This window comes from Pseudomonas sp. MWU13-3659, from assembly GCF_023757525.1.
Lineage (GTDB): Bacteria > Pseudomonadota > Gammaproteobacteria > Pseudomonadales > Pseudomonadaceae > Aquipseudomonas > Aquipseudomonas entomophila_E.
In genome coordinates this window covers 1-57531 of record NZ_JAMSHW010000006.1, presented here as the reverse complement: position 1 = coordinate 57531, position 57531 = coordinate 1, and the positions used below count along the sequence as shown (strand labels likewise).

Annotated in this window: 48 protein-coding genes, 1 tRNA gene and 1 pseudogene (1 of these 50 only partly in view); 15 read left to right on the top strand and 35 right to left on the bottom strand. The window is 64.8% G+C overall.

From position 1 onward, the window contains the following. The 5 genes from NGM28_RS09955 to NGM28_RS09935 all read right to left on the bottom strand — a co-directional run. Window positions 1–1254: the 5' portion of a response regulator gene (locus tag NGM28_RS09955; protein WP_240064043.1), read on the bottom strand. The gene continues 84 nt to the left of window position 1, outside the view; only the first 1254 of its 1338 coding nucleotides appear in the window; its start codon is at window positions 1252–1254; the stop codon falls past the left edge of the window. Between the two features lie 137 nt (window positions 1255–1391). Next, window positions 1392–2669 (bottom strand): 4-aminobutyrate--2-oxoglutarate transaminase, encoded by a 1278-nt coding sequence (gene gabT, locus NGM28_RS09950; RefSeq protein WP_240064044.1) that lies wholly within the window; start codon window positions 2667–2669, stop codon window positions 1392–1394. Between the two features lie 183 nt (window positions 2670–2852). After that, the gene (gabD, locus tag NGM28_RS09945) at window positions 2853–4295 is read right to left on the bottom strand and encodes an NADP-dependent succinate-semialdehyde dehydrogenase (RefSeq protein ID WP_240064045.1); all 1443 of its coding nucleotides are present in this window, start codon (window positions 4293–4295) and stop codon (window positions 2853–2855) included. Window positions 4296–4622: 327 nt separating this feature from the next. Beyond that, on the bottom strand, window positions 4623–6296 hold the full coding sequence (locus NGM28_RS09940) for an aryl-sulfate sulfotransferase (RefSeq protein WP_252089973.1): 1674 nt from the start codon (window positions 6294–6296) through the stop codon (window positions 4623–4625). Window positions 6297–6313: 17 nt separating this feature from the next. Then, the gene (locus tag NGM28_RS09935) at window positions 6314–8668 is read right to left on the bottom strand and encodes a TonB-dependent receptor (RefSeq protein ID WP_252089972.1); all 2355 of its coding nucleotides are present in this window, start codon (window positions 8666–8668) and stop codon (window positions 6314–6316) included. 172 nt (window positions 8669–8840) lie between these two features. Here NGM28_RS09935 and NGM28_RS09930 point away from each other — a divergent pair, with 172 nt between their 5' ends. After that, on the top strand, window positions 8841–9755 hold the full coding sequence (locus tag NGM28_RS09930; protein WP_240064048.1) for a LysR family transcriptional regulator: 915 nt from the start codon (window positions 8841–8843) through the stop codon (window positions 9753–9755). Between the two features lie 65 nt (window positions 9756–9820). On the opposite strand, the gene NGM28_RS09925 is transcribed toward NGM28_RS09930, so the two are convergent. Further along, a complete protein-coding gene (locus tag NGM28_RS09925) occupies window positions 9821–10726 on the bottom strand; it encodes a TauD/TfdA dioxygenase family protein (protein WP_252089970.1) in 906 nt (301 codons plus the stop codon). Window positions 10727–10762: 36 nt separating this feature from the next. After that, window positions 10763–11803 carry an ABC transporter substrate-binding protein gene (locus NGM28_RS09920; protein ID WP_240064050.1) on the bottom strand — a complete coding sequence of 347 codons (1041 nt, stop codon included), beginning with the start codon at window positions 11801–11803 and terminating at the stop codon, window positions 10763–10765. 298 nt (window positions 11804–12101) lie between these two features. Between NGM28_RS09920 and NGM28_RS09915 the strand changes: the two genes are divergently transcribed. After that, window positions 12102–13685, top strand: coding sequence for an ABC transporter permease (locus NGM28_RS09915; protein WP_252089968.1), 1584 nt, complete (start codon window positions 12102–12104; stop codon window positions 13683–13685). Further along, window positions 13682–14545 carry an ABC transporter ATP-binding protein gene (locus tag NGM28_RS09910; protein WP_240064052.1) on the top strand — a complete coding sequence of 288 codons (864 nt, stop codon included), beginning with the start codon at window positions 13682–13684 and terminating at the stop codon, window positions 14543–14545. The genes NGM28_RS09915 and NGM28_RS09910 overlap by 4 nt, the downstream gene beginning before the upstream one ends. Before the next feature lie 277 nt (window positions 14546–14822). On the opposite strand, the gene NGM28_RS09905 is transcribed toward NGM28_RS09910, so the two are convergent. The 6 genes from NGM28_RS09905 to NGM28_RS09880 all read right to left on the bottom strand — a co-directional run bounded on the left by NGM28_RS09905 (window position 14823) and on the right by NGM28_RS09880 (window position 21382). Then, a complete protein-coding gene (locus NGM28_RS09905; protein WP_252089967.1) occupies window positions 14823–17351 on the bottom strand; it encodes a dermonecrotic toxin domain-containing protein in 2529 nt (842 codons plus the stop codon). Between the two features lie 82 nt (window positions 17352–17433). After that, on the bottom strand, window positions 17434–17709 hold the full coding sequence (locus NGM28_RS09900; protein ID WP_240064054.1) for a DUF971 domain-containing protein: 276 nt from the start codon (window positions 17707–17709) through the stop codon (window positions 17434–17436). Continuing rightward, window positions 17706–18581: a HEAT repeat domain-containing protein gene (locus NGM28_RS09895; protein WP_252089965.1), complete on the bottom strand. Its 876-nt coding sequence runs from the start codon at window positions 18579–18581 to the stop codon at window positions 17706–17708. The genes NGM28_RS09900 and NGM28_RS09895 overlap by 4 nt, the downstream gene beginning before the upstream one ends. 22 nt (window positions 18582–18603) lie before the next feature. After that, entirely contained in the window at window positions 18604–18849 is a 246-nt protein-coding gene (locus NGM28_RS09890) for a 4Fe-4S dicluster domain-containing protein (RefSeq protein ID WP_011531611.1), read from the bottom strand. A gap of 62 nt (window positions 18850–18911) precedes the next feature. Next, window positions 18912–20636 carry a fumarate reductase/succinate dehydrogenase flavoprotein subunit gene (locus NGM28_RS09885; protein WP_252089963.1) on the bottom strand — a complete coding sequence of 575 codons (1725 nt, stop codon included), beginning with the start codon at window positions 20634–20636 and terminating at the stop codon, window positions 18912–18914. Beyond that, window positions 20633–21382 carry a GntR family transcriptional regulator gene (locus NGM28_RS09880; RefSeq protein WP_240064057.1) on the bottom strand — a complete coding sequence of 250 codons (750 nt, stop codon included), beginning with the start codon at window positions 21380–21382 and terminating at the stop codon, window positions 20633–20635. The genes NGM28_RS09885 and NGM28_RS09880 overlap by 4 nt, the downstream gene beginning before the upstream one ends. Before the next feature lie 278 nt (window positions 21383–21660). On the opposite strand from NGM28_RS09880, the gene NGM28_RS09875 reads away from it, so the two are divergent. The 6 genes from NGM28_RS09875 to NGM28_RS09850 all read left to right on the top strand — a co-directional run bounded on the left by NGM28_RS09875 (window position 21661) and on the right by NGM28_RS09850 (window position 26126). Further along, a tRNA-Arg gene (locus NGM28_RS09875) sits at window positions 21661–21737 on the top strand. A 55-nt stretch (window positions 21738–21792) separates the two neighbouring features. Continuing rightward, a complete protein-coding gene (locus NGM28_RS09870; RefSeq protein ID WP_252089962.1) occupies window positions 21793–22644 on the top strand; it encodes an alpha/beta hydrolase in 852 nt (283 codons plus the stop codon). A 127-nt stretch (window positions 22645–22771) separates the two neighbouring features. Further along, window positions 22772–24502 carry a dipeptidase gene (locus NGM28_RS09865; RefSeq protein ID WP_252089960.1) on the top strand — a complete coding sequence of 577 codons (1731 nt, stop codon included), beginning with the start codon at window positions 22772–22774 and terminating at the stop codon, window positions 24500–24502. Window positions 24503–24680: 178 nt separating this feature from the next. Beyond that, a complete protein-coding gene (locus NGM28_RS09860; RefSeq protein ID WP_240064060.1) occupies window positions 24681–25034 on the top strand; it encodes a DUF4190 domain-containing protein in 354 nt (117 codons plus the stop codon). Window positions 25035–25061: 27 nt separating this feature from the next. Then, a complete protein-coding gene (locus NGM28_RS09855; protein ID WP_240064089.1) occupies window positions 25062–25517 on the top strand; it encodes a DUF805 domain-containing protein in 456 nt (151 codons plus the stop codon). 171 nt (window positions 25518–25688) lie between these two features. Continuing rightward, entirely contained in the window at window positions 25689–26126 is a 438-nt protein-coding gene (locus NGM28_RS09850) for a CBS domain-containing protein (RefSeq protein ID WP_240064061.1), read from the top strand. 3 nt (window positions 26127–26129) lie between these two features. Here NGM28_RS09850 and NGM28_RS09845 read toward each other — a convergent pair whose 3' ends face one another. The 3 genes from NGM28_RS09845 to NGM28_RS09835 all read right to left on the bottom strand — a co-directional run bounded on the left by NGM28_RS09845 (window position 26130) and on the right by NGM28_RS09835 (window position 27600). Then, the gene (locus NGM28_RS09845) at window positions 26130–26768 is read right to left on the bottom strand and encodes an NADH:ubiquinone oxidoreductase subunit N (RefSeq protein ID WP_240064062.1); all 639 of its coding nucleotides are present in this window, start codon (window positions 26766–26768) and stop codon (window positions 26130–26132) included. 70 nt (window positions 26769–26838) lie between these two features. Next, window positions 26839–27081, bottom strand: coding sequence for a DUF2789 domain-containing protein (locus tag NGM28_RS09840; RefSeq protein ID WP_011531604.1), 243 nt, complete (start codon window positions 27079–27081; stop codon window positions 26839–26841). 60 nt (window positions 27082–27141) lie between these two features. Further along, window positions 27142–27600 carry an aminoacyl-tRNA deacylase gene (locus NGM28_RS09835; RefSeq protein WP_213659102.1) on the bottom strand — a complete coding sequence of 153 codons (459 nt, stop codon included), beginning with the start codon at window positions 27598–27600 and terminating at the stop codon, window positions 27142–27144. Window positions 27601–27696: 96 nt separating this feature from the next. On the opposite strand from NGM28_RS09835, the gene NGM28_RS09830 reads away from it, so the two are divergent. Together NGM28_RS09830 and NGM28_RS09825 are read left to right on the top strand one after the other, a co-directional pair. Further along, entirely contained in the window at window positions 27697–29040 is a 1344-nt protein-coding gene (locus NGM28_RS09830; RefSeq protein WP_252089958.1) for an NfeD family protein, read from the top strand. Window positions 29041–29042: 2 nt separating this feature from the next. Beyond that, window positions 29043–29795 (top strand): slipin family protein, encoded by a 753-nt coding sequence (locus NGM28_RS09825; RefSeq protein ID WP_240064064.1) that lies wholly within the window; start codon window positions 29043–29045, stop codon window positions 29793–29795. 80 nt (window positions 29796–29875) lie between these two features. Here the strand turns inward: NGM28_RS09825 and NGM28_RS09820 are convergent, their stop codons facing one another. The 3 genes from NGM28_RS09820 to NGM28_RS09810 all read right to left on the bottom strand — a co-directional run bounded on the left by NGM28_RS09820 (window position 29876) and on the right by NGM28_RS09810 (window position 33158). Beyond that, complete coding sequence (locus tag NGM28_RS09820; RefSeq protein ID WP_011531600.1) at window positions 29876–30508, bottom strand: LysE family transporter; 633 nt, start codon at window positions 30506–30508, stop codon at window positions 29876–29878. Window positions 30509–30660: 152 nt separating this feature from the next. Beyond that, on the bottom strand, window positions 30661–31248 hold the full coding sequence (locus NGM28_RS09815; protein ID WP_252089956.1) for a mechanosensitive ion channel family protein: 588 nt from the start codon (window positions 31246–31248) through the stop codon (window positions 30661–30663). After that, complete coding sequence (locus tag NGM28_RS09810; protein ID WP_240064066.1) at window positions 31248–33158, bottom strand: ATP-binding cassette domain-containing protein; 1911 nt, start codon at window positions 33156–33158, stop codon at window positions 31248–31250. The genes NGM28_RS09815 and NGM28_RS09810 overlap by 1 nt, the downstream gene beginning before the upstream one ends. Before the next feature lie 50 nt (window positions 33159–33208). Between NGM28_RS09810 and NGM28_RS09805 the strand changes: the two genes are divergently transcribed. After that, window positions 33209–33688, top strand: a complete 480-nt coding sequence (locus tag NGM28_RS09805; RefSeq protein WP_252089954.1) for a TIGR02444 family protein — start codon at window positions 33209–33211, stop codon at window positions 33686–33688. Here NGM28_RS09805 and NGM28_RS09800 read toward each other — a convergent pair. Continuing rightward, window positions 33664–34740, bottom strand: a complete 1077-nt coding sequence (locus NGM28_RS09800; RefSeq protein ID WP_252089951.1) for an AlgP family protein — start codon at window positions 34738–34740, stop codon at window positions 33664–33666. The two genes, NGM28_RS09805 and NGM28_RS09800, sit on opposite strands and share 25 nt — an antisense overlap. Before the next feature lie 224 nt (window positions 34741–34964). Here NGM28_RS09800 and NGM28_RS09795 point away from each other — a divergent pair, with 224 nt between their 5' ends. Further along, the gene (locus NGM28_RS09795) at window positions 34965–35630 is read left to right on the top strand and encodes an FKBP-type peptidyl-prolyl cis-trans isomerase (RefSeq protein ID WP_252089949.1); all 666 of its coding nucleotides are present in this window, start codon (window positions 34965–34967) and stop codon (window positions 35628–35630) included. 1 nt (window position 35631) lies between these two features. Here the strand turns inward: NGM28_RS09795 and rsd are convergent, their stop codons facing one another. From rsd to NGM28_RS09755, 8 genes are all read right to left on the bottom strand, one after another. Then, on the bottom strand, window positions 35632–36102 hold the full coding sequence (gene rsd / locus NGM28_RS09790) for a sigma D regulator (protein ID WP_213659094.1): 471 nt from the start codon (window positions 36100–36102) through the stop codon (window positions 35632–35634). A 231-nt stretch (window positions 36103–36333) separates the two neighbouring features. Continuing rightward, a complete protein-coding gene (locus NGM28_RS09785) occupies window positions 36334–36840 on the bottom strand; it encodes a disulfide bond formation protein B (RefSeq protein ID WP_240064070.1) in 507 nt (168 codons plus the stop codon). 214 nt (window positions 36841–37054) lie between these two features. Further along, complete coding sequence (locus NGM28_RS09780; RefSeq protein WP_240064071.1) at window positions 37055–38473, bottom strand: efflux transporter outer membrane subunit; 1419 nt, start codon at window positions 38471–38473, stop codon at window positions 37055–37057. Continuing rightward, a complete protein-coding gene (locus tag NGM28_RS09775; protein ID WP_240064072.1) occupies window positions 38470–39345 on the bottom strand; it encodes an efflux RND transporter periplasmic adaptor subunit in 876 nt (291 codons plus the stop codon). The genes NGM28_RS09780 and NGM28_RS09775 overlap by 4 nt, the downstream gene beginning before the upstream one ends. Continuing rightward, window positions 39342–39554 (bottom strand): DUF1656 domain-containing protein, encoded by a 213-nt coding sequence (locus tag NGM28_RS09770; RefSeq protein WP_011531590.1) that lies wholly within the window; start codon window positions 39552–39554, stop codon window positions 39342–39344. Before NGM28_RS09770 ends, NGM28_RS09775 begins: the two co-directional genes overlap by 4 nt. Continuing rightward, window positions 39551–41638: an FUSC family protein gene (locus NGM28_RS09765; protein ID WP_252089948.1), complete on the bottom strand. Its 2088-nt coding sequence runs from the start codon at window positions 41636–41638 to the stop codon at window positions 39551–39553. The genes NGM28_RS09770 and NGM28_RS09765 overlap by 4 nt, the downstream gene beginning before the upstream one ends. Then, window positions 41635–42072 (bottom strand): MarR family winged helix-turn-helix transcriptional regulator, encoded by a 438-nt coding sequence (locus tag NGM28_RS09760; RefSeq protein ID WP_252089946.1) that lies wholly within the window; start codon window positions 42070–42072, stop codon window positions 41635–41637. The genes NGM28_RS09765 and NGM28_RS09760 overlap by 4 nt, the downstream gene beginning before the upstream one ends. A 218-nt stretch (window positions 42073–42290) precedes the next feature. Further along, window positions 42291–43103, bottom strand: a complete 813-nt coding sequence (locus NGM28_RS09755) for a tetratricopeptide repeat protein (RefSeq protein WP_011531587.1) — start codon at window positions 43101–43103, stop codon at window positions 42291–42293. A gap of 207 nt (window positions 43104–43310) precedes the next feature. On the opposite strand from NGM28_RS09755, the gene NGM28_RS09750 reads away from it, so the two are divergent. Next, window positions 43311–43871 (top strand): WCX domain-containing protein, encoded by a 561-nt coding sequence (locus NGM28_RS09750; RefSeq protein WP_252089944.1) that lies wholly within the window; start codon window positions 43311–43313, stop codon window positions 43869–43871. A gap of 92 nt (window positions 43872–43963) precedes the next feature. Here the strand turns inward: NGM28_RS09750 and NGM28_RS09745 are convergent. The 7 genes and pseudogenes from NGM28_RS09745 to NGM28_RS09715 all read right to left on the bottom strand — a co-directional run bounded on the left by NGM28_RS09745 (window position 43964) and on the right by NGM28_RS09715 (window position 52918). Beyond that, window positions 43964–44826: pseudogene (locus NGM28_RS09745) on the bottom strand (ABC transporter permease). Between the two features lie 13 nt (window positions 44827–44839). Then, window positions 44840–45703: an ABC transporter ATP-binding protein gene (locus NGM28_RS09740; RefSeq protein WP_252089942.1), complete on the bottom strand. Its 864-nt coding sequence runs from the start codon at window positions 45701–45703 to the stop codon at window positions 44840–44842. Between the two features lie 6 nt (window positions 45704–45709). Further along, entirely contained in the window at window positions 45710–46729 is a 1020-nt protein-coding gene (locus NGM28_RS09735; protein WP_252089941.1) for an ABC transporter substrate-binding protein, read from the bottom strand. 18 nt (window positions 46730–46747) lie between these two features. Further along, window positions 46748–47647, bottom strand: coding sequence for a TauD/TfdA dioxygenase family protein (locus NGM28_RS09730; RefSeq protein WP_252089940.1), 900 nt, complete (start codon window positions 47645–47647; stop codon window positions 46748–46750). Between the two features lie 366 nt (window positions 47648–48013). Beyond that, window positions 48014–49372, bottom strand: coding sequence for an HlyD family type I secretion periplasmic adaptor subunit (locus NGM28_RS09725; protein WP_252090117.1), 1359 nt, complete (start codon window positions 49370–49372; stop codon window positions 48014–48016). A 7-nt stretch (window positions 49373–49379) separates the two neighbouring features. Beyond that, a complete protein-coding gene (locus NGM28_RS09720; protein WP_011531580.1) occupies window positions 49380–51536 on the bottom strand; it encodes a type I secretion system permease/ATPase in 2157 nt (718 codons plus the stop codon). Between the two features lie 44 nt (window positions 51537–51580). Further along, window positions 51581–52918: a TolC family outer membrane protein gene (locus NGM28_RS09715; RefSeq protein ID WP_213659083.1), complete on the bottom strand. Its 1338-nt coding sequence runs from the start codon at window positions 52916–52918 to the stop codon at window positions 51581–51583. A gap of 350 nt (window positions 52919–53268) precedes the next feature. Between NGM28_RS09715 and NGM28_RS09710 the strand changes: the two genes are divergently transcribed. After that, on the top strand, window positions 53269–57531 hold a 4263-nt coding region (locus NGM28_RS09710; protein WP_252089938.1), incomplete at its 3' end, for a retention module-containing protein.

The window sequence follows — 57531 nt, the reverse complement described above, 5'->3', positions numbered from 1 at the left end:
GGCCTGTGCCGCCTGACGCTCGGCCTCCTCGCGCGCCAGCGCCTCCGGGTCCACCTTGCGCAGCCGTGTCAGCTCCGGCAACCCCAGCTTGAGCAAGCGTGCCGTCTTGCTGCTGGCGACCTTCTCCAGCCCTTCGCTGGGCCGCAACCGTGCCAGCTGTCCCGCCAGGTTCATGGCCAGGATTTCGCGGGAGTACACGCCGCCACCCAACTGATACACAGAAGCGATCAGCTCGCGCAGGTTCAACGGCAGGCGCCAGCGAGTGCGCAGCGCCGACCCGAACGGGGCGCCGAATTCGTTGAGCGACAACTCCACCTGGTCCTCGTCCAGCTCGCCGCCGGCCAGGCGCCATTCCTGCAGGGTACGCAGGACGGCCAGGTCGCCCAGGCAATGCAGCAGGCCAGCGCAGTAGCAAAGGCCCTCGTCCACCTCGACCATGCGCGCCAGGGTACGGGCGTAGTCCGCGGTGTGCAGGGAAAGGTTCCAGTAGTGCGCCGCGTAGCGGGCCAGCAACGGGTCGCTCAATCGCGCGCTGCGCTTGAGCGTAAGGCCAAGGATGAGGTTCATGCTCTGGGTGCTGCCGAGCTTGTTCAGCGCCTGCAGCAGGGTCTGCACCGGTGACTCGCTGTGCAGCGCGGCACTGTTCGCGGCGGCGATGAGCACGCCAGTGATCTGCGGGTCGTCACGCACCTCCTCCTCGAGCACCCGCAGGTTCAGGCCCTGGGGGTTGAGGGCACGCTTGATCGCCACCTGCACGTCGGCGAACAAGGGGCCGCCATCGGCCGTGGCGCGGCGTTGCTCAAGGAACGCCGGCAGCTTGAGCCCGGATTGCAGGGGCGGTACCGGGCAGGCGATCTGCTCGCCGACTTCCAGCAGCAGGTTTTCCAGGCGCTTGCGCAGGTTGTCCAGATCGAGCGGCTTGCTCAGGTAGGCGGTGGGATGCAGCGGCAGCGCCTCGCGCACACTGGCGCTGTCGGTACGCTCACTCATGAGGATGAACGGCAGGCCAGGCTGCCCGCCCTTGCCGCGGACCCTACGCAGCAAATCGAGGCCATCGAGCCCGGACAGTTCACGGGCCGCGATGATCAGGTCAGGCTTGGCGGACAACGCACTCAGCGCCTGGGAACCATCGGCGCATACCTGCAGCCGGGCATCGCAGCGCACGCTGAGCAGCATTTCTCGGAGCATGTCACGCACCCAGGGGTCGCCTTCGGCGATCAGTACGCAAGGGGGGACGGGATCGACAGCGCTCATGGGCTTTTCTCCAGGCAATGACGCGCGTTCCTTCGCAGCTTCCTCGGAATCCTCGTACAACCTTAGCGCCTGACGCCTACATGCGGCATAAAAAAAACCCGCCGAGGCGGGTTTTTTTCTGAAGCGTGTCACATTTTTCAGGCCAGTTCAGCGAAGCACTCTTCGATGATTGCCAGGCCTTTGTCCAACAGTGCATCTTCGGCGGTCAGCGGCACCAGGATGCGCAGGACGTTGCCGTAGGTGCCGCAGGACAGCAGGATCAGACCCTTGTCGCGCGCCTTGGCCACAACCTGTGCAACAGCGGCGGCGTTCGGAGTGTGAGTGCCTTTCTCGAAGACTTCCACGGCGATCATCGAGCCCAGACCACGGACGTCGCCGATGATCGGGTGCTTCTTCTGGATTTCGCGCAGGCCAGCGGTCAGACGCTCGCCAACAGCCTGGCTACGCTCCAGCAGCTTCTCTTCCTCGAACACTTCGATCACCGCCAGGGCCGCGGCGCAGGCGATCGGCGAACCGGCGTAGGTGCCGCCCAGGCCGCCAGGGGCGATGGCGTCCATGTATTCGGCCTTGCCGCACACACCGGCCAGCGGGAAGCCGCCGGCGATGGACTTGGCGAAGGTGGTCAGGTCAGGCGCGACGCCCATCTGCTCCATGGCGAAGAAGGTGCCAGTACGGCCAGCGCCGGTCTGCACTTCGTCGGCAATCAGCAGGATGCCGTGCTGGTCGCACAGGGCGCGCAGGCGCTTCATCAGCTCTTTCGGCGCTGGCAGGAAGCCGCCTTCGCCTTGTACCGGCTCGAGGATGATCGCGGCGATGTCACGCGGCTCGGCATCGTTCTTGAAGATGCGCTCGACCGAGGCGATGGCGTCGTCGACGCTGATGCCGTGCAGCTCGCTCGGGAACAGGGCGCGGAAGATGCCGCCTGGCATCAGGCCCATGCCGGCGGAGTACGGCACGACCTTGCCGGTCAGGCCCAGGGTCATCATGGTGCGACCGTGGTAGCCGCCGGTGAAGGCGATCACGCCGGCGCGGCCGGTGGCGGCACGGGCGATCTTCACGGCGTTCTCGACGGCTTCGGAGCCAGTGGTGACCAGCAGGGTCTTCTTGTCGAAGTTGCCTGGGACCAGCTTGTTGATCTTCTCGCACAGCTCGACGTAGGGCTCGTAGGCCAGCACCTGGAAGCAGGTGTGGCTGACCTTGGTCAGCTGCTCTTGCACGGCTGCGACCACTTTAGGGTGCAGGTGGCCGGTGTTCAGTACCGCGATGCCGCCGGCGAAGTCGATCAGTTCGCGGCCTTCAACGTCGATCACCGTCGAGTTCTTCGCGGTATCGACGAAGATCGGGTGAATCTGGCCGACGCCACGTGGAACGGCGGCGATACGGCGTTGCATCAGGGATTCGTTGGTCTTGCTCATAGTGCCCTCAATTGCGCCGGTTCTGCGGCGCTTTTATTCGGGGGTGGCTGGATGCAGGCGTGCACAGTATTCGTTGATCGACTGTCACGCCTGCCCTGGCCACCAGGTACCGCTATGTCAAAAAGGCCAGCGAGACGTCGCTCTCGCGCCCCGCTGGCAGAGGTAAAACCGTTTACCTGGCGATCAGACGCTGATGCACAGGTATTTGATCTCGAGGTAGTCCTCGATACCGTACTTGGAACCTTCACGGCCCAGACCCGAAGCCTTGATGCCGCCGAACGGCGCGACTTCGTTGGAGATCAGGCCGGTGTTGATGCCGACCATGCCGTATTCCAGGGCCTCGGCGACGCGGAACACGCGGCTCATGTCACGGGCATAGAAGTACGAGGCCAGGCCAAACTCGGTGTCGTTGGACATGGCGATGACTTCGGCCTCGTCCTTGAAGCGGAACAGCGGCGCCAACGGGCCGAAGGTCTCTTCCTTGGCGACGGCGGCGGTTTTCGGTACGTCGACCAGGATGGTCGGCTCGAAGAAGTTGCCTTCGATCAGCTTGCCACCGGACAGCACCTTGGCGCCTTTCGAAACGGCGTCCTCGATGTGCTCCTGGACCTTGGCAACAGCCTTGCCGTCGATCAGCGGGCCAGTGGTGGTGCCTTCTTCCAGGCCGTTACCGATCTTCAGCTTGGCGACCGCAGCCTTGAGCTTCTCGGCGAAGGCGTCGTAGACACCGTCCTGCACATAGATACGGTTGGCGCAGACGCAGGTCTGGCCGTTGTTGCGGTACTTGGAGATGATCGCGCCCTCGACCGCCTTGTCCAGGTCGGCGTCGTCGAACACGATGAACGGCGCGTTGCCGCCCAGCTCCAGGGAAACCTTCTTGATGTCCTTGGCGCATTCTTCCATCAGCTGGCGACCGATTTCGGTCGAGCCGGTGAAGGACAGCTTGCGTACCAGGGCGTTGCCGGTCAGTTCGCTGCCGACTTCGCCGGCGCTGCCGGTGATCACGCTCAGCACGCCAGCCGGGATGCCGGCACGGGTGGCCAGCTCAACCAGGGCCAGGGCGGAGTACGGGGTCTGCGAAGCGGGCTTGAGCACCATGGTGCAACCGGCGGCCAGGGCCGGGCCGGCTTTGCGGGTGATCATCGCGGCCGGGAAGTTCCACGGGGTGATGGCGGCGGTGACGCCGATCGGCTGCTTGATGACGATCAGGCGCTTGTCAGGCTGGTGGCCAGGGATGACGTCGCCGTACACGCGCTTGGCTTCTTCGGCGAACCACTCGATGAACGAAGCGGCGTAGGCGATCTCGCCCTTGGCTTCGGCCAGTGGCTTGCCCTGCTCGGTGGTCATCAGGCGGGCCAGGTCGTCCTGGTGCTCGATCATCAGCTCGAACCAGCGGCGCAGCTTGCCGGCACGCTCTTTGGCAGTCAGTGCGCGCCAGGCCGGCAGGGCCTTGTCGGCGGCCTCGATGGCGCGGCGGGTCTCGGCGGCGCCCATCTTCGGCACGGTACCGATCACGTCACCGGTGGCCGGGTTGGTCACCTTGATGGTCTGGCCGCTGTCCGCATCCAGCCATTCACCGTTGATGAAGGCCTGCTGGCGGAACAACTGAGCGTCTTTGAGCTGCATGTCGGCTTCCCTTTACTGCGAATTATTGATTGTTGAAAAGGCGCCCCCAAAAGGGGGCGGCCGTCAGAAATTCGTGCACCAGGGTGTTCGACGCCTGGGTGCTGAGCGTTTGAAATCTCAAACGGAATGCTAAGCGGGGGTTGGGGTGTTGGACAATAGGCTGTTCGAAAAAAAGAACGAATGGTTGAACACCCTGTCTGAAATTCGCGTCGCCCCATTCGCGGGCAAACCCGCTCCTACAGGGTCGGCGGTGAACCTGTAGGAGCGGGTTTACCCGCGAAGAGGCCGGTACAGGTTAGCCGATAACCTGTTGGAGGGAGGATTGAGTCAGAACGCCTTGTCGAGGTCGATCACCAGCGCGCGGTAACCCACGCTGCCCGGCTGGCGACTGTGCACTTTCAGCTCCACCGCCACCTCCTGGGTGCCGCGACGCACTTCATTGAGTACGGTGGTCGTCAGCTTCTCCGGCGTCAGGAAGTTCACCGAGGCCGAATAGATGAACTGGGTATCGGTATCCGCCCGGTACGCCACCACCGAGGTGATCGGGCTGTACCACTCGTCCCCGCGCTCCTTGCCGTACTGCCACACCTGTTCGACCGTGCCCTTGGCCTCGTCGATCCGGTATTCCACCGCCCGGCTGTAGTTGCCGGCCAGCTTCGTCGGCCCGAAGTCCCGACCCCAGCCATTGTCGAACACGTTCAGCGTGCCACGCCCGGTCAGCCAGGCAGTGTGTTGGGTCCAGGACCACTCGAAGCCCTCGCCCACCGGTTTGAGCACTTTGTCCTGCAAACGTGCCGGCCAGCCTTGCGGCGCGGCGAGGATCCACTTCACCTGCTTGTCGCGGCCGATCTTCACCACGCCCTGATGGCGTGCTGAAACGATGATGCTGTCGTCATCGGCGTCGTAGTCGATGGCATTGACGTGGGCCCAGTTGCGCCCGGTGCCGACGCCGGGGGTATCGCCGAACGGCAGGTCGCCTTCGGCCAGCTCGTTGGCCAGGCGGTCGTCTTGTTTCTGCACGCCCTCTGGCAGCTGGATCGCCACCTTGCCGAGGGTCTCCAGCAGTTCGCCGCGATACGGATCGAGGATCTGGTTCAGGTCCCAGAAGTCCAGCACGTCACCCGCTTCGTTGACCTCGATGATGTGGTCGCGGATGGAGCGCACGCGCTTGCCGTCAGGGCGGCGGTAGTCGCTGGTGCCCACCCGCAGCAGGTAGGTGCCATTCACCGTCTCGCGGATCTCGTGGGAGAAGTCGGCGAACTTGTCCGGCAGGCTGCGTTGCCACACCTGCCGGCCCAGCAGGTCGTACTTGGAGTACGTCTGGCCCTGGCCCCAGATCAGCTTGCCGTCGCGGGTCTGGTGGAAGCCCATGGTGCCGCCCAGGCCGTCGCGACGGTTGGAGTCGTGGATCTGTTCGATATCCAGGTACCAGCGCACATCGCCCTTGCTGTCGGCGATCCAATTGTTGCCCACCGAATCCCACTCGGCGGCGCCACCCAGGCCATTCCACTTGAAGGCACGCCCACCGGGGATCTCGGCCAGCAGGTGGTTGAACAGGTACAGGCGTTTTTCGAAGCCAGGGGCGACCTTGATCGGCTCCACCTCGGGCAACGCCGCGGTCTGTTTCGCCACCACCGGCAGGCGTACGGCCGGGGCATAGATCTCATAGCGCTGGCGGATGCGCTCGCCGTCGAGCTTGTAGCTGACCTCGACCTGGTTGACGTGGTCCGGATACAGGCCGAACACCGGGATGCCGCCGTAGGTCCACAGCGAACGGTCGGAGACGTCGTAGGTGATGTCGACTCCACGCTCGCCCCGGCCCAGCACCCGCACATGGGCACTGCCGATGGCGCGACCTCCGTCGCGGATGATCGCGGTCAGCGGCGCCAGGCGGTAAGGGTTGACCACCACGTCGCCCAGCAGGGCTTCGTCGCGATCAGGTACCTTGGCGGTGAGGCAGGCACCTTCGGGCAGTTCATGCGGTTGAGTCTTGGCATTCATGGCAAAGCTCCTTGTGCTCAGAAGTCGTAACGGGCGGTGGCGCCCACGGTGCGCGGCGTACCCAGCACGCCGGCATAGCCGCCGTTGGCGGAGTTCCACAGGCTGGTGAAATAGGTCTTGTCGCCAGCGTTCTTCACCCATAGCGACAGGTCGAGCACGCCGTCGCCCTGGTCCAGGCGCACGCCGGTGGAGAGGTTGACGATGCCGTAGCTGGGGATCTGGCCGTAGTCGGAGTCGTCGATGGTGCCCACCGCCTTGGAGCGGAAGGCGTAGCTGGCAGTGACGTAGGGCTCGATGCGCTCAGCCAGCTGCCACTTGTACTGGCCGTTGAGGTTGGCGATGTACTTGGAGGCGCCAACTACCTGATGGCCGGACAGGTCGCAGGTGGCTGCGGGGTTGGCCAGGCTCACCTCGGGCGGGCACGGCGCGTCCTTGTAGTCGGTGTAGCGCACATCGTTCCATGAACCGTTGAAGTTCACCGTAAGACCACGGATCGGCAGGGCCGTGGCCTCGAACTCCAGGCCACGCGAACGCACGCTGCCGGCGTTGGCCAGGTACTGCACGCGGTTGGCCTCGTCGTAGACGTTGGCCTGGTAGCCATGCACTTCGGTCCAGAACAGGTTGGTGTTGAGCTGCAGGCGGTTGTCGAACAGGGTGCTCTTGAGCCCGAGTTCGGCGTTGTTGGCGCGCTCGGTACCCACCAGCAGCGAATCGGTGCCCAGCCGCGGCGCGGCGCCGACGGTCAGGTTGACGCCCCCGGACTTCTCGCCGTGGGACAGGCTGGCATAGCCCAGCAGGTCGTCAGTGAAGCGGTAGCTCAGGCTGAGCAGGCCGGACGGGGCGAAGCTGTACTGGTTGAGGTTGCCCGAATCATAGGCGCCCACCCGGCCCTGCCGGGCCGTAGCCGCGGCACCGGCCACCGCCGCACCACCGTAGGGCGCATCGCGGGTAACCCAGGCACTCTTCTCTTCGTAGGTACCGCGTACCCCGGCGGTGAAGTCCAGGCGTTCGGTCAGGTGCCAGGTGCCCTGGGCGAACAGCGCATAGCTGTCGGTGTCGATGTGGCCATTGCCGATGGTATTCACATTCGCCAGGGCACCGGCCGGGGTCAGGTTCCAGATATCGGCCTGCGGCCCGTAGTAAGTAAACGATTTGTTGTCCAGGTCCTGCTTGAAGTAGTACGCGCCCAGCACGTAGTCGAAGAAGCCGCCGGTGGGCGATGCCAGGCGAATCTCCTGCGAGTACTGCTTGTCCCGCACCGACACCCCGGCGCTGTAGAACACCGGCACATTGAGACCGTCGTCGTTGCGCGGGGTGAAGTCCCACCAGCGGTAGGCGCTGATGGAGGTGAGGGTGAAATCGTTGGGCAGCGTCCAGTTGGCCTCTATCGACGTGCCACCCTGGAATACCTTGACCATCTGGTCGGCGTCGAAATTGACCTTGCGGTCCTTGCCCGACACCAGGGTCGCCCCGGCCTGGGCGGCCAGGCTTTCGTAGCGGTTCACGCCATTGAGGGTCGGGCCGGTGCTGTAGAGGCTGAGGATGCCGTTGTCGGAGTTCTCTTCGTTGTACTCGCCGATCCAGCGCAGGTTGAACGTCTCGCTGGGCTTGAACAGCAACTGCGTGCGAAAGCCCTGGCGCTTGCCGCCGTTGAGGTCATGGCCATCGTGGATGTTCTTCACATAGCCGTCGTCTTCGGTGTGATAGGCGCTAATGCGCCCGGCCAGGGTGTCGCTAAGCGGGCCGGAGAAGCTGCCCTGGGTCTGCCAGTAGCCATCTTCGCCCAGGGAGGACTGCACGCTGCCCTCCTGGTGGAAAGTCGGTTTGCGCGTGGTGATGTTCAGCACCCCGGCGGTGGTGTTCTTGCCGAACAGCGTGCCCTGCGGGCCGCGCAGCACTTCCAGCTGCTCGACATCGAGCAGGTCGAACACCGCCATGCCGGGGCGGCCGAGATAGACGTTGTCCAGGTACACACCGACGCTGCCCTCCAGGCCATCGCTGGCCGGGTTGTTGCCCAGGCCACGGATGGAAATGCTCGACTGGCGGGCATGCACGTAGGACACGTTGGTGCTCGGCACCAGTTGCTGCAGGTCTTGCACCCGATAGATGCGTTGGGTTTCCAGGGTTTCGCTGCTCAGCACGCTGATCGGCGTGGGCACGCTCTGGGCGGTTTCCTCACGGCGCCGGGCATTGACGGTGACCGTACCGAGCTTGGCTTCCTGCTCGACGGCAGGCGCTGGAGTGGGTTCTTCGGCAAAAGTGGTGTCGGCGGCGGCCAGCAACACGCCAGCTGCCAGGGGCTGCAAGGCAAATAACGATACGCGCGCGGGCCAACGGGAAAGTCGGGACATGCAAATGCTCCTTGAAGGCATGGGCCCTGGCGAGCATTTCCGTTGGCGGAACCGAATCGCGGTCAAACGGGCTTATATTCTTTTAAGAGATATAAATATTTGTAATTCATATTTTGTGGAATAAGTAAGTCCCTTTATAAGGTTCCCAACCCTTCCCAGCAATTGCATTCCACCGAAAGTTTCCATGTAGAAAATGCATATCGACCTGCGCCAGCTCCGCCACTTCATCGCCCTTGTCGAGCACCGCAGCTTCGTGGCCGCGGCGGCTGCGGTGAACCTTTCGCAATCGGCCTTCAGCCGCAGCATCCAGACGCTGGAACACAACGTCGGCTGCCGCCTGGTCGACCGCGCCAGCAAGGAGTTGGCGCCTACTCGCCAAGGGCTGCTGGTGCTGGAGCATGCGCGGCGGCTGGTGCATGGGGCGCACAACCTGGCCAACGAGATCAACCAGTTCAATGGCGCCACCACCGGCGTGGTGCGCTTCGGCTCTGGGCCGGCGCCAGCCGGTGGGCTGGTGCCTCGCGCGGTAGCGCGGTTCGTTGCCGAGTACCCGGCGGCGCGCACGTGCTTCCAGGTGGACAACTGGCAGGCGCTGAACCGGCGATTGATTGCCGAGGAAATCGAATTCTTCGTGGCCGACACTCGCCAGTTCGAGGCCGACCCGGACTATCAAGTGCTCAAGCTCAAGCCACAGCGCTGGCACTTCTGCTGCCGCGCCGGGCACCCGTTGACCGAGCAGGCCGAAGTACAGGCGCGGGACCTGTTCGAATACCCATTGGCCACCACGTTTCGCCCGCCGAACATCCGCAAGATCCTCAGCGACCTGAGCGGTCGGCAGGACTTTCTGCCCAGCGTGGAATGCGAACACGGCTATGCCCTGCTCAATGTGGTGTTGCACTCGGACACCATCGGCATCGCTTGCAGCGCGAACCTGCGGCCGTATCAGGGGGAGCGGGGGTTGGTGGCGCTAGAGTTGGCGGACTTGGCGCCGGAGCAGGAAGAGGCGTTCTACACGCGATATGGCGTGGTGAGCCGGGTGGGGTATGGGTTGTCGGCGTTGGCGCAGGGGTTGGTCAGGCAGTTGGTGGCCTGTGATACCGAGTTGTGACGGGTTCGCCGGCAAGCCGGCTCCTACGGGATGGTCGTAGGAGCCGGCTTGCCGGCGAACCTAGGTCAGCCTTTGCGCGTGGTCCGGCTCACTTGCCCATCCACTCCCACCGGCACCTCTCCAGCCAGCGTCACCCGCCGCACGATGCGCGGCTGGGTGCCGTAGTCATCCACCGCGTAATGCTGCGTCGCGCGGTTGTCCCAGATCGCCACGTCCCCCGCCTGCCAGCGCCAGCGCACGGTGTTCTCCAGGCGTGTCACGTGCCCTTGCAGCAGCGCGAACAGGTGCTGCGAGTCGGCCAGCGAATAGCCCTTGATGCGTTTGACGAAGTGCCCCAGCTGCAATACCCGCTCGCCGCTGATCGGGTGCACCCGCACCACCGGGTGCTCGGTCTCGTACACCGTCGAGGTGAACACCTTGCGGTAGCGCTCGAGCTTGGCCGGGTCGACGTCCGGCTTGACGCTGGCGTAGTCGTACTCGTTGCTGTGCACCGCCCATAAGGTGTCGGCCAATGCTCGCAACGGCTCGGGCAGTTCCTGGTAGGCAGCGGCGGTGTTGGCCCACACCGTGTCGCCACCCGATGCCGGAGCGACCACGCTGCGCAGGATCGAGGCCTTGGGATAGGCGTCGACGAAGGTCACGTCGGTGTGCCAGGAGTTGGCCCGCTGGCCCTCGGCACCGTCGAGCTGGAGCAGATAACTCGTGCCGTCGACCACGGGTACGGTGGGGTGGGCGATGGGCTCGCCGAGCAACTGGGCGAAGGCCTCCTGGCCTTGGTCATCCAGGTGGTCCTGGGCGCGGAAGAAAATCACCTTGTGCTGCACCAGCGCGGCCTGGATAGCCTCGATGGTGGCGGGGTCCAGGTCGGCGGACAGCTTGATGCCTCGGATTTCAGCGCCAATACGCCCGGCAACGGGCTGGATGTCGAGTTCGAGTGTTTGCGGCGCGGTGGCCAGTGCAGCGTTGCTCATGGTCGTGCTCCTCACGGTTTTTTGTCGGGTTCGGGTTCAGCGGGCAGCCTGGGTGGCCTGGTCCTGTTGCAGGGCAGCGTCGAGGAAGCGCGGCTCGATCCAGTCGGCAACCTGGAAGCCACGGCGGATCAGGCGCTCCCTGGCGGCCAGGTCCACGCCCTGTTGCAGCAGACTGACGAATTCGGCGTCCAGGCGTGGGTCGAAGTAACGGGCGAGGTTTTCCTGGGCCAGGTCGTCGCGCAGGATCGCCCGTGGCCAGTTGGCCTGGGTCGACACCAGGTCCACGTAGGCGTCTCGGTTCTGTTCGTTCTGCAACCACCTCACCGCTTGCTGCTGGGCGGTGACCAGGCGCTGCACCAGGTCGGGGTGCTGGCGGATGAACTCGCCGGTGCCGATCAGCACGGACTGGGTACCACCGGCACCCTTGAGGTCGCGGGAATTGACTGGCAGCTCGACCAGGCCGCGCTCACGCAACGACAGCAGGTTGGAAAGCCCCCAGGTGGCGTCGACCTGCTTGGCGGCCAGGGCGGCGTTGGCAGCATTGAAGTCCAGGTTGATCACCTTCAGCTCACGTTCGGACAACCCCTGGCTGGCCAGGGCGCTGGCGAACGACAGCTGGTTGGCGGTACCGCGGAATACCGCCACACGCTTGCCCTTCAGATCCTGCAAGCTGTGGATGCCCGAGCCAGGCACCACGCCCAGGTAACTCTTCACCCCACGCACTCCGGCAGACAGCACGCGGGTGTCCAGGCCATTGGCCTTGCCGATGATTGCCGCCAGGTCACCCAGGTAGGCGAAGTCCGCCTGGCCGTTGGCCAAGGCTTCATTGACCACGGGCCCCGCCCCCTTGAAGAAGTGCCAGTCGATGCGAATGCCGTCCTTGGCAAACTCCTTCTCCAGCAGTTGCTGGTCGCGCAGTACATCGACCACGCCGCCGGCGCTGGGCTTGCTACCGGCACTCAGGTCCGGGACGGCAATGCGGATGGACTCGGGCTGGGCGGCATGAGCCGCCATTGGCAAGGCACTGAGCAGGCCGGCCAGCAAGGGAGTGAGCAGGTGGCGGAATGGGGTTTTCATGGCGAGGCTCCTGGGCAGGCTGCCACCGGCGATGGCCGGCGCTTTGGCCAGAAGCTAGGCAGGTCGGGTTAGAACCTACAAAGATCAAAACTTCATTTTTTAGTAACCAGAAGACATAAACCAGACGTCATGCGGGCCGGCGGATGGCTTGCAGTGCGCGCATGGAAAATATGAGGAAAACGCAATGGCTTGGGGCTTTCGCATGCAACGGGCGCATGCTCTTATCCCTTGAATATCGTTTGTGAGAATTTTTAATTCCATAAACGTATAAACAAGGAATGGTTTGAGAGGTGCCTTGATGAGCGAAGTCTTAAGCGTGAGCCTGCGCCGCTTATGGGGGCCGCTGCGCGGCCCTTTCGCGGCTCACGGCCGCTCCTACGTACCGTGGGTCGTGCCGTTGGCGGTGGCGGCATTGTGGATTATCGCCAGCCATGACCACTGGATGAGCGAGCAAATCCTGCCCGCGCCGTCGCTGATCTGGCAAAGCGCCCTGGAATTCGGCTCCGGAGAGCTCTGGGGGCATCTGTGGATAAGTTTGCAACGGCTGATCTGGGGGCTGCTGGCGGGGATCGGCAGCGGGTTGCTGCTGGGGACCTGGCTGGGCGCGTCGCAGCGAGCGCAGACGCTGGTGCTGCCGACTTTCATTGCCCTGGCGCAGATCCCGACCCTGGCCTGGATCCCGCTGTTCATGCTGTTCTTCGGCATCGGCGAACTGCTCAAGCTGGTGGTGCTGGTCAAGGCCGTGGTGGTGCCGGTCACCCTGCACACCCTGGTCGGCGTGCGCGACGCCCAGCCCAAGCTGCGCGAAGCCGCCGCCACCCTGCGCCTGCCCGTCCACCTGGTGTTCCTGCGCCTGCTGCTGCCGGCCGCCCTGCCGGCGTTCCTCGCCGGGGTTCGCCTGGCCCTGGCGACCGGCTGGACGTCTCTGCTGGCAGTAGAACTGCTGGCCTCCAGCGAAGGCATCGGCTACCTGATGGTCTGGGGCCGACAGCTGTTCATGCTCGACCTGGTGTTCCTCTGCATCCTGGTGATCGGCCTGGTCGGCGCGTTGATGGATCGCGGTTTCTCGCGGCTGGAACGCAGCCTGCTGTTCTGGCCTCAACCGGCCACGGGTGAGCAGGCGCGTGGCACCGTCACGAACAACTGGCAGAGCCTGTTGCTGCCTGCCGCGGTGTTGATGGTGTGGCAGGCGGCCAACAGCTTCGGTTGGGTCGATGCGAACATCCTCAGCTCACCGCTGGACGTACTGCGCAGCCTGTATGCCGGGCTGCTGGATGGTTCACTACCCGAGGCCCTGCGCCTGAGCCTGCAACGCACCCTGGCCGGGTTGCTGCTCGGCGGCGGCGCGGGCTTCACCCTGGGTTTGTTGCTGGGCCTGTCGCAAAACACCGAGCGCCTGCTCGGCCCCAGCCTGTCGGCGTTGCGCCAGGTGGCGCTGTTCGCCTGGGTACCGTTGCTCACCGCCTGGTTCGGCCTGGGCGAAGGCGCCAAGCTGGTGTTCGTCGGGCTGGCGGCGTTCTTCCCGCTGCTGATCGCCACCCAGCGAGGTATCGCCAGCCTCTCGCCGCAACTCGGCGAAGCGGCGCAAGCCTTGCGCCTGAGCCTGCCCCACCGCCTGCGCCTGCTGGTGCTGCCCGGCGCCGCCCCGGCCATCTTCGCCGGCCTGCGCCTGGCGCTGATCTACGCCTGGCTCGGCACCATCGGCGCCGAGTACTTCATGCCTTCGGACGGCGGCATCGCCAGCCTGATGATCGGCGCCCAGCAGTTGTTCCGCATGGACCAGGTGATGGCCGCCATGGTCCTGATCGGCCTGGTCGGCGCCCTGTTCGGCCACCTCGGCCAACGCCTCGAATCGCGCGCCACGCGCTGGAGATCCGCATGAACGCCTTCATAGCCCCGGCCCTGCACGCGGCCAACCAACCCGATGCCACCCCACCGCTGGTCAGTTTCGAGGGCGTCGGCAAGACCTTCAGCGTCGACGGCCAGGCCTTCGAGGCCATCCGCGACTTCAACCTGGCAATCGACGAAGGTGAATTCATCGCCATCGTCGGTGCGTCCGGGTGCGGCAAGTCCACCCTGCTGCGCCTGCTGGTGGGGTTGGACAACGACTTCAGCGGCAGCATCCGGGTCGACGGCCAGCCGGTCACCGGCATCGGTGGCGAGCGGGGCATCGTGTTCCAGGAGCACCGCCTGTTCCCCTGGCTGACCGTCGAGCAGAACATCGCCCTGGGCCTGGTCAATGAACACCTCACCCAAGGTGAGCGCGCCCGGCGCGTGCATGAATACGTGCAGCTGGTGGGGCTGGTGGGTTTCGAGTCGGCCTACCCGCACCAGTTGTCCGGCGGCATGGCGCAGCGCGTAGCCATCGCCCGTGGCTTGGTGGCCAGCCCGCGGATCCTGTTGCTGGATGAGCCGTTCGGTGCGCTCGACGCATTGACCCGCCAGCAACTGCAGGACGAACTGCTGGCCATTCGCGAACGCTCGGGCATCACCACGCTGCTGGTGACCCATGACGCCGAAGAGGCTACCTATCTTGCGGACCGGGTGGTGGTGCTGGAGCCGCGCCCCGGGCGGATCAAGGCCGTGGTGCCAATCGACCTGCCGCACCCACGCCGGCGTACCGGCGTGGCGCTGCATGGGTTGCGGGAGAACGTCCTGCACCAGATCACCGGTGGCCAGGCCTATGTCAAGCCAGCGCCCTTGCGGGTGGAGGGGCTGCGGCCAGAACTCATCGCGCTTTGAGGGCAGTCCTTTCGAGGTGTTCGACGCAAGAGTTGCAGTGCCTATCCGATTGAGCGGCGCCCACGCGGCGCATCGCGGATGAATCCGCTCCTACAACTGCTGCACCTGACAGGCCATGGTGTCCGCCTTTCGTTTGGCTTTACCGCCGCACGTTGCAACAAACGTAGGAGCGGATTCACCCGCGATGCGCCGCATGGGCGGCGCTCGATCTGAAGAACGCTGCAAGGCCATAGCCCTGTCCGCCGACAAAGACCTTGAAAGGGACAGATTTCAAGGGTCAGCGCCACTGCGCAGCCGGGAAAAATCGCTCGACCCACGGGGCATACCCCACCTGTTCGGCATAGGCCATGCGTTCGAATGGCTGGCCGCTGCGCAGGTCGAACGCCGGCACCCCGACAGGTCGTGGCACCTCGCGAAGCCTGACCTTGAGGAACCGGTAGTGCTCGCCCCGCACATCGCTGATGTCATCGATCAGGAACGTGCGGCCCGGGGTAAACAACACTTCCGCTTCCTGCCAGTTCAGCGACAACGGCGCCACCGGTTTCCCGCTGAGCTGCTCGTTGCCGACCAGCTCGTAGAGCACCGTGTTTTCGTCGAAGTGCTCCGTGACTTGCGCAAGCGGAAGATCGACAGCCTCCTTGGGCAGCATGAAACGGCGCGGGATATAGGGGCTTTCGGTAAACGACGTGAGGTCGGTCGAAACCAGCACGTCACCCGCCTTGATCGCGCCTTCACGGTACCGTGCGCCCAACGAGACACGCTCCCCCCTTCCCCCGCGCCAGAGCAACGAGGCCTGGCTACCCGGCAGTTGCTCCAGCGAGTCAGCCAGCTTGCCGATGAAATCGTTCAGCGCCTCATTGGAAAAACCTTGCAGGCGGGTGCGATCGCCCCTGAACAGGTCGTTCACCTTGGCCATGTGGCTGCTGTACTCCATGGCCAGGTCGTTATGCAGCGCGCCCTCCTGCCTGAAGGTGTAGAACCGCGTGCCAGCCGAATCGACATAGTGGTGCCCGTAGGCGTCGGCGGGGGCCATGTGCCCCAGGTATTCCGGCAGGCCTGCGTTCTCCAGCCAGCGGGTCTGGCGATCGAGCAATGCCATTGAAAGCCGCTGCCCAAGCACTTTGTCAGGCTCCATGTAGGTGTCCCAGAACTGCGTGGTCAGCGCATCCGGGTCACCGTCCGGCGCGTACAGCCGCCAGCTGCCGTCCAGCCCCCGACGAACCAGCAGGCTTTCACGGATTTCAAGATCGTCCAGATCCCTCAACACCATCCAGCTGGACCAGGTGCTGTTGTAGTGGACGGGTAGTACCGACTCGCCCAGCTGGATCCAGCCGCGCCCTTGCCCATCGATGCTGACCCCCTGCAGCAGCCCGGCTGGTTGGGTGGGCTCATCCACAATGAGATTGCTGTCCAGATCATCGAGCACTTGCCGGATCCGTCGCGCCTCCCTTGCAGGTTGCATGAGCGCCGCTGCGACCCCGGCGAAGTGAGGCGGCTCACGGTACTTCAGGGCCCGGAGGCCAAGGCCTGTCTCGATGATGGCGAAGACGATGACCAGCGCGTCCGCGATCGACTCGAGTATCGCCTGGCTGCGCTCGCGGTCGCTGCGTGCCCAGACCGCCGCTTCGACATCCAGCGTCATTCGGGCAGCCCCCGCGCCGAGCATGACCAATCCGAGAGGCCAGGCCATCAGCGAGAAGCTGCCAAAGACATGGATGAAGGCGCCCAGGTAACCGCGCCAAAGCTGCTTGCGCAGGTCGGCATTGCTGACCAGGTTGTGCAGGGCCAGGCCAAGGTCGGCCTTGGCCCACAGCATCAGGGTGTCGAACAGGTCCGGCAGGTGAAGCGCCTGGCCCTCGCCAAATGGCCACAGCGGCCGTGCATGGGAGCCGCTGCGTCCGCGCACGGCCGACAGCGCCGCTTCTCGTGTGTCCATCGGCGCCCCTGGGTCCACCCGGTACAACGCGTCCAGCCATGCCTGCGCATCGTTGGCCTGTACGCGCCTGGCTACCCAGCGGAGCATTTCGTCCTGACTGGAAAATGCCTGCAGGGGGGCATCCAGCGAAGGGGTGTAGAGCACCACCCGTCCCGACGTGTGGCGCAGGGTGACCAGGTGACCATTCCCTACCAGGAAATGGCGCACGACCATCTGCGGCCCCTGCCCGGAGAAGGACAGCGCGGCCAACGTCAAGGGCTGCCCGGCATCAAGGCCGAGCCAGCCCCACAGGTTCTGCTTGTCGACCGAAGCCAGCAGGCCGTTCGCCAGCCCCTGGTTGATCGCGGCCAGAAAACAGGCGCGGGCCAGGATCGGGAAGTCCAGCCCCTCTTCACCCCAGAAACGTTCCTCCCGGGCCCTGACTTCGGCAGCGAAATCCAACTTCCAGAGGTAGTCCATCACCGTGCTCGGCAGCAAGGCCACCTCGTTACCCGCACCGTACTCACCAGCGCCAGGCCCCTGAATGTAGAACCCGCTGTACATCCCCAGGGTGTCGGGCGCGGCCTGGAAGCCGCCATCGAACCGATGGATCAACAGTTCGGTAAAGCGCATCGAATGCCGGGGCGGGCCGGAATGGCGCCAGCCGGTGGTGGTGGCGGCATTGACCGCACGATCGAACACATGCCACCAGACCTTGTCGGGGTCCAGGGGCTTGCCCGTGTGTTCAAGCAGGTAGTCGGCGGCATGTTGATGCGCCAGCCGGTAAGGGTCGGGCCAGGCCGCGAGATAGGCGCGGGCCTTGTCCATCAAGGCCCGCGCTTCGCCAAGTGAAGCCAGGCTGCGGGCGAAATGGTCGAGGTCGAGGGGCATGCTGAGGATCCTTGGTCAGGTGGAAATCCTCGATTCAGCCTCGCCTCGTGCAGCCTCAGGTGCTAAGGCGATACCACCCGTTTCAACCCAGGCCGCGCAAGTAGCTCCAAGGGTAAATGCCACGATCATGCCCGTCGCTGAACACCAGTTGCAGGCCGTAGCCTTGAGGTACGACACGCACCACCCGAACGTCCTGCGCAACCAACGCGATAGTCCCTTGCAACCGTGCCGCCCGGCACCGCGAGCACGGACAGGCGCCGCGCAGGCGAATATGGCCGAGCACCTGCGGCCCTTCCGGCCATTGCACTTGCAGTTGGCCTTCCCCCCGCAGATTGCGCACCGCGCTCGGCACGCTCATCGGCCCAGGCCCTGCAACTGCGCCAGTGCGATACGCACCGCCTTGCGCACCTCCGGGTCAGCGTCGGCCTGCGCCACTTGCAACGCTGGCAAGGCCTGCGCCAGCCCGAGTTCGCCAAGGGCCAGGGCAGCCTCCTTGCGCAGGTTGGCGATGGCATGCCCCAACAGGCCAGCCAAGGGTTCCAACGCCGCGCCGTGGCGCAACCGCCCGAGCGCGCGCGCCGCACGCAGGCGCACCTGCCAATAATCGTCCGCCAGGGCCTCGACCAGGGCCAAGCCTGCATCGGCTTGGCCCACCTTGCCCAATGTGGTGGCGGCCTCCTCACGCACCTGCCACGCAGGATCAGCCAGCGCGCTGATCAAACCCGGCAGCACACTGGCATCGCGAGCCAGGCCCAAGGCACCGATGGCCGCACGACGCACGTCGGTATCCGGCTCCTCGACGGCGAGTCGCGCCAGGTCGGGCAAAGCGGCAACATGTTTGAGCCACCCGAGGATGCCCACGGCCTCACGACGCACGCCGGCATCCGGATCGCGCAGCGCCAGCAATGCAGGCGCTGCAGCCTCCTCCAGACGCAGCTCGCGCAGGGCACGCAAGGCACTGGCGCGCACGAAGGCATCGGCGTGGGTGGCCCATGGCAGTATCAGCTGGCCAACCTCCAGGCTCTTGAGTTCGGCCAGGCTCTGCGCGGCCTCGGCGCGGACCTCCTCGGCCGGGTCGGCCAGCACCGCATCGGTCAGCCATGGCAATCCGTCCGGTTCTTCCAGGTCGGCCAGGGCGATCAAGGCGATGCGCCGTACGCCGGCATCGGCATCGGCCAGGCGTGGCAGCAAAGCCAGGATATCGGGGTTGTCGCTGTGTCGTTCAGTCATGGGGCGATCCTTGGCGCAGGCGTCAGCGCAACAGGTAGGGAATGTCGACCTTCACCGCACCGGTCGGGCAATCCTTTTCGCAGGGCATGCAGTACCAGCATTCGTCGAAAGCCATGTAGGCCTTCTGGGTGGCCGGGTTGATCGCCAGCAGGTCCATGGGGCAGACCTCGACGCAGACCGTGCAGCCTTTTTCGGCGATGCACTTGTCTTCGTCGATGGTGACCGGAGCGCTGCTGCGAAAGAAGATGTCTTGGGGTTGGTAGGCCATATCACAAATCCTCGGGGCCTGAGGCCCTCTTGATCGAAGGTGTCCACATTCCCTGTAGGCGCCTAGGCGGCGTCGGTTTTTACCCGTAAGCGGTCGTAGGCGCTCTGTTCCTGGACATCCAACGGAATCAGGTACGGCTCCACCGGCTGCTTGAAGCTGATCATCTCGCCGTCATCGCCCTTCTTCAGGTGGCAATGACAGAACCATTCGCCATCATTGCGCTCGGGGAAATCGACCCGATGGTGATAAAGCCCCCAACGGCTCTCTTCCCGGAACAACGACGCCCGCGCCGCCATCTCGGCGCAGTCGCGGATCACCGCGACCTCCATCGCCCGCATCAGTTCGTGGGGGTTGTTGGCTTTCATTTGCGCCAGGTCACGCCCGATCTCGGCGAAGCGCGTCAGGCCGATCTGCATCTTCTTCGTCACCTTCGGCGGCTGCAGGTAGTCGTTGACCATGCGCCGCAGCTTGTACTCGACCTGCGCCGGAGGCAGCCCATGCTCACGGTGCAGCGGCGCAAACACCCGTGCTTGCTCGCGCTCGACCTGCCCGGCATCGACCTCGGCGAAATCGCGCCCGACCACGTACCGCGCCGCGTTCACCCCAGCGAACCAGCCATAGGTGAAGGCCCCGAGCATGTAGTTGTGCGGCACCGCCGCCATGTCGCCTGCGGCGTACAAACCCTTCACGCTGGTCTCGGCCTTTTCGTTGACCCACACCCCCGAGGCCGAATGCCCGGAACAGAAGCCGATCTCCGAGATGTGCATCTCCACCATATGCTGGCGGTAGTCGGTGCCGCGCCCGGCGTGGAACTGGCCACGGCTGGGGCGCTCGTTGCCGTGCAGGATCTCTTCGATGTTCTGGATGGTTTCCTCGGCCAGGTGGTCAAGCTTGAGGAACACCGGGCCATTGCCGCCTTCGAGCTCCTGGTGGAACTCCCACATCATCTGCCCGCTCCAGTAGTCGCACTCGATGAAGCGCTCGCCCTTGCCGTTGGCGGTATAGCCACCGAGCGGGCCGGTGACGTAGGCGCAGGCCGGGCCGTTGTAGTCCTTGATCAACGGGTTGATCTGGAAGCACTCCAGGTTGGCCAGCTCCGCGCCGGCATGGTAGGCCATGGCGTAACCGTCACCGGCATTGGTGGGGTTCTCGTAGGTGCCCATCAGGTAGCCCGAGGCCGGCAGGCCCAGGCGCCCTGCCGCGCCACAGGCGAGGATCACCGCTTTGGCGCGGATTACCCGGAACTCACCGGTACGGCAGTCGAAACCGAGCACGCCAGCCGCGGCACCCTGGTTATCGAGCAGCACGCGGGTGCAGACCATGCGGTTGCTGATCTCGACCCGCGCGCGCTTGAGCTGGCGGTAGAGCACCTTCTTGATGTCGTGCCCTTCGGGCATCGGCAATACGTAGGCACCCATGTGGTGCACCTTCTTCACCGCGTAGTCGCCGGTCTCGTCCTTCTCGAATTTCACCCCCCAGCGGTCGAGCTGCTCGATGGTCTCGAAACTCCGGGTGGCGTAGGCATGCACAGTGGCCTGGTTGACGATGCCGTCATTGGCGACGGTGATTTCCTTGGTGTACTGCTCGGGCGTGGCGTGGCCGGGAACGATGGCGTTGTTCAGGCCATCCATGCCCATGCTGATGGCGCCGCTGCGCTTGACGTTGGCCTTTTCCAGCACCAGCACCCGCAGTTGCTTGTCCTGCTCCTTGGCCTTGATCGCGGCCATGGGCCCGGCGGTGCCGCCGCCGATGACGACGATGTCGTAGTCCTGGGTTTGCATGCTCATGCCTTGGGTCCCCTCTGGCGGTCGATGCGCAGGCGATACTGGAACGCGTCGCCACGGTAGTAGAGGTGCTCGAAATCCAGGGGCGTGCCGTCGGCAGCATGGGTCAGGCGCTCGATACGCATGATCGGCGAGCCCTCCTCCACCTCCAGCGCCTGAGTGAGGTCGCTGTCGGCGAGCACCGCGTCGATGGCCAGGTCCGCGTGGCCGAGGGCGATGCCGCAGTCGTTCTCCAGCAGCAGGAAGATGTCGCGGGTGACCAGGTCGGCCTTTTCCAGCTTTTCGCCGACGTTCTTCGGCAACCAAGTCAGTTCCAGCGACACCGGCTCGCGGTTGATCAGGCGCACGCGGCGGATCTCGGTAACCAGCGCGCCCTCCTCGACCTGCAAGCGCGCCGCCACCTGTGCACTGGCCGGTACATGGCGGAAGCTGCGCAGGCGGTTGAGCACTTCGTAGCCCATCTGCGTCATCGACTCGCCCAGCCCCTGCAGGGTGCTTACGTTCTGGAACGCCTTGGGCTTTGCGACGAAGGTACCCTTGCCATGGATCTTGAAGATCAACCCTTCCTTCTGCAGGTCGCCCAGCGCCTGGCGCACGGTGATGCGGCTGACGTCGAAGGCCTTGCCTAGTTCGTTTTCCGAGGGCATGCGGCTGTGGGGTGGATAGGTGCCGTCGAGAATGCGTTCGCGCAGCAGTTCCTTGAGCTGGGTGTAGAGCGGTACGGGTGAGAGAGGGAGCAGTTCGGCCATGGTTGTCTTCGCTGTTGGCTGACTTGTTATAACAAGTTGTAACCAGAAGATAGCGGTCATAAGACCGCGAGAGGAAATATCGATATTGCATATGAATAGACATTTTTGCCGACCGTGCCGGCCATTTCCCTGTAGGAGCGGCTTCAGCCGCTATGCGGGCAGCGCGGTGCCTGGATCGCGGCTGAAGCCGCTCCTACAGAAGGCAACCCACAGGGAAAAACAGCCTCATATCAAGGCGATGGACGCCACCGGCACAGATGGGTATCATGCGGCCCGTTGCACTCGTAGCTCAGCTGGATAGAGTACTGCCCTCCGAAGGCAGGGGTCGTGGGTTCGAATCCCGCCGAGTGCGCCATCTTCTGAAACCCCGGAATGCTTCCGGGGTTTTTTCGTTTCAGGGCACCGGTAGCGTGAAAGCCAACTGCGGGACCACTGTGGCGCTGCTTGTCTGTCTTGGCCTGCATGGCTGCTCGACCTTGCCCTTGCCGCAGCAGCGCAACCAACAGGCAGACGCGCTGGCCAGCACCGTGAACTTGATGCGCGAGCAGGTACGCACCGATACCTTCGTGCTGACCAGTTACGTGCGCATCGAACGCCCGGACCTGCCGCTGACGGTATACATCGAAGGCGACGGCCTGGCCTTCCGCACCCGTTCGCAACCCTCGGACAACCCCACGCCGCTCAACCCGGTGGGGCTGGCGTTGGCGGTGGCGGACTCGTCTGCCAATGTGCTCTACCTCGCCCGCCCCTGCCAATTCACCCGGATGGCCGACAACCCGCGCTGTGCCCTGGCGTACTGGACCGATAGGCGGTTCGCCGAAGAGGTGGTGCAGGCCATGAACCAGGCGGTCGATCACTATGCCCGGCAAGTCCCCGGGCAACCGCTGCACCTGGTCGGCTACTCCGGCGGTGGCGCCATCGCCGCACTGCTGGCGGTGCGCCGGGGCGACGTGGCCAGCCTGCGCACCGTGGCGGGCAATCTCGATGTAGCCGAGTTCAACCGGTTGCACAGGACCACCCCCATGCCCGCGTCACTCAACCCCATCGACCAGGCTGCCAGGCTGCGCGCGCTGCCACAGATTCACTTCCATGGCACCGCCGACCGCGTCGTGCCTGGCGTGATCGCCGAACGATTCGCCTGGGCGGTGGCAGGCAAGTGCACGCAAGTACGCGCGGTTCCTGGGATGGGCCACGGTGGTGACTGGGCGGCGCGATGGCCAGGCCTGCTCGCCGAACCAGCGCGCTGCGGGCGCGATCACTAGCTGGCGAAATTGTGCACGAATGCACGGTGCCGCCTCTCCCAAGGAGGCGTGCATTGGTGTTAGCGTGGGCACCTTCCCGTTTGCGTAAACGGGCACCTCCCACTCTTGCAAAGGAATGCGCACACCCATGCCATTTTCCAAGCTTTCCGCCGCTTCCGTGATGCTGGCCAGCCTGGCGATGCTCTCGATTCCGGCCCACGCCAACCTCTCCCAGCAACAGTCCGCCGCCATCATCAAGGCCTATGACGGTAGCAACCCGGCCGACTTCAAGCAGTTCCTCGGCAAACTGGCCGGCAGCGACCTGGCCAAGGCTGACAAGCTTGGCGACACCCTCAAGCTGTACCTGGCCGGCAAGCCGCTGAGCACTGAACAGCAGGACGAGATCAACCGCCTGCTGGGGCTGTACACCCGGATCAAATACGGCGAGGCCGCCAAGCAGACCCTGCGCGAACTGGTGGAGATCCCGACGGTGCGCAAAGAGGGCGTGCCACAGCACGAGAACCCGGAATTCCTCAAGATCGCCGACAAGATCAAGGCCCTGGCCGAGGGCTTCGGCCTGCAGTTCCGCAACGTCGACAACCGTGTCTACGAAATCACCCTCGGCGAAGGCAAGGAAGTGATCGGCATCCATGCCCACGCCGACGTGGTGCCGGTGACCCCGGAAAACTGGAAGCTCAAGGACGGCACGAAACTCGACCCGTTCAAGGTCACCCTGGTGGGCGACCGCATGTACGGCCGTGGCACCGAGGACGACAAGAACGGTATCGTCGTCGCGCTCTACGCGTTGAAAGTGGCCAAGGACGAGAAGCTGCCCCTGGCCCGCCAGTTCAAGCTGCTGGTGGACACAACCGAGGAAACCACCGGCGATGCGATCCCCTACTACTTCGCGCGCAACGCCACCCCCGACTACAACCTGGCGCTGGACGGCGGTTACCCGGTGGTGATCGCCGAGAAGGGCTACGGCACCGTCATGGCGACCTTCACCAAGCGCGCCGGCACCGGCAAAGGCGCCGAAGTGGTGAAGCTGACCGGTGGCCTGGCCACCAACCAGATCCCCGGCAGCTCGGTGGCGACGCTGGTCGCTGACAAGCCAGCCGACGTGGCCAAGGCCCTGGAAAAAGCCGGCGCCGAGTACGTCAAGCAACACGGCGGCGACTTCAGCATCGACGCCAAGGCCGAAGGCAAGCAAGTACTGCTGACCGTGACCGGCGTATCGGCACACTCCTCCGAGCCTGAGTCCGGGGTCAACCCGGTGGCGCGCATGCTCGACTTCCTCAACGGCGTGCAGAAGCAGGTGCCGCTCAAGCACAACCACATCACCGACGCCGCCCGCTACGCTGCCGACAACTGGGGCCTGGACTACCTGGGCAACAAGCTCGGCGTGGGTTTCAAGGACGATTTCATGGGCCCGCTGACCACCTCGCTGACCTTCGTCGGCCTGGATGACAAGGCGCTGAAGCTGGCGGTTAACCTGCGCATTCCCAAAGGCAAGTCGCTCGAGACCCTCAAATCCGAAATCTCCGACAAGCTCGGTGACTGGGCGCGCACCAGCCACACCTCGGTGGCCTTCGACTACACCCTCGACGAGCCGATGTACCGCAACCCCGAAGGCGAATGGGTCAAGGCGCTGCTGGCCGTGGCCAGCGAGAACCTGGGCATGAAGCACGAGTTCGGTACCTCCGCCGGCGCCACCTCGGTGCACGACCTGCCCAACGGCGTGCAGTTCGGCCTGGCCATGCCGGATGTGAAGTACACCGGTCACAACGACAACGAGTTCAAGACCGTGGAGCAGTTCATGCTCGACCTGCAGGTCGTCAGCGAGATGGTGGCGCGGATCGGGCAGATGCCGAAGCTCTGAAGCACTGGACTGAAACCGGAAGGCGCCTGCGGGCGCCTTTCTCATTTGCGCGTTAAATTTTTGGCGCCACTGTTTCGCCATCTATGAAATGTTTGGTAACCTTCGCGCCGGCCACCCGTTCGGGTGACACGTTATGCGAACAGGGACGCGTTCGACGAACGCTACAAAAGGAATTGCGATGGCGATGGTCTATTGCCGCGGCTGTGCAAGACAGCTGCACGAGACGGCACCCACTTGCCCACAATGCGGCGCTCCACAGCACGCAACTTCCCCTACGAACCCGACCACCGGCGAATCGCCGTGGATGGGCATCACCTCCCTGATTCTCGGCATCCTCTGTGTACTGACGCTGTTCGATGACGCTGACTGGGACGGTGAAACCCTCCTTGGCATGGTCATGCTCTCAATGGCGGGCCTGGTCCTGGGCATCGTCAGCATCAACCAGAAGAAACCCGGTCACGGCATGGCCATCGCCGGCGTGGTCATGGCAGTCATTTCACTGCTGTGCTTCATCGGCCTATCTGCTAGCTAATCAAAACGTGAGGGAAAACAAATGAGCATGGTGTTCTGCCGCGGCTGCGCCAAACAGATCCATCAATCGGCCCTGAGCTGCCCGGGCTGCGGCGCACCCCAGGCCGCCACTGCCGGCAACGGCACAATCGCGGGCACCGCTGCCGTGAGCAGTGGCAATGCCTACCTCGAAGTGATGAAGAAGTACGCCGTATTCAAGGGCCGCGCGCGCCGCAAGGAATATTGGATGTTCGTGCTCTTCAACCTGTTGATCACAATCGCGATCGGTTTCGTCGACAACGCAATCGGCACCAAACCGCTGCTGGGCCTGGTGTACAACCTGGCGATCATGATCCCGAGCATCGCCGTTGCTGTACGTCGTGTGCACGACAATGACCACAGCGGCTGGTGGTTGCTGGTCCCTATCGTCGGCTTGGTATTCCTGATCAAGGACGGCACCCCAGGCAACAACCGCTTCGGCCCGAGCCCCAAGGGCCTGGTGTAAGCGCAGCCTGTGCGTGAATTGAAAGGCGGCCTTCGGGCCGCCTTTTTTCATGCTGCCCGCGCATGACGTTTTTCAATCGCCTCCATGCCGTTTCCTGCATTGCCGTGCAGAGCGCCGTGCCGGATGCTTTATTTACTCCGACACATCGCCGTCCCACCCACTGAGGCCCGTATGAAGAACGTCGAACAGATCCTGAAAAACAAGTCGCAACCTCAGGCCGTCTATACCATCGCGCCTGATGATTCGGTGCTCGATGCCTTGAAACTGCTGGCGGAGAAAAACATCGGCGCCCTGCCGGTGGTGGAGAACGACCAGGTGGTCGGGATCGTCAGCGAACGCGACTACGCTCGCAAGCTGGTGCTCAAGGGCCGCTCTTCACCGTTCACGACCGTACGCGAAATCATGAGTTCGCCGGTGGTCACCGTCGACCCCAAGCAAAACCTCGAGTACTGCATGAACCTGATGACCAACCGCCACCTGCGTCACCTGCCGGTAGTCGATAACGGCCAACTGCTCGGGCTGCTTTCGATCGGCGACCTGGTGAAAGAGACCATCGCCGAGCAGGCCAACCTCATCCTCCAGCTGGAGCAGTACATTCGCGGCGAATGACCCTCAGTGGTAGGCGCGCTCCAGCTCGTCCAGCTGATGGTCGAAGCTGCGCAGCCGCGCCGACCAGGTGTACACCAGCACTTCCAGGTCACGGTTGAGCACCGCGGTGTTGCCACCGTCGCGCACCGGCGCATCGCACAGGTCCAGCTGATAGCGCTCGCGGGCCATGGCCGTGGCCACGCTGGACAGGTCGCGGGCATTGGCCAGCCAGTGGTGATGGTGATCATGCACTTCCCGGTCGAGCTCCCGGCACTGGCGCTTGAGCGCATCCAGGCTCTGCTCCAGGGGCGTGCCCTTGAGCTCGCCCATGACCTCTTCGAACGTGCGCCCGGAATGCCAGTAACTACCCCAGAAATAGCGGTCGAACACCGTCTCGACCCGGCGCAGGGCGACCTTGGTGTTCCAGATGGTCAGCAGTGTTCGCCCCTGGGCCACTTCGCGGCGGTTCAGGTGCAACTGCTGCCAGGCTATCCAGGCCAGCCCGCACAACGACACCGCCGCGGTGACGGCGGCGGCGGCATACAGAAACTGCACGGCCTGGTTCATCTGCTGGGTGTGCCGGATACCGTAGAAGTAGCCGGCGGTCAGGGTGCCCAGGATCGTCACGGAGCACCAGAAACCTGGTGCGTAGGGATCTTTCATCGCGCCATCCCCTGTTGTTTTTCCTGAGCATAGCAACGGCCCGATCACCCATCAGGTGCCGCTCGGCGCTTTATTTTCGCGGGCGACGCAAAGCCTCGTTGAGCTGGTCGAACAGCTCCGCCCAATCGGCATCTTCCTCGATGCTCTGCTTGAGAAACCCCCGCTGGGCGTCGTTCCAGAAGGGCGCATCCACCAGCTTCACATCCCCCTTGAGCGGCGAATGGCTGGTAATAAACTGGTCGATGCCCAGCGGATCATCCGGCAGCCCCAGTTGCTTGAACAGTTCGGAAAACTTGTGGATCGGCGCTTCCATGGTTCACTCCTTTGGCCGGGCCGGTCATCCACGATGCCAGCCCGGCATGGGTTGCGAGCATCAGCTCAATTCGCGCACTTCGGCGTGCGGCACCAGTTTCAAGTATTGCTCCATGCTCATGTGGATCAGATGATCGTGGTCACCTGCCTCGAGGTAGACGTCACCCTGGCGGGTCAGCGTGCGGTCGAGCAGCATCGGGATGTTGTAGGCATCGCCGAGCGCCGGGATCGCGCCACGTTCGCAGTCACCGAACAGGCTGGGCAACGCGCTCTCGCGGGTCAGCTGCCAGGCGCCGGTCATGCGCACCTCGGTCATGTCCAGGTGCCGGTTGGCCGGCAGCACGGCCATGATGTAGTTGCCATGGCGGTCGTCGAGCATCACCGACTTGGCGACCCGCTCGGCGGGCACGCCGGCCGTGCGCGCCGACTCCAGGCTGGTGGCCGAATGTGGATGGGGAACGATGTCGTAATCGCAGTTGGCCTGGTCCAGGCGCTGCTGAAGGGTCTTGGCCATTCGCATGATGCACCTCCGGTTTAGCCCCCACCCTCAAGTTTAGGCCGTGGTCGGTCGGGCACGGCTAAACTTCAGGAACAGGTCCGCACGAGGTGACGACAGGTGATCGCTCACGGCTGGCGCGTATTGTTGCTGTCACTGTTGCTTGGCCTCGCCCCGGGCGGCCAGGCTGCGCCAGGCGGCGATGTCTGGCTACTGAGCGTCGACGATGCCATTGGCCCGGCCAGCGCCGATTACCTGCTGCGCGGCCTTGAACAAGCACAGGCACAGAGCGCGCAACTGGTGGTAATCCGCCTGGACACTCCGGGTGGGCTGGACAGCGCCATGCGCCAGATCATCAAGGCCATTCTCGCCAGCCCCGTTCCAGTGGCCACCTTCGTCGCCCCGGGTGGCGCCAGGGCCGCCAGCGCCGGCACCTACATCCTCTACGCCAGCCATGTGGCGGCGATGGCGCCTGGTACCAACCTGGGCGCGGCGACACCGGTGCAGATCGGCGCGCCCGGCATGGGCGACAAACCGCCCGCCAACAAGGAAGACGACACCCTCGCTCGCAAGCAGGTCAACGATGCCGCCGCCTATATCCGGGGCTTGGCCGAGTTGCGCGGGCGCAACGCCGACTGGGCGGAAAAAGCGGTGCGTGAGGCCGTGAGTCTCTCGGCCAGCGAAGCCCTGCGCCTGAAGGTGATCGACCTGGTCGCCAGCGACCTGCCTGAACTGCTGCGCCAACTCGATGGCCGCACCTTGCAGGTCGCCGACCAGCCCGTACAACTGCGCACCGCCGACGCTGCAGTGGTGGAGCACCTGCCCGACTGGCGCACACGCCTGCTGGCAGTGATCACCAACCCCAGCGTGGCGCTGATCCTGATCATGATCGGCGTGTACGGCCTGTTGTTCGAGTTCATGAACCCCGGCACCGGCGCGGGAGGCGTGGTCGGCGGCATCAGCCTGTTGCTGGCGTTATACGCCCTGCAACTGTTGCCAGTCAGCCATGCCGGCGTGGCGCTGATCCTGTTGGGGATCGCTTTCATGGTTGCCGAAGCGTTCCTGCCCAGCTTCGGCGTGATCGGCTTCGGCGGCATCGTCGCCTTCGTGGTTGGCGCACTGATCCTGATGGACACCGACGCCCCCGGCTTCGGCATTCCCCTGGCGCTGATCATCAGCCTCGCCGTGGTCTCGGCACTGCTGCTCGGCGGCGTGCTGGGCATGGCGCTCAGGGCGCGGCGGCGGGCGCTGCTCAGCGGCGACGCCGGGCTGGTGGGCAGCCTGGTCACCGTGACCGTGGTACACCAGGACAACCCGTTCCTCGGCTCGGTACAGGCCCAGGGCGAACAGTGGCAGGCGCAGTGCGCGACCCCCTTGCAACCCGGCCAGCACGTCAGGGTCTTGGCCCGTAACGGCCTGACGCTCGAGGTCAGCGCCACTGCGCCCACGGCGCAAGGAGAGTGAAGATGTTCATGCAATTCGGTTTCGGCACCCTGCTGGTGCTGCTGGCCCTGTTGCTGCTGTCGGCCTTGCGCATCCTGCGCGAGTACGAGCGCGGGGTGGTGTTCCAGCTCGGGCGCTTCTGGCAGGTCAAGGGCCCGGGGCTGATCATCCTGATCCCGGGGATCCAGCAAATGGTGCGGGTCGACCTGCGCACCGTGGTGCTCGACGTACCGCCCCAGGACGTGATCACCCGCGACAACGTCTCGGTGAAGGTCAACGCCGTGGTGTACTTCCGCGTGCTCGACCCGCAGAAAGCGATCATCCAGGTCGAGGATTTTCTCAACGCCACCAGCCAGCTGGCCCAGACCACCCTGCGCGCGGTACTTGGCAAGCACGACCTCGACGAGCTGTTGGCCGAGCGCGAGCAGCTCAACGCCGACATCCGCGCCGTGCTCGACGCGCAGACCGACGCCTGGGGCATCAAGGTGGCCAATGTCGAGATCAAGCATGTCGACCTCAACGAGTCGATGGTCCGCGCCATCGCCCGCCAGGCCGAGGCCGAGCGAGAACGGCGGGCCAAGGTGATCCACGCCGAAGGCGAATTGCAGGCGTCGGAGAAACTGATGCAGGCAGCACAGATGCTGGGCAAGGAGCCTGGGGCTATGCAACTGCGCTACATGCAGACCCTGGGGGCGATTGCCGGGGACAAGAGCTCGACCATCGTCTTTCCGTTGCCGGTGGACCTGCTCAAGGGGCTGATGGACAGACAGCGTTGAGACAACACAATCCCTTGTAGGAGCCAGCTTGCTGGCGAACAGGGCCGTTCGCCAGCAAGCTGGCTCCTACAGGGTGCAGTTCAGATCGGCGCCCGACGCAGAGTCGCCAGGAAGGTCGCGGCACCGATGAACAGCCCGGCGAACGTGCGGTTCAGGCGCTTCTGCTGCTTGGGGGTGCGCAGCAGGCGCAGCACCCGCGAAGCCAGCCCGGTGTAGCCTGCCATCACCAGCATGTCGACGCTGATCATGGTCACGGTGATCGCCACGTACTGCGGCAGCAGCGCTTCATGGGGGTTGATGAACTGCGGCAGCACCGCGAGCATGAACACCAGCGCCTTGGGGTTGCTGACATTGACCAGGAAACCCCGGAACACCAAGCTCAACGGCTTGCCGATCGGGCGTACGCCGGACTCGTCGCTCATGTCCATCGGCAAGGCTTTCCATTGCTTGTAGGCAAGGTAGACCAGGTAGACGACACCGAACCACTTGATGATCTGGAAGGCGGTGGCCGACGCGGCGAGGATGGCGCCGACACCGGCGGCGATGATGGCGATCTGCACGATCAGGCCCAGTTGCAGGCCCAGGGCGTTCCAGTAGCCGCGCCAGAAGCCGTACTGCAGCCCGCTGGACATCGAGGCAATCGCCCCGGCGCCCGGCGACAGGCTGATTACCCAGCACGCGGCAAAGAAGGCCAACCACGTTTCCATCGACATCGCACACCTCGCTCGAACATTTATTGCAAAACGTTAAGCTACGGTGCTGGCGAAAAAATAACCAGTGGTTTTTACACCATCCACAGGTACTGCGCTGCACCTGTAGGAGCCGGCTTTGCCGGCGAACCGGCCAGTGCAGATGACGTCAGGCTTCAATCAGCCTCGATAGCCGGGTCTTTGACGGGTACCGGCACTTCAGCCCCCCGCCAACGCCGCACCGCCTTCTGGAAGAACTGGCTGTTGGGCACCTGCACCAGCGCCCCACCCGCCTCGGGCGTCTCCATCAGCGTGGTGTAGAGCAGGTTGATGGCGATCACCCGGCCTTTGACCCCCGGCTTGTCGAGGGTATCGACCAGCTCGACCACATCACCGATGCGAAACGGCCCGACGGTAAAGATCAGCACCGCGCACAGCAGGTTGGACAGCACGCTCCAGATGGCGAAGAAGGCCACCGCCGCCACCGCGACGAAACCGGAGAGTGCCGTCCACAACACCGTGGCCGACACCCCCATGCGCTCCAGCACGAACAGCAGCGCGCTGCCCATGATCAGCCAGCGCAGGGCGCCGCGCACCGGCACCATCAACTCGTGCGGCAGCGGATAACGCTCGCCGAGGCTCCTCAACCCACGGGCGACCATGCGCTGCAGGATGAACGCGGCGATCAGGATCAGCAGGATCTGCAGCCCCAGCCAGAACGTATCCATCCATTGCCCTGGCAGCAGCGAACGCAGTGCCTCCATCAGCTCAGCGCCTCGAGCTCGGCCTGCATGCTTTCCAGTGTTTCCAGGGCTTCCATCCAGGCCTCTTCAAGCTCGCCTTCGCGCTGCTTGAGCTTGGTCTGGCGGGCCAGCAGGTCGCGCAGCTCGTCCTTGCGCGAGGCCTCGTACAGGCCACTGTCGCCCAGGGCCGCTTCGATCTCGGCCAGTGCCTTGTGGACCTGGTTGAGCTCGGCTTCCAGCTTGTCGGCCGCCTTCTTGTGCGGCGCCAACTGCTGGCGCAAGGCCGCGGCGGCCTGGCGCTGAGCCTTCTTGTCGGTCTTGTCCGGGTTGACTGGCGTGCTGCTGGCCGGCGCGTTGCGCTGACGGTACTCGACCAGCCAACGGCTGTAATCGTCCAGGTCGCCGTCGAAGGTGTCGACCTTGCCGTCGGCCACCAGCAGGAAGTCGTTGGTGGTGCTCTTGAGCAAGTGACGGTCGTGGGAGACCACCACCACGGCGCCGGCGAACTCTTGCAGGGCCATGGTCAGCGCCAGGCGCATTTCCAGGTCCAGGTGGTTGGTCGGTTCGTCGAGCAGCAGCAGGTTCGGCCGCTCCCAGGCGATCAGCGCCAGGGCCAGGCGCGCCTTCTCGCCACCAGAGAAATTGACCACCGGCTCGTCGACGCGATTGCCGTGGAAGTCGAAACCACCGAGGAAGTCGCGCAGGGTCTGCTCGCGCTCGCCGGGGGCGATGCGTTGCAGGTGCAACAACGGGCTGGCCTTGTCGTCCAGCGAATCGAGCTGGTGCTGGGCGAAGTAGCCGACGGCAAGGTTCTCACCCCGCACCAGGCGGCCGGACAACGGCTGCAGCTCGCCGGCCAGGTTCTTGATCAGGGTCGACTTGCCCGCGCCGTTGGGGCCGAGCAGGCCGATGCGCGCGCCAGGCGCCAGCTGCAGCTTGACCTTCTCGAGGATGGCTTTGTCGCCATAGCCCAGGCGGCCTTCGGACAGGTCGAGCAAGGGGCTGGAGATTTTTTCGGACTCGCGGAAGACGAAGTCGAACGGCGAGTCGACGTGGGCCGCCGACAGCTCCTCCATGCGTTCCAGGGCCTTGATCCGGCTCTGCGCCTGGCGGGCCTTGGTGGCCTGGGCCTTGAAGCGGGCGATGTACTTTTCCATGTGCGCGCGCTGCGCCTGCTGCTTCTCGTAGGCTTGCTGCTGTTGCGCCAGGCGTTCGGCGCGGGTGCGCTCGAAGGCGCTGTAGCCGCCCTTGTAGAGATTGAGCTTGCGCTGCTCGACGTGCAGCACATGGTCGACCACGGCATCGAGGAAGTCGCGGTCGTGGGAGATCAGCAGCAGCGTGCCCGGGTAGCCCTTGAGCCAGTCCTCGAGCCAGAGGATGGCGTCGAGGTCCAGGTGGTTGGTGGGCTCGTCGAGCAGCAGCAGGTCGGACGGGCACATCAGCGCCTGGGCCAGGTTCAGGCGCATCCGCCAGCCACCGGAGAAGTCGCCGACGCGGCGGTCCATCTGCTCATTGGTGAACCCAAGGCCGGCCAGCAGCTTGCGCGCGCGGGCGTCGGCGGTGTAGCCGTCGGCGCTGTCCAGCTCACTGTGCAGGCGCGCCAGGGCGGTGCCGTCATGGGCCTGCTCGGCGGCGGCCAGGTCAGCCTGGACCTTGCGCAGGCGGGCATCGCCATCGAGCACATAGTCCACGGCGATGCGGTCGAGGGTATCGACCTCCTGGCGCATGTGGGCGATGCGCCAGTCGCCAGGCAGCAGGCAGTCGCCGGCATCGGGCGACAGCTCGCCGCGCAGCAGCGCAAACAGGCTGGATTTGCCGGCGCCGTTGGCACCGATCAGGCCGGCCTTGTGACCGGTGTGCAAGGTCATCTCGGCGCCTTCTAGCAGGCGCTGTGGACCACGCTGTAAAGTGAGGTTCGATAGTCTGATCATGATGGTCGCGGAGTCTACCAGCTTCCCCGATCACTGGCGCGAGTGAAACCATGCACACCGACCTGTGGAACCATGCCTTGGCCCTGTACGCACGGCCAGGTGTCGAAGGCGCCTGCCTGGCCCTCCAGGCGTTGGGCGGCGATGTCTGCCTGCTGCTCTGCGGCACCTGGCTGCAGGCACGCCAGGTAGCCCCGAATGAACAACGGATACAGGCCCTTCAAGCATTGGCCAGCCCCTGGCAGCGAGACGTGGTCACCCCACTGCGCACGTTGCGCCAGCAGTGGCGCGAGCAGGCATTGGCCGACCCGAACTTGAGCGTGCTGCGTGAGCAAGTGAAGAACCTGGAGCTACAGGCTGAACGCACGCTGCTTGAGCGCCTGGAAACATTGGCCCGCGTGTGGCCCGCCGAACAGAATGAGACGGAAGATTGGCTGGCCCGACTGACGCCGGACCAGGCCCGGGATCACGACGCGCTGCATACGCTGCGCGCCGTGGCCCGGAGGCTTCAGGAGGCCGAGGAGGGCGACTGAGCCGGGGTGCTGGCCGCTGCGGGGGCTGGTGCTGCCGGGCTGGCCACCGGGGCCGGCGTGGTGCTGGCGGCTGGCGTGGCTGGCTTGGCGGCGGGTTTCGCCGCTACGGGCTTGGCTGGAGCCTTGACGGTGGCTGGCTTGGCCGGTGCCTTGACGACAGCGGGCTTGGCTGCAGGCTTCGCAGCAGCAGGCTTGGCCGGGGCTTTTGCGGCAGCAGGTTTAGCGGCTGGCTTGGCTGCAGGTTTCGCAGCGGCGGTCTTGGCCGGGGCTTTTGCGGCGGCAGGTTTGGCGGCTGGCTTGGCTGCAGGTTTCGCAGCGGCGGTCTTGGCCGGGGCCTTGGCAGCGACAGGTTTAGCGGCTGGCTTGGCTGCAGGTTTCGCGGCGGCGGTCTTGGCCGGGGCCTTCACGGCAGCGGGTTTGGCGGCTGGCTTGGCTGCAGGTTTCGCGGCGGCGGCCTTGGCCGGGGCCTTCGCAGCGACAGGTTTAGCGGCTGGCTTGGCTGCAGGTTTCGCAGCGGCGGCCTTGGCCGGGGCCTTCGCGGCAGCGGGTTTGGCGGCTGGCTTGGCTGCAGGTTTCGCAGTGGCGGTCTTGGCCGGGGTCTTTGTTGCAGCTGGCTTGGCGGCCGGCTTTGCAGCGGCTTTCGGTGCCTCTGAGCGCAAGTGCAGCGCCTTGGCCGCAGCCTCGCGAACCTTGCCCACGCCTTGGGCCAGTTTCAGGCTTTCCTGGGCATCACGCTTGAGCTGCTGGATATAGGTGCGGGTCTGGGCCTGGCGGTCCTTGAGTGCATCGAGCAGTGCTTCAAGTTCACCGGCGGCTTTCTGTGCCTTGCCTTGTGCCTTGGCTTTGCCAGCCTTGGCCGCGTCCTGCAACTTCAGGCGCGCGTTGTGCAGTTTCTCCTGCGCCTTGCCACGTTGTTTTTCCAACTTGGCCAACAGTTTCTCGGCATCCGCCAATGCTTGGGAGCAGGCATCTTCCAAATGTTCGAGCAGGCTGCCCGAAAGTTGCTGGAGCAGGTGCAACGGCGTACTGACTGCTTTCTTTTTGGCCGACATGGATTACCTCCTGGCTGACGAGAGTGCGACTCATACTATGCTTCTGCTGCTACTGCCGCTAGGGCATGTTGACAGTATCAGTAGCGCCGCGTTGCATGCCTGGGCAAAGTTGTTGTCTTGCAGCTGGAAGCAAGTGTAGTTGCCTGTTAATTCCTTGCCGACAATTGCACATCTTTCTTCGACAACGCTGGCATACTTCGCGCTCTTTGCAGCAGGAGTCGACCATGCCTCGTTACCTGATTCTCGGCCTGTGCCTGGTGGCCCCACTGGCACTGGCCAACCCCGAGTCCCCACCCGGCAACGACAGCGACCTGGCCTACAGCCTCGGTGCCAGCCTGGGCGAGCGCCTGCGCCAGGAAGTGCCAGGCCTGCAGCTCGATGCCCTGGTCGAAGGCCTGCGCCAGGCCTATCAGGGCCAGCCGCCACGGATCGCCAAGTCACAGATGGAGGCGATCCTGCAAAAGCATGATGAGCAGGCCAATGCCGCCGCCGAACAGGCGCGCGTGGACACCCTGCTGAGCGCGGAAAAACGCTTCATGGCCACCGAGCGCGCACGTGCCGGCGTTCATGAGTTGCCCGAGGGCATCCTCTACAGCGAACTGGCCAGCGGCAACGGTGCACAACCCAAGGCCACCGGCAGCGTGCAAGTGCGTTACGTGGGGAAACTGCCGGACGGCTCGGTGTTCGACCAGAGCCAGCAACCGCAGTGGTTCAAGCTGGACTCGGTGATCGAAGGCTGGCAGGTGGCGCTGCCCAGGATGAAGGCGGGGTCGAAATGGCGGCTGGTGATACCGTCGGCGCAAGCTTATGGCGCCGACGGCGCGGGCGACCTGATCGCGCCCTACACCCCTTTGGTGTTCGAGATCGAACTGCTGGCGGTGGCCAACTGAGTCAGGCCTGCACCGCGTCCTCTTCCTTGTGCGCGGTGTGCAACACTTCGATGAGGCAATCCTCCAGCTCGAAGCGTTCGCGCAACAGGCCGCCCAGCTTGCCCAGCTTGTCCGCGAAGCGCTCGGGGTCGGTGCACTCGCCCTTCTCGCAATGGTCGTTGAAGGCCAGCGCGATCTGGGTGCTGTCATCGATACGCGGGTTGATCTGCGTGGCCAGTTCCAGGGCCTTGGTATCGCCAAAAGCCTTGGCCTCGCTGACCAGCTGCTCGCTGACCTCGAAGTGCCAGGCCGAGACATAATCGACCAGGAGCGCACAGAAATCGCGGTTCTTGTCCTTGTCGGCAAAGGCCGGCTTGGCATCGCGCAATGTGCGGAAGGCTTGCACCAGTTCCTGGCGCTCCTCCAGCCAACGATCGATCAGCTTGTGAACACCGCCCCAGCGTTCCTGGGCGTTCTGGCAACTATCGAGCATGGCGATCTCTTCCCTTCTGGATAGATGCCGCTGCACCTCGCGACACAATACCGTGGCACAAAGGTGACATCAGCAGGACGGCATCGAACAGGTGTGTTTTGGGTATGCGTGCTGCGAGATTATTCCCGCGCGACCTGGCCTTCAAGGTACGCAGTGGACAAAGTTCATACAAGCGTTTAATCCCGTTCCCACCTGCCGCTGGTCGAGCAACCCCTACGGCATTGCTCTGGATCAAGTCATCGCGCGCTTGCGGAAACGATACGCCACCAGCCAGGACAAGGGCATCGCGGCCAGCAGCAAGAACGCCAGCAAGCTCCATTCGGGCAAGGTCAGGTCGAGGAAGCTCCAGCTGATGGAGACACAATCCGGGCTGCCCAGCAGGAACATCTGCAGTATCTCGCCCAGCGGGCGCTGCAGGATCTGCTCGACCGGCAGGTGACATCCGTCGACCACCTGAGGGTCGCCCTGCAACCAGACATGCCGGCCGGCCAGCAGCGCGCCGCCGAACGCGCTCGCCAGCGCCAAGCCTGCATAGGCACGTCGCCCTCGGGCGGTGGGTGAATGCACGAGCGCGGCCAGGCACACCAGGGCGTACACCCCCAGCATCAGGCGCTGGCTGAAACACAGCGCGCAAGGCACAAGGCCGACCACCGACTCCAGGTGGAACGACGCCACCAGCACAGCCATCGAGGCCAGCAGGGCGGGAAGGAAAAAGCTGCGCAGGCAGGCCAGCGACATGGGTGATGAATGTCCGCGAAGTGGGGGAAGTGGTTGGAAACGGTAGAGGAAAGGAGCGCTTTGTATCAAGGCGCTACGGCGCGGACAAGTCGCTGATTGGCAAGGAAACGCTTCTAATGCAAGTAGGAGCATTCCTATGGAGCAAGAGGATTTTTCGACGCGGCGCTGTAAGGCAGGCTCCAAGCCGCGCTGGAGCCTGTGGATAAGTAATTCGCTATTGCCGGGCCGTGCCTTTCCAGCCTCCGCCCAAGGCCAGGAACACGCCAATCTGCCCCATCGCCACCTGGCTGTTCGCCGCCGCCAACTGCGACCGCACATCGGTGTAGGTACGGGTTGCCTGCAAGTCGGCGAGGAACGACTCACGCCCCACCTGGTAACGCAGGTGCGTCTGGTCCGCCGATTCCTTGGCCGAGCGCTCGGCGTCGGCCAGGGCATCGCGGCGGTCGAGCAAGGCGCTGTACTGGGCCAGGCGGGTCTGGGTTTCGCGGATGGCGTTGAGCACCACGCCGTCGAAGTGCGCCAATGCCGCCTGGGTGGAAGCCTCTGCCTCGCGAATGCGCGCGCGGGTGCCGTTGGTGGGGATGTTCCAGCTGATCTGCGGGCCGAAGCCCCAACGGTTGGTCGACGGCTCGCCGAGGTTCTTCAGCAGGCCGATGGTACCCACCTGGGCGCCGATGCTGATGTCCGGGTACAACGCGCCCGTGGCCACGCCGATATAGGCGGTCGCCGCCGCCAGCTGGCGCTCGGCCTGGCGCACATCGGGGCGGCGCTTGAGCAATGCGGCGCCGTCACCCACCGGGATCAGTTGCGCCAGCTGCGGCAGCTCGGCGCAATCGGCGGTGCCCGCAGGCAGTTGCTCGACGGGCTTGGCCAGCAATGCGGCCAGCGTGTACAGGCCGGCCTCACGCTCGGCCTTGAAACGCGGCAACTCGGCACGCAGCGACTTGAACTGCGTCTGCGAACGGGTGACCTGGGTCTCGTCGCCGCGGCCGGCGTCACGCAGGCGCTGGGTCAGTTGCACGCTCTGCTCCTGCAGGTCCAGCGACTCGCGGGCGATGTGGTATTCCTCGTTGGCCGAGCACACCTGGGTGTAGGCCTTGACCACATCGGCCACCAGGGTGATGCGCGCGGTGTCGGCAGCCGCCTGCACCGCGTCGGCGTTGGCCTTGGCAGCCTCGGTGCCGCGCTTGAAGGTGCCCCACAGGTCGAACTGGTAGCTGGCGCTGATGATCGCCTCGCCGATGTTGGCCACCGGCACCTTCTCCGGCAGCAGGAAGGCTTCGCCGGACTCCTGCAGGCGCTGGGCGCCCGCCTTGATACCGCCGTTGAAGCCCCCCTGGGATTCGGCCACTTCGACCTGGGCACGGGCCTTGGCGATATTGGCGGCGGCCACGCGCAGTTCTGTGTTGGCGCCCAGGGCCTCACGCACCAACGTATCGAGGCGCGGATCCTGGTAGAGCTGCCACCAGTCCTCGGCCACCGGTGCCGACACCACGCTGTCAGCGTCCTGGCGTAGCGGGCCGTTGAGGTCGGCGCGTTGCACGGCTGCGTCCTTGGGCACCTCGTAGTTCGGGCCGACCATCATGCAGGCGCCCAAGGACAGGCTGAGGCCGGCCAGGATCAGGTGTTTCATGGGCGCTTGTCCTCGATGATCGACACCGTGGCGGTGCGCCCGGCAATCATGCGGAAGTCCTGTGGCACTTCGTCGAAGGCAATGCGCACCGGGATCCGCTGGGCCAGGCGCACCCAGCTGAACGCCGGGTTGACGTTGGGCAGCAGGTTGGCGCCGCTGCTGCGGTCACGGTCCTCGATGCCGGCGGCCAGGCTCTGCACGCGGCCGCGCAGGCGCGTGTTGTCACCCATCACGCGGATCTCCACGGCGTCGCCAATGTGGATGCCGCCCAGCTTGGTTTCTTCGAAGTAGCCATCGACGTGGTAGGAAGCACTGTCGACCACCGACAGCACCGGGTGCCCGGCGCTGACGAACTCGTGGGCGCGCGGGGCGCGGTCGTTGAGGTAGCCGTCCACCGGGCTGCGCACCACCGAGCGGTCGAGGTTCAGCTGGGCGACGTCCACCTGCACCTGGGCTTCGTTGACCGCCGAGCGCGCGCGGGCCTCGCGGGACTGGCTCTCTTCCAGTTGCTCGGCCGCCACCAGGTTGCCCAGCTTGCGGTTGCGCTGGGCTTCTCGCGAAGCCTGGGCCAGGGTTTCCTGGCGCTCGGCCAGGGTCGCCTTGGCCTGGCGCAGGGCCAGGGTGAAGCGGTCCTGGTCGATGGTGAACAGCACGTCGCCGCGCTTGACGGTCTGGTTGTCGCGCACCTCGACCTTCTGGATCAGGCCGGAGACATCCGGGGCGATCTGGATCACGTCGGCGCGGATATGCCCGTCGCGGGTCCACGGCGCGAACATGTAGTACACGACCATCTGCCACACGAGCACGGCGGCGAAGGTCACTACCAGCAAGGTCAGGACCACGCGGCCCAGGGTCAGCAAAGGTTTTTTCATGGCAGCATCAGGCTTCGGCAAAAGTGGTCCACCGCGCCAAGCAGCACGGCATACAGGGCAACGTTGAACAACGCCCGGTGCCAGACCAGGCGGTAGAAATGCAGGCGCACCAGCACCGCGTGCACGCCCAGGTACAACAGGTAGGTGCCAAACATCATCACCAGCAGCGTGGGCAGGAACACCCCGCTGATATCCAGTTCACCGATCACAGGGGCGCTCCATCGAGGCCAGGGGGCAGTTGCGTTTGTTCGGCAGGCTCGAGCATCACCTCGACCCCCGGCAGCAGCGCCAGGCGCAGGCCAGCCAGGGCATGCAGCAGGTGAGTGCGGGCATCGCCGCGTTCGTACAGTTCGTCCAGGTTCAGCGCCAGACGCGCGCGCTCCATGTTGCGCAGCAACGCCGCCGGGGCGTGCAGCCGCTGGTTGGCGCGCAGGCAGGCGGCGTAGTGGCCGCCGACTTCCTCGACCACGGTACGCAAGCGCTCGCGGGCCTGGCTGCCGGCGCGGGGCATGTAGGCCAGCAGGTCGAGCAGGTTCAGGCCCACGCGCAGGTCGCGCAGGGCCACGCCGCTGTCCTGGCCGGTCTGCGACAGGCGCGGCAGGTGCTGCATCAGGCGGTCGAGCATCTGCACACCCACCTGGCGATGCTCAGCCAATGTTGCCGGCTCGGTCATCTCGACGATGTCGCGCCAAGCGAAGCGGGTCATGCGCTTGGCCGCCAGTTCCACGCCGAACGGGCGCACGACCAGGGTCCAGATGAAGGCGAACAGCAACCCCACGGGGCCGGCCAGGTTGGCGTTGATGAAGGTGAAGAAGTCGGCGTCGTAGGCGCCCTGGATGCTGATGAAGGTCGAGGTGTTGACGATGGTCAGCAGGGTGCCCAGGTAGAAGCGCGGCTGCACGGTCAGGGTACCGACGCAGATGAACGGCACGGCGAAGGCCAGCACCAGCATGGCGAAGTCGTGCAGGTTGGGCAGCACCAGGAACAGGTACAGGCTGGAGAAGATCACCGACATCAACGTCCAGAAGAAGAACCGGTAGATCTGCGGCGCCGGGTCGTCCATCGCGGCGAAGAAGCTGCACGACACGGCGGCGAGGATCACCGCGGTGGCGCCGTCGTTCCAGCCCAGGCCGATCCACAGGCCGCAGGCGACGACGATGGCGGTGACCGTGGAGAACACCGAGTAGAGCATCAGGCCGCGGTCGAAGAACGGTGTCAGGCGGCCCAGGCGCCAGTGGCGGTACACTGCGCGCCAGGGCTTGGCGTCATCCTTGCGCAGGGCGTGCTGCAGGGTGCAGCAGTCCTGCCAGAGATCGGCCCACTCGGTCAGCCGGTAGAGGGCGTTGGACAGCAGCAACTCGGCGCGCTGGTCGATGGCCGCGGCGCCAGGCTGCAGGCGGTCGATCTGCTCGTGCAGGGCTGTCCAACGCGCCACCGAGGCACTGTCGGCGGTGCCCTTGAGCCATTCGCGGGCGCTTTCCAGCACCGGTTGCAACTGGGCGAACTGGGCGGGGGCTCGGCCTTCGAGGGCGACCAGGGCATCGTCGAGCGCGTCCATTACCGGCAACAGGTGGATCATGCGGCCGCGCAGCTCGCGGGCGTTCTTCAGAGTGTGCGGGCCGGCGCCTTCATGGCCGAGCTGGCCGATCATCATCTCCAGCGAGTTGAAGGTGGCGACCATCGCGCCGCGCATGCCGCCGAGCTTGTCGGCACTGGCTTCGCGGGCAAGGTAGGTGTCGCTGTAGCGGATCGCCTCGTTGAACCAGCTGCCGGTGGCGCCGACCACCACCGGTGCCAGGCGCCGAGGCCAGAAGACTGCGCCAACCACCGCCGCGCAGACGATCCCCAGGCAGATCTCCTGGGCGCGGGACGAAGCCACGTCGAACACCGCCAGCGGGTTGTCGACCACGGCCAGGGCAATCATCGGCAGGGTGTAGCCGGCCAGCATCAACACGTAGTTGTTGGCCGTGCGCAGGTTCAGCGAGAGGAACAGCAGGGTGCCGGTCCACAGGGCGATGGCGATGCTCAGCAGCAGGGGTGACTGCACCAGCGGCGGCACCAGGAAGATCGCCCCACCAGCGCCCAGCAGCGTGCCGAGGGCGCGGTACAGCGCCTTGGAGGTGGTCGGGCCGAGGAACGGGCTGGAGACGATGTACACCGTAGCCATCGCCCAGTACGGGCGCGGCAGCTGCATCAGCAGGGCGATGTACAGGGCGATCATCGAGGCGGCGAAGGTGCGCACGCCGTAGAACCAGTCGCGGGCCGGAGGCACCGAGCTGAAGAAACCGTTCATGGCAGCGTGCCCGCCGCTTCGAAGGCCTGGATCACCCGCAGGGTGGCTTCCAGGTCGGCCTGGTCGATGCCGTGCAGCACTTCGCGCCGCAGGCGCACCAGTTCACCCTCGATGGACTCGGCCAGGGCGCGGCCCTCGGTGGTGAGGCTCAGGGCTTTGGCGCGGCGGTCCAGCGGGTCCTCGCTGCGGCACACCAGGCCCGCCTTGCACAACTGGTCGAGCAGACGCACCAGTGACGGGCTTTCCAACCCGGCTGCCTGGGCCACCGCCACCTGGTGCACGCCATCGCCCAGGCGCACGATCATCAGCAACGGCACGGCGCAGGCTTCGGAAATGCCATAGCCGGTCAGCGCGCCCTGGCACAGGCGACGCCAATGCCGGGCGGCCACGACCATGCCGCTGCTGATCTTCAGGTGCAGTGCGTCAAGGGACATAAAGAGAACCGAGGATATTCATAGTTTGCTAACTATCAATATACGCCCTGCCCTCCCCCTGTCGTCAACCGGGGGCGATGGCAGGTTTGGATGAAAGGTTGTTCATGATCCTTGTAGGAGAGGCTTCAGCCGCGATGCCGGCAACGCGGTGCCTGGCACCCGCTCGCGGGTGATCGCAGCTGAAGCCGCTCCTACAGAGGATTCTTCAAATCAATGGGTTATGGCTGGATTTGATCTTCCAGCTTCATGGTCAACGCCAGGTTGCTGCCCAGCTTGATCGCCTGGTCGCGCCACCCCAGGTAGCGCGCCGCGTCGCGGCTGCTGAAATGCACCGCCAACTCTTCAGCCGCCTGCATCACCCCGGTCGCCGCCGCCAGCTCGAGCCAGTACAGCGCGGCCTTGGTATCCGGGTCCACATACAGCCCATGCAACAGGCGATAGCCCACCTCGAAACGGCAGCGCGTCTCACCCTGTCGGGCCCCGCGCAGGAACCACTGGTAGGCTTCGCAAGGGTCGACCTGCCAGTCCTGGCCGCCGTCACAAACTTCTTCCTCGTACAGGTCCCCCAGCGCCGCAGCAGCCAGGGGCATGCCGCGCTCGAAGGCATGCCGGTAGTACTCGGCGGCGTTGGCATAGGAGATATCCACACCCTTGCCGAAGTAGTGCTGCTGCCCAAGGTTGAACCAGGCCGCGGCATTGCCCTGCAAGGCCGCCATGCGCAACAGGTGCCCCGCCAGCACCGTGTCGCCGCGCCAGTACTTGCCATTGAGCCAGATCCAGCCCAGGTCGTTGAGCACCGCCACGTTGCCCAGCAGTGCCTGGCGACAGAGGTCGGCATAGATCGCCTGCAAGTCGACCGCTTCATCCAGGCGGTCGACCAGGCCGAAGCGTTCGCCCGCCAGCGCCTGCTGGCTCGGCATGCCGATCCCGGCGAACAGCCGGTGGCGCTGCCCCGGGCGCGCCGGCGCCGGGACGATCCGCTCGGGTAGAAGCCGCGCGAGCAGCGAATGGATATTGCTGGCAGCAGACATGTTCATCCTCATTGAACGACCCACAGCACCGACCACGACTGTGATGAGGCGTGATTCTGCGCGATGCCACGACAAAACCTGTCGCGAACGATTCGATCCCTGGCAACCATTTGCCTGTTCCTTGATCTGAGCAGGCTGTGGCCAATTGCCATGCCCCACCCGTGTCGCCATCCTATGGCGGCATAGCCTAGACAAGGACGTTTCCTTTTGCCGTTCGCCACCACCCGCGCCACCCTCAGCCGCCAATGGGCCTTGCTGCGCCAGCTGCCCAGCCGCTCCCCCGGGATCACCAGTGCCGAGCTGGTGTGGCGCCTGCGTGACGTGGGCTTCAGTGTCAGCAAGCGCACGGTGGAGCGGGACCTGAACGAGCTGTCGCTGATCTTCCCGCTGGAGCGTAACGACAAGAGCATTCCGTTCGGCTGGCATTGGTCGGCCAGCGCCGGAAGCGAGCTGAGGGGGAATTTCGATCTGCAGGGCTACCTGCGGGGCGATTCGCTGCAGCCGGCCGTGGATGAAGGGGTCGAGTTGCAGGCGTGGGTCAGCGACCACCTGGCCCGCCAGCTGCGCGAGGCGCCGTTGACCGGGGACATGCAGCTGACCGCGCTGGAGCAGGGGCACCGGTTGCGGGCCACGGTGGTCGATGGCTGGCCGCTGCGCTGGTGGCTGCTGAGCCAGGGACAGGGGTTGGTGGTGGAGTTGCCGAGCACATTGCGCGAGGAAATCGCCCGTACGCTGGCCGCCGCCGCCGCCCAGTACCAAGGCCTGTAGGAGCCAGCCTTGCTGGCGATGCAAGGCGTAGCCTTGCCCGGGATACCGAGCGAGGCCGGTTCGCCAGCAAGGCTGGCTCCTACAGGGCCAAGCTAGCGCTGCATCCCCCAGCGCCTCAGCGTCAGCCGCTCCAGGGTATTGAACACCAGCCCCTCCACCAGCAAGCCGATCAGGATCACCACCGCCAACCCGGCGAATACCTTGTCGGTGTACAGCTCGTTGCGGTTCTGGAAGATGTACCAACCTAGCCCACCCTTGCCGCTGCTGGCGCCGAACACCAGCTCGGCGGCGATCAGCGTGCGCCAGGCAAACGCCCAGCCGATCTTCAACCCCGACAGGATCGATGGCAGCGCCGCCGGCACCAGGATGTGCAGCACCAGCCGCAAACCACGCAAACCATAGTTGCGCCCCGCCATGCGCAGGGTTTCGGATACCCCGAGAAAACCGGCGTAGGTGTTCAGCGCCAGCGCCCACAGCACCGAGTGCACCAGCACGAAGATCAGGCTGTTGTCGCCCAGGCCGAACCACAGCAACGCCAGTGGCAACAGAGCGATGGCCGGCAAGGGGTTGAACATCGAGGTGAGGGTCCCAAGCAGGTCACGCCCCAACTGCGTCGAGACCGCCAGGCTGGTCAGGCCGAAGGCCAGGACGATACCCAGCACATAGCCCTTGAGCAGTACCACCAGCGAAACACCGACCTTGGCCGGCAGCTCGCCACTGGCCAGGCCACCCCCAGTGCCGTGGCGGTCTGCAGGAAGCTGGGCAGCAGCAGGTCATTGCCGGTATAGCGGGCCACCGCCTCCCAGATGCCCGCGAGCAGCACCAGGATCAGCGCCTTGCGCAGCCAGCCCTGCTGCCACAACCGCTGTACCACCGGCAGCTCGCGTTCCAGCGGCACCCCGGGCAGGGGTTGCAGTTGCACTTCGTATTCCTGGCGTACAGGTGTCGTCGTCATGCCCTGGCTCCTGTCAGTAGGCGATACGGATGTCGTTGAAGCCCAGGTCATCCACTTGCTGCGGGGCATCGGCCTCGTCGAACAGCAAGCGATGGATGCGCCGGGCGCTGGCCTGGAAATCGCCGCCACCCAGGCTGCCGAGGTCGTACTGATGGCTATGCACCTCGGCCCGCACACGCCCGGGGTGCGGCGACAGCAGCAGAATGCGGTTGCCGACCACCAGCGCCTCCTCGATGGAATGGGTGACGAACAGCAAGGTGAAACGCACCTCCTCCCACAACAGCAGCAGCTCTTCCTGCATCTTGCGTCGGGTCAGGGCGTCGAGTGCGGCGAATGGCTCGTCCATCAGCAGGATCTTCGGTTGCGTGGCCAATGCCCGGGCGATAGCCACACGGGCCTTCATGCCGCCGGACAGGGTATGGGGATAAGCGTCGGCAAAGGCCGCCAGGCCAACCTTGTCGAGATAGTGCAGCGCCCGCTCCTCGGCTTCGGCGCGCTTGAGCTGCCCGGACACCAGCAGCGGGAACATCACGTTCTGCTTCACCGTTTTCCACGGCGGCAACTGGTCGAACTCCTGGAACACCACGATGCGGTCCGGCCCGGGGCCGCGCACCGGCTGGCCCTGGAGCAGAATCTGCCCTTCACGCGGCGCGATGAAGCCGGCCACGGCCTTGAGCAAGGTGGACTTGCCGCAGCCGGACGGGCCGAGCAGCACGAAACGGTCGGCACGATCAACTTCGAAGCTGACCTGATGGGTGGCCCGCACCACGCGCTGGGCGGTGCGGTACTCAAGGGTGAGGTTTTCCACCGCCAGCAGCGGTGGGGTGGCGACAGGGCTCAGATTGCTGGCCGTGTGGCCTGGCAATGGGGCGGTCATGGGTGATCAGCTCCCCTGCAGCGGGCGTTCATCCTGGAAGAAGTAGTCCTTCCACGACGCAGGCTTGTTCTTGATCGCGCCGACCCGGTAGAGGAAATCGGCCAGCTTGTAGGTGTTCTTCGGAGTAACGGTGAACTCGTACTGGGGGTTGTCGATCAGCTTGATCAGCGCCTCGCGGTCGATCTTGGCCTGGGTCACGCGGATGTAGGTGTCGGCGGCGGCAGCCTTGTCCTTCTGGGCGAAGTCGGCAGCCTCAGCCAGGGCATCGATGAACGCCTTGTAGGTCTTCGGGTTGTCGCTGCGGAATTTCTCGGTGGCGAACAGCAGCGTCGGTGAGTTGGGGCCGAGCAGGTCGTAGCTGTTGAGCACCACATGCACATTTTTGTTGGCCAGCACCTGGTCCTGGAACGGCGGGTTGGAGAAGTGCCCGTTCAGCTCGGTGCCCCCGGCCAGCAGCGCGGCGGTGGCGTCCGGGTGCGGCACGGCCAGGGTGTACTTGTCGAGGCGGTTGTATTCCTTGTCGCCCCACTGTTGGGCGGCGGCATATTGCAGGAAGCGCGACTGCACCGAGACGCCCACCGCGGGCACGGCAATGCGGTCCTTGTCACCGATATCGGCGATGGTCTTCACATTGGGGTTGCTGCTGACCAGGTAATACGGGAAGTTGCCCAGCGAGGCCACAGCCTTGACGTTCTGCCGGCCCTTGGTGCGGTCCCACACGGTGAGCAGCGGGCCGACGCCGGCACCGGCGATGTCTACCGAGCCGGACAGCAGTGCGTCGTTGATCGCCGCGCCGCCGGAGAGCTGGGCCCAGTCGACCTTGATGTCGATGCCCTGCTCCTTGCCGTGCTTCTCGATCAGTTGCTGGTCACGGACGACGTTGAGCAGCAGATAGACGATGCCGAACTGCTCGGCGATGCGGATCTGCCCTTCGGCGTGGGCCACGGTGGGCGCCGCGAGGCTGCCTAGACCCAAGCTGGCGCCCAGGGCGATGCTGGCCGCCAGGCGGCTGATGGATGTACGCATGATGAATGTCCTCAGTCGTCAGAACGGGGCATCGCCCTGGATAGTGGTGCGATACAGCTTGCGCCGCAGGTGCGCGGGGCAGCCGGCGGCCAGGTGGATCAGCGAGCGGTTGTCCCAGAACACCAGGTCGTTCGGCCGCCATTGGTGACGGTAGATGTGCTGCTCGAGCACGCTCAGGGCGTACAGCTGCTGCAATACATCGCGGCTTTCGTCATCCGGCAGGCCGACGATGCGGGTGGTGAAGCCCTCGCTGACGAACAGCGCCTTGCGGCCGTTTTCCGGGTGGGTGCGCACCACGGGATGGATGACTTCCTGGACCTGGGCCAGTTGCTCGGCGGTGAGGGTCGGGCGCCAGTTGCCTTCGAACTTGGTCTCGGCGTAGCGGGCGGTATAGGAGTGAGCGGCGACGCGGCCTTCGACGACGTTGCGCAGGGCGTCGGGCACGGCGTCCCAGGCCTTGTGCATGTCGGCAAACAGCGTGTCGCCGCCCTCGCTGGGCAGCTCCTGTGCATGCAGCATCGAGCCCAGGCTGGGGAGCTCCTTGTACGAAAGATCGGAGTGCCAGAACTTGCCGGCATCGCCCAGGCCGACGTTGCGGCCGTCCTCGACGATGTTGGACACGATCAGGATCTCGGGGTGGCCCGCCAGCAGGAACTGCTTGAGCACGTGGATCTGCAGCTCGCCGAAGCGGCGGCTGAAGGCGATCTGCTGTTCGGGGCTGATGCGCTGGTCGCGGAACACCAGGACATGGTGGTCCAGGTGGGCACGGTGAATTCGGGCGAAATCCTCGGCGTTGACTGGCAGGGCCAGGTCGAGGCCGACGATCTCGGCACCGACGGCACCCGGGAACGGGCGGATGTCGAAAGTTTGCGGCAGGGCGCTGTCGATGGACGACAAGGCGTTCGAGGTGGCTGGCATTGGTCACTCCCACGCAGTGCGCGACTTCAGGGCGCGCAACGATCGGAAACGCACGGGGTTTGCCCGTGTGGGTTCGAGTCGTGCGGCGCGCCGATTGGTCGGCGGGTACGCAGTGGGAGTGACTATAAAGTCATAAGAACGATATTTTAAATACCGTTACAGCATATCCATATGAAGGGGTTGTACCTTCAGACCCTGCGTTCACCTGCGGGGGCAACTGTCTTGTGCTGGCTGCACCGCCCCCTTCGCCGGCAAAGCCGGCTCCTACAGGTGAGGCGTTAGCCTTGAGACTGGCTCGATCCCTGTAGGAGCCAGCCTTGCTGGCGATGCCCGGCATGGCCGGGCCAGCTGCTCTCACTAGATCGATCAACGCTCGCGCAGGGCTTCCGAGCGGGCCTTGATGATCGGCTTGAGCAGGTAGCTCATGATGGTCTTCTTGCCGGTCATGATGTCCACCGTCGCCACCATCCCCGGGATGATCAGCAGCGGCTTCTCGTCCGTGCCCAGGTGGCTTTTATCGGTGCGCAGCTTGATCAGGTAGTAGGTGGTCTTCTTGTCTTCGTCGGTGATGGTGTCGGCGCCGATCTGCTCGAGCTTGGCCTTCATGCCGCCGTAGATGGTGTAGTCGTAGGCGCTGAACTTGACCGTGGCTTCCTGGCCCGGGTGCAGGAAGGCGATATCCTTGGGCAGGATCTTCGCCTCGATCACCAGGGTGTCGTCCAGCGGCACGATCTCGATGATGTCGCTGCCCGGCTGGATCACCCCACCGATGGTGTTGACCAGCAGCTGCTTGACGATGCCCCGCACCGGCGAGATGACCACGGTGCGGTTCACCCGGTCATCCAGCGCCTTGCTGGTAGCGGTGGCCTTGTTCAGCTCGGTGCGCGCCTCGTTGAGCTGGGTCAGCGCCTCGCTGCGGAACTTGCCGCGGGTCTCCTCGATCTTGCTCTCGACTTCCTTGATCGCCGCCTCGGCCCGCGGAATGGCCAGGCTGGTGGAGTCCATCTGGCCACGGTTCTCGACCTCGGCACGGCGCAGGCGCAGCACCTCGACCTGGGAAATCGCACCCTGGGCCACCAGCGGCTCGGACATGGCGATCTCCTGGCGCAGCAGCTGCAGGCTGTTGGCGTACTGGGCGCGCTTGGAGTTGAACTCGCGCAGCTCCTGCTGCTTCTGCACCAGTTGCTGCTGCAAACCCGCCACCTCGTCCTGCAACTGCTGCCGACGGCTCTGGTACAGAGACTGCTCGTTGGCGGCCTGGCTGGGGGCAGCCTTGCGCAGCTCTTCGTCGATCTGCAGCGGCTTGTCCTCGACCTCGGCGTTCAGGCGCTGCACACGCAGGGCCATGGCCAGGCGCAGGGCCTCGGTTTCGTCGACGTTGGAAGCGAAGCGGGTCTCGTCCAGGCGCAGCAGCGGCTGGCCGACCTCGACGATCTCCCCTTCCTTGGCGAAGATCTCGGCGACGATACCGCCCTCGAGGTTCTGGATCTTCTGCACCTTGGACGACGGGATGGCCTTGCCCTCCCCGCGCGTCACTTCGTCGATGGGCGCGACGCTGGCCCAGACGATCATGAACAGGAAGAACGCGATCACGCCCCAGATGGTCAGGCGCACGATGCGCGGCGCATCCTCGATCAGCGCCTTGTTGACCTCGGGCAGCGGCTGCCCGGCCAGGGATTCGGAGCCCTTGAAGTAACGGCGCAGGTTGTCCTTGAAACGCCCCATATCCAGCTTATGCAACACTGATCTGCCCCTTCTTCAGCGCATCCATGACGGCGGCTTTCGGGCCATCCGCGACGATCTGTCCACGATCGATGACGATCAACCGGTCCACCAGCGACAGCAACGAGGCGCGGTGGGTGACCAGCAGCACGGTCTTGCCTTCGATCACCGCGGCCAGGCGCTGCTTGAGGCGCTCCTCGCCGGTGTTGTCCATGGCGCTGGTAGGTTCGTCCAGCAGCAGGATCTGCGGGTTGAGCAGCAAGGCCCGGCCCAGGGCGACGTTCTGCCGCTGGCCGCCGGACAGGTTCTGCCCACGCTCGCCGACCTGCAGCTCGTAACCGTCAGGGTGCAGGCGGGCGAACTCGTGCACACCTGCCAGTTCGGCGGCCTGCAGGATCAGCTCGTCCTCGATGTAGCGGGCGCCGCTGACCAGGTTGTCGCGCAGGGTGCCGGCCAGCAGCTGGATGTCCTGGGGCACGTAGCCGATGTTGTGGCGCAGCTCGCTGACATCGATCTGGCGGATGTCCACGCCGTCGACCAGCAGCGAGCCGTTGTCCGGCTCGTAGAGGCCGACGATCAGCTTGGCCAGCGAGCTCTTGCCCGAGCCGCTGCGGCCGATGATGCCGACCTTCTCGCCCGGGCGGATGGTCAGGTTGATACCCTTGAGCGCCTGGTTCTGCTGGTTGGGGTAGGTGAACTCGACCCCGCGGAACTCGACCGCGCCCTGCAGCACCTGGCGGCTCAGCGGGCGCTCCTCGAAGTTGCGCTCCTGCGGCAGCTCCATCATCTGGTCGGTGGCGACCATGGTCACCTTGGCTTGCTGGTAGCGGGCCAGCAGGCCGTTGAGCTGGCCCAGCGGGCCGAGGGCACGGCCACTGAGCATGTAGCAGGCCACCAGGCCGCCCATGCTGAGGTTGCCGTCGATGATCAGGTACACGCCGACGCAGATCATCGCCACGCCGGCCAGTTGCTGGATCAGCAGGGTGATGTTCATGGCCAGGCCCGACAGCACCTTGACCCGCAGCTCCAGGCGGCTGAGGGTGCCGAGGGTCTGCTCCCACATGTACTGGCGCTCGCTCTCGGCGTTGTTGACCTTGACCGCGTCCAGCCCGGCGAGGGTCTCGATCAGGCTCGACTGGCGCTCGGAGGCCAGGGCCATGGTCCGCTCCATGGTCGCCATCAGCGGCTTCTGCAGGGCGTAGCCGATACCCAGGGCCAGCGGGAAGGCCAGGATCGGGATCCACACCAAGTGCCCGCCAATGATGGCGATGACCATCAGGATCAGCAGGGTGAACGGCAGGTCGATCAGGCTCGTCAGTGTCAGCGAGGCGAGGAAGTCGCGCAGCCCTTGGAACTCGTGGATGTTCTGGGCAAAGCTGCCGACCCGCGCCGGGCGGTACTTCATCGACATCCCGACGATGCGCTCGAACAGCGTCGCCGAGATGATCAGGTCGGTCTTCTTGCCGGCCAGGTCCAGGCAGAGGCTGCGCAGGCCCTTGAGGATGAGGTCGAAGACATAGGCGCCGGCAATGCCGATGGCCAGCACCCACAGGGTCGAGGTGGCCTGGTTGGGCACCACGCGGTCGTACACGTTCATCACGAACAGCGGCGCGGCCAGGGCGATCAGGTTGATCACCAGGCTGGCGGCGATGGCATCGATGTACAGCCACTTGCTGCGCAGCAGCGTGTCGCGGAACCAGGAGCGCGCGCGCGGGATGAGGTTGCCGTGGTTGACGTCGAACTTGTGCTGCGGCTGGGCGAAGAACACCTTGCCGCTGTAGTCGCTCTGCAACGCTTCACGGGTGACGTGCACCTCGCCGCCGTCGCTCTCGCTGAGCAGCAGGCGGGCGGTGTCTTCGTTCTCCCAACCCAGCAGGACGGCGCAGCGGCCCTCCTTGAGCAGCACCATCGCCGGCATGGCGATGCTCGGGATCTGCTCCAGCTTGCGTTGCAGCAGGCGGCCCTGCAGGCCCGCCCGGGCGGCGGCGCGGGGCAGCAGCTCGGCGGTCAGGCGCTGCGAGGGCAAGGGCAGCCCGGTGGTCAGCATGGCCCGGCTGGCGGGCTTCTGATGCAGGACACACAGGGTCAGCAGACTGTCCAGCAACGGGTCGTCATGCTGACTGCGTGGATCGTGGCTGAGTTGGACTCGACTGACTTCGGATTCCACGCGGCGCTCTCTTCATCCTTGCGGGTAGGGGCAAGGCGCGCCTGTCAGTTCATGCCTGGCAGGTTCACCTTGGGTTTCAGGTCGTTCTGCACAACGGATGCCATGGGGGCTACGACACCCTGGCTCTTGAGCAGTTGACCAATGGTCGCCTTGATTCGGTATTGAGTAAACATTTGTGTGTTCTTCACCTCTACCAGACGGCGCTGGGCGGTGAAGGTTTCATTTTCGCTGTCGAGCAAATCGAGCAGGGTGCGCTCGCCCAGGCCGAACTGCTGCTGGTAGGCGCTACGCACGCGCTGGCTGTGATCGACGTACTGCTGGGCGATCGGCACCTGGGCGTTGGCGTTGTCCAGAGCATTCCATGCCAAGCCTAACTCCTCATTGAGCTGGCGCAAGGCGTTGTTGCGAATGTCCAGGGCCTGGTTGGCCAGGTACGACTTCGATTCCAGGTCCGCCTTGTTGCTGCCACCGGCGTACAGGTTGAAGTTCATCCGCAGCATGGCCTGCCATTCGTTGTTGTGGCCGACCGCGCCGTCGAGGTTGTTGTCGGCCGTTCGTCCGAGTTCGGCATCGAAGCGTGGATAGAACGTAGACTTCGCGGCTTCATATTGCTTTTCGGCAGCGGCGATGTCGGACTCGGCCGAGCGCAGGATCGGGCTGTCCTCGATCAACTGGTGGCGGGCTTCGTCGAGGGTGGCCGGCAGCAGGTCGACAAATGGCGCTGGCGTGCTTAACTCGTCCGGCATTTGCCCGACGACGCTCAGGTAGTTGGTGTTGGCGTCGGCCAGGTTGGTCTGCTCGGTGATCAGGTTGTTGCGGGCCTGGGCCTGGCGCGCTTCAGCCTGGTCGAGGTCGGCCATGCGGCCTACGCCGCGGCTGGTGCGCAACTTGATCTGGTCGAGGATGCGGTCGTGGTTGCGCAGGTTGTCTTCGGCCAGGCGCACCATTTCGCGGCGGGCCAGCACGTCCAGGTAGACCTGGGCCACGGTCAGCGCGGTGCGTTCGGAAGTACCCAGCAGGGAATAGGCGCGGGCGTTGACGGTGGCTTGCTGGCGGCCGACTTCACTGGAGGTGGCGAAGCCGTCGAAGACCATCTGCCGCAGGCGCAGGGCCGACTCGCCACGGTTGAGGGTTTCCCAGCGGTTGCCGGTGCTGGGGCTGTCGGTGCCCTCGCGGCCATAGCCGGCGGTCACGTCGACCCGCGGCAAATAGCCGCCCTTGGCGGCGCGCAGTTGGTGATCCGCGGCCATGCGGGCATTCACGCCGGCCTGGATTTCCGGGTGCACCTCGAGGGCCTTCTGCATGGCTTCGGGCAGGGTCTGGGCTTGAACAAAGGTGGCGGCAAGCGCGAAAGGAAGAGCGGTGAACAGTGACGCACGCATTTTTACTGGTTCCCGAGAGAGCTGTTGTCCCAAATCACAGCCGAAGCTGTGCCTGCCTTGGAAAATGGCAAACCCCGATCCTGTGTATAGGAAGCTTCCGAATAGGCAGTGCGATTAATACGAAAGAAAGGGCTGTGGATGGCCAAATATCAATGTGACATTACGTTGGCGATTGTTTAGGATGGCAGCCAGAAGGTCAATAGTTTGGCATAAAGTAAATCGCCAATAGTTATAGACGTAAAATTGACACTTTGGTGTGTCAAAAACATTTTTGAAACATTCCATCAGTCGCCGCCTTCGCATGCCGGCCAGGCATGGAAGCCAACTGAACGGGTAGTCCGGAGAGTCCAATGAGCACTGTTGTTGCCATCGTCAAAAGCATTGTTGGCCAAGTCATCGCAGTTTCCCCAGAAGGCATCCGGCGCGTACTCATCGAAGGCGACCGCCTGTTCGCCGGCGAACAGGTAGACACCGGCGCGGGCGGCGCGGTCACCCTGGAGCTGGCCGACGGCCGCCTGCTCGACCTGGGCCGCGACACCCAATGGAGCGCCGACGCGCCCGACAGCAGCACCGACCTGAGCCAGGCCACCGCCCAGGCAGCGCCCTCGGTCGAAGAACTGCAGCAAGCCATCGCGGCGGGTGCCGACCCGACCACCGAACTGGAAGCCACCGCGGCCGGCCCGGCTGCGGCAGGGGGCGGCTCCGTCGGCGGCGGCCACAGCTTCGTGCTGCTCGAGGAGACGGCCGGGGCGGTCGACCCGAACATCGGCTTCCCCACTGGCCCGATCGGTTTCGCCAACGGGCTGGGCAACCAGGAAATCGGCGGGCTGGACACGACGAGCACCGACACCACGGCCAATACGCCGATCAGCACGGGCCTCACCCTCAGCGCCACCCCTTCGATCACTGAAGCGGGTGGCGTGATCGTCTATACCGCGACCGTCGGCCAGGCACCGCTGAGCAACCTCACCGTCACCCTGTCCAACGGCGCGGTGATCGTGATTCCGGCCGGACAGACCACTGGCACCGTCAACGTCAACATCCCGGCGAATGACACGCCGTACAACGATGGCGGCCAGATCTCCACCACCATCACCGGCACCACCGGCGGCAACGGCCTGATCGTCACCCCGAGCACTACGCCGGCGGTGACCCAGGTCACTGACACCATCGACACCACCACGGCGACGCTGACCGCGACCCCGAGCGTGACCGAAGGCGGCGTGATCACCTACACCGTGACCCTGACCAACCCGGCACAGACGCCAGTCACCGTCACCCTGTCCAACGGCCAGACCGTCACCATCGAAGCAGGCAAGTCGTCCGGCAGCGTCGATTTCCAGACCCCGGCCAACGACGTCTACAACAATGGCAGCACCGTCAGCACCACGATCACGGGGGCAACGGGCGGCAACTTCGAGAATCTGGTGCCGAACCCGACGCCAGCGCAAACGGTTGTCAATGACTCGGTCGACACCACCAGCGCGACGCTGACCGCCACCCCGAGCGTGACCGAAGGCGGTGTGATCACCTACACCGTGACCCTGACCAACCCGGCGCAAACGCCGGTCACCGTCACCCTGTCCAATGGCCAGACCGTCACCATCGAAGCCGGCAAGTCGTCCGGCAGCGTCGATTTCCAGACCCCGGCCAACGACGTCTACAACAACGGCAGCACCGTCAGCACCACGATCACGGGCACAACAGGCGGCAACTTCGAGAACCTGGTGCCGAACCCGACGCCAGCGCAGACTGTCATCAATGACTCGGTCGACACCACCACCGCCACCCTTACCGCCACCCCGAACGTGACCGAAGGCGGTGTGATCACCTACACCGTGACCCTGACCAACCCGGCGCAAACGCCGGTGACCGTCACCCTGTCCAACGGCCAGACCGTCACCATCGAAGCCGGCAAGTCGTCCGCCAGCGTCGACTTCCAGACGCCCGCCAACGACGTGTTCGTCAACGGCAGCACCGTCACCACCACGATCACGGGGGCAACGGGTGGCAACTTCGAGAACCTGGTGCCGAACCCGACGCCAGCGCAGACCGTCGTCAATGACAGCGTCGACACCGTCACGGTCGGCATCGCCAGCAATGGCAACGTGACCGAGGCCGAGCAGCCGACCTTTACCGTTTCGGTCAGCCAGAAACTCGACCATGACCTGACTGTGACCCTGTCCAACGGCGACAAGGTGGTTATCGCGGCGGGCCAGACCCAGGCGACCTACAGCCTGCCGGCTCAGGGCGACGACGTGTTCAAGGACGGCAGTTCGGTGACCCTGGGCGTGACCGATGCCAGCGTCCCGGGCAAGACCTTCGAGAACCTGGAGCTCGGCGGTTCGGCCACCGTGCAGATCACCGACACGGTCAGCGAAGTCGTTGCAACCCTGACTGCGGATAAGACTACCGTCAGCGAAGGCGGCCAGGTCACCTACACCGTGACCCTGACCAATGCCCAGGGCCTGCCGGTCACTGGCCACAATGGCCTGACGTTCACCCTGAGCGATGGCACCAAAGTCAGCATTCCGGCAGGCAATGCCAGCGGCACCTTCACCATCACCGCCAAGGATGATGTGTACGTCGGTGGCCAGCCTTCGATCGTCAACAAGCTGGAATCCGTTTCCGGCGCGGACAACTTCGAGAAGCTGACCCTCGGCGACAACACCATCACCACCACCGTTACCGATGAGCCAGGCACCGGTACCCCGGGCACTGGTAACGAAGGCGACAAGGTGTCCGTCACCATCGTCAGCAACGGCGACGTCAACGAAGCCCAGCAGCCGACCTTCACCGTCAAGGTGAACCAGCCGCTGGATCGCGACCTGACCGTGACCCTATCCAACGGTGACAAGGTAGTCATCACCGCCGGCCAGACCGAAGCCACCTACAAAGCCGCCGCCCAAGGCGATGACGTCTTCAAGGATGGCAGCTCGCTGACCGTGGGTATCACCGATGCCACCGTCACCGGCAAGACCTTCGAGAACCTGGAGCTCGGCGGTTCCGCCACCGTGCAGATCACCGACACCGTCAGCGAAGTCGTCGCGACCCTGACCGCCGACAAGACCACCGTCAGCGAAGGTGGCCAGATCACCTACACCGTCACCCTGACCAACGCCCAAGGCCTGTCGGTCACCGGCCACAACGGCCTGACCTTCACCCTGAGCGACGGCACCAAAGTCACCGTGCCTGCGGGCAGCGCCACTGGCACCTTCACCATCAATGCGCCAGATGACGTCTATGTTGGCGGCCAGCCAACCATCACCAACAAGCTTGAATCCGTTACAGGCGCCGAAAACTTCGAGAAGCTGACCCTGGGTCAGGATCAAGTGAAGACCGACGTGACGGACGAGCCTGGTACTGGCACGCCTGGCACTGGCAATGAAGGCGACAAGGTCGCCGTCACCATCGTCAGCAATGGCGACGTGAACGAAGCCCAGCAGCCGACCTTCACCGTCAAGGTGAACCAGCCGCTGGACCGCGACCTGACCGTGACCCTGTCCAATGGCGACAAGGTAGTCATCACGGCTGGTCAGACCGAGGCTGTCTACAAGGTAGCCGCTCAAGGCGATGACGTGTTCAAGGACGGCAGCTCGCTGACTGTTGGCATCATCGATGCCAGCGTCACCGGCAAGACCTTCGAGAACTTGGAGCTCGGCGGTTCGGCCACCGTGCAGATCACCGACACGGTCAGTGAAGTTGTCGCGACGCTGACCGCCGACAAGACCACCGTCAGTGAAGGCGGCCAGGTTACCTACACCGTGACCCTGACCAACGCCCAGGGCCTGTCGGTCACTGGCCACAATGGCCTGACGTTCACGCTGTCCGATGGCACCAAAGTCAGCATTCCAGCCGGCAGCGCCAGCGGCACCTTCACCATCACCGCCAAGGACGACGTGTACGTCGGTGGCCAGCCTTCGATCGTCAACAAGATCGAATCGGTCGCCGGTGGCGACAACTTCGAGAAGTTGACCCTCGGCGACAACACCATCACCACCACCGTTACCGATGAGCCAGGTACCGGCACTCCGGGTACAGGCAACGAAGGCGACAAGGTCGCCGTCACCATCGTCAGCAACGGTGACGTCAACGAAGCCCAACAGCCGACCTTCACCGTCAAAGTGAACCAGCCGCTGGACCGTGATCTGACTGTCACCCTGTCCAATGGCGACAAGGTGGTCATCACGGCAGGCCAGACCGAAGCCACCTACAAGGCTGCGGCTCAAGGCGATGACGTGTTCAAGGACGGCAGTTCGCTGACCGTGGGTATCACCGATGCCACCGTCACCGGCAAGACCTTCGAAAACCTGGAGCTCGGCGGTTCCGCCACCGTGCAGATCACCGACACCGTCAGCGAAGTCGTCGCGACCCTGACCGCCGACAAGACCACCGTCAGCGAAGGTGGCCAGATCACCTATACCGTCACCCTGACCAACGCCCAAGGCCTGTCGGTCACCGGCCACAACGGCCTGACTTTCACCCTGTCCGACGGCACCAAGGTCAACGTGCCTGCGGGCAGCGCCACTGGCACCTTCACCATCAATGCGCCCGACGACGTATTCGTTGGCGGCCAACCTTCGATCGTCAACAAGCTGGAATCCGTTTCCGGC

Bases quoted from the DNA above. Each gene is read 5' to 3' on its own strand.
- gabT (WP_240064044.1), bottom strand. From the start codon at position 2,669: ATGAGCAAGACCAACGAATCCCTGATGCAACGCCGTATCGCCGCCGTT.
- gabD (WP_240064045.1), bottom strand. From the start codon at position 4,295: ATGCAGCTCAAAGACGCTCAGTTGTTCCGCCAGCAGGCCTTCATCAAC.
- NGM28_RS09940 (WP_252089973.1), bottom strand. From the start codon at position 6,296: ATGAATGCCAAGACTCAACCGCATGAACTGCCCGAAGGTGCCTGCCTC.
- NGM28_RS09935 (WP_252089972.1), bottom strand. From the start codon at position 8,668: ATGCCTTCAAGGAGCATTTGCATGTCCCGACTTTCCCGTTGGCCCGCG.
- NGM28_RS09930 (WP_240064048.1), top strand. From the start codon at position 8,841: ATGCATATCGACCTGCGCCAGCTCCGCCACTTCATCGCCCTTGTCGAG.
- NGM28_RS09925 (WP_252089970.1), bottom strand. From the start codon at position 10,726: ATGAGCAACGCTGCACTGGCCACCGCGCCGCAAACACTCGAACTCGAC.
- NGM28_RS09920 (WP_240064050.1), bottom strand. From the start codon at position 11,803: ATGAAAACCCCATTCCGCCACCTGCTCACTCCCTTGCTGGCCGGCCTG.
- NGM28_RS09915 (WP_252089968.1), top strand. From the start codon at position 12,102: ATGAGCGAAGTCTTAAGCGTGAGCCTGCGCCGCTTATGGGGGCCGCTG.
- NGM28_RS09910 (WP_240064052.1), top strand. From the start codon at position 13,682: ATGAACGCCTTCATAGCCCCGGCCCTGCACGCGGCCAACCAACCCGAT.
- NGM28_RS09905 (WP_252089967.1), bottom strand. From the start codon at position 17,351: ATGCCCCTCGACCTCGACCATTTCGCCCGCAGCCTGGCTTCACTTGGC.
- NGM28_RS09900 (WP_240064054.1), bottom strand. From the start codon at position 17,709: ATGAGCGTGCCGAGCGCGGTGCGCAATCTGCGGGGGGAAGGCCAACTG.
- NGM28_RS09895 (WP_252089965.1), bottom strand. From the start codon at position 18,581: ATGACTGAACGACACAGCGACAACCCCGATATCCTGGCTTTGCTGCCA.
- NGM28_RS09890 (WP_011531611.1), bottom strand. From the start codon at position 18,849: ATGGCCTACCAACCCCAAGACATCTTCTTTCGCAGCAGCGCTCCGGTC.
- NGM28_RS09885 (WP_252089963.1), bottom strand. From the start codon at position 20,636: ATGAGCATGCAAACCCAGGACTACGACATCGTCGTCATCGGCGGCGGC.
- NGM28_RS09880 (WP_240064057.1), bottom strand. From the start codon at position 21,382: ATGGCCGAACTGCTCCCTCTCTCACCCGTACCGCTCTACACCCAGCTC.
- NGM28_RS09865 (WP_252089960.1), top strand. From the start codon at position 22,772: ATGCCATTTTCCAAGCTTTCCGCCGCTTCCGTGATGCTGGCCAGCCTG.
- NGM28_RS09860 (WP_240064060.1), top strand. From the start codon at position 24,681: ATGGCGATGGTCTATTGCCGCGGCTGTGCAAGACAGCTGCACGAGACG.
- NGM28_RS09855 (WP_240064089.1), top strand. From the start codon at position 25,062: ATGGTGTTCTGCCGCGGCTGCGCCAAACAGATCCATCAATCGGCCCTG.
- NGM28_RS09850 (WP_240064061.1), top strand. From the start codon at position 25,689: ATGAAGAACGTCGAACAGATCCTGAAAAACAAGTCGCAACCTCAGGCC.
- NGM28_RS09845 (WP_240064062.1), bottom strand. From the start codon at position 26,768: ATGAAAGATCCCTACGCACCAGGTTTCTGGTGCTCCGTGACGATCCTG.
- NGM28_RS09840 (WP_011531604.1), bottom strand. From the start codon at position 27,081: ATGGAAGCGCCGATCCACAAGTTTTCCGAACTGTTCAAGCAACTGGGG.
- NGM28_RS09835 (WP_213659102.1), bottom strand. From the start codon at position 27,600: ATGCGAATGGCCAAGACCCTTCAGCAGCGCCTGGACCAGGCCAACTGC.
- NGM28_RS09825 (WP_240064064.1), top strand. From the start codon at position 29,043: ATGTTCATGCAATTCGGTTTCGGCACCCTGCTGGTGCTGCTGGCCCTG.
- NGM28_RS09820 (WP_011531600.1), bottom strand. From the start codon at position 30,508: ATGTCGATGGAAACGTGGTTGGCCTTCTTTGCCGCGTGCTGGGTAATC.
- NGM28_RS09815 (WP_252089956.1), bottom strand. From the start codon at position 31,248: ATGGAGGCACTGCGTTCGCTGCTGCCAGGGCAATGGATGGATACGTTC.
- NGM28_RS09810 (WP_240064066.1), bottom strand. From the start codon at position 33,158: ATGATCAGACTATCGAACCTCACTTTACAGCGTGGTCCACAGCGCCTG.
- NGM28_RS09805 (WP_252089954.1), top strand. From the start codon at position 33,209: ATGCACACCGACCTGTGGAACCATGCCTTGGCCCTGTACGCACGGCCA.
- NGM28_RS09800 (WP_252089951.1), bottom strand. From the start codon at position 34,740: ATGTCGGCCAAAAAGAAAGCAGTCAGTACGCCGTTGCACCTGCTCCAG.
- NGM28_RS09795 (WP_252089949.1), top strand. From the start codon at position 34,965: ATGCCTCGTTACCTGATTCTCGGCCTGTGCCTGGTGGCCCCACTGGCA.
- rsd (WP_213659094.1), bottom strand. From the start codon at position 36,102: ATGCTCGATAGTTGCCAGAACGCCCAGGAACGCTGGGGCGGTGTTCAC.
- NGM28_RS09785 (WP_240064070.1), bottom strand. From the start codon at position 36,840: ATGTCGCTGGCCTGCCTGCGCAGCTTTTTCCTTCCCGCCCTGCTGGCC.
- NGM28_RS09780 (WP_240064071.1), bottom strand. From the start codon at position 38,473: ATGAAACACCTGATCCTGGCCGGCCTCAGCCTGTCCTTGGGCGCCTGC.
- NGM28_RS09775 (WP_240064072.1), bottom strand. From the start codon at position 39,345: ATGAAAAAACCTTTGCTGACCCTGGGCCGCGTGGTCCTGACCTTGCTG.
- NGM28_RS09765 (WP_252089948.1), bottom strand. From the start codon at position 41,638: ATGAACGGTTTCTTCAGCTCGGTGCCTCCGGCCCGCGACTGGTTCTAC.
- NGM28_RS09760 (WP_252089946.1), bottom strand. From the start codon at position 42,072: ATGTCCCTTGACGCACTGCACCTGAAGATCAGCAGCGGCATGGTCGTG.
- NGM28_RS09755 (WP_011531587.1), bottom strand. From the start codon at position 43,103: ATGTCTGCTGCCAGCAATATCCATTCGCTGCTCGCGCGGCTTCTACCC.
- NGM28_RS09740 (WP_252089942.1), bottom strand. From the start codon at position 45,703: ATGACCGCCCCATTGCCAGGCCACACGGCCAGCAATCTGAGCCCTGTC.
- NGM28_RS09735 (WP_252089941.1), bottom strand. From the start codon at position 46,729: ATGCGTACATCCATCAGCCGCCTGGCGGCCAGCATCGCCCTGGGCGCC.
- NGM28_RS09730 (WP_252089940.1), bottom strand. From the start codon at position 47,647: ATGCCAGCCACCTCGAACGCCTTGTCGTCCATCGACAGCGCCCTGCCG.
- NGM28_RS09725 (WP_252090117.1), bottom strand. From the start codon at position 49,372: ATGGGGCGTTTCAAGGACAACCTGCGCCGTTACTTCAAGGGCTCCGAA.
- NGM28_RS09715 (WP_213659083.1), bottom strand. From the start codon at position 52,918: ATGCGTGCGTCACTGTTCACCGCTCTTCCTTTCGCGCTTGCCGCCACC.